Origin of the sequence: Streptomyces sp. NPDC004539, assembly GCF_040610055.1 — a bacterium.
Taxonomy (GTDB): domain Bacteria; phylum Actinomycetota; class Actinomycetes; order Streptomycetales; family Streptomycetaceae; genus Streptomyces.
Genome location: NZ_JBEXLS010000003.1, coordinates 287,917 through 344,839 on the forward strand (window position 1 = coordinate 287,917; position 56,923 = coordinate 344,839).

Annotated in this window: 51 protein-coding genes and 1 riboswitch (2 of these 52 running past the window's edge); of the genes, 44 read left to right on the forward strand and 7 right to left on the reverse strand. The window is 72.4% G+C overall.

Annotated features, from left to right (window positions below):
• From ABZX85_RS07835 to ABZX85_RS07845, 3 genes are all read left to right on the forward strand, one after another.
• Nucleotides 1-385 carry the 3' portion of an SDR family oxidoreductase gene (locus ABZX85_RS07835; protein ID WP_355863553.1) on the forward strand. 341 nt of this gene lie to the left of the window's left edge, so 385 of the gene's 726 nt are visible here — the last part of the coding sequence; its start codon lies beyond the left edge, outside the window; it ends in the stop codon at nucleotides 383-385.
• A gap of 74 nt (nucleotides 386-459) precedes the next feature.
• Nucleotides 460-942, forward strand: a complete 483-nt coding sequence (locus ABZX85_RS07840; RefSeq protein ID WP_355863555.1) for a macro domain-containing protein — start codon at nucleotides 460-462, stop codon at nucleotides 940-942.
• A 78-nt stretch (nucleotides 943-1,020) separates the two neighbouring features.
• Nucleotides 1,021-2,967 carry a Xaa-Pro dipeptidyl-peptidase gene (locus tag ABZX85_RS07845; RefSeq protein WP_355863557.1) on the forward strand — a complete coding sequence of 649 codons (1,947 nt, stop codon included), beginning with the start codon at nucleotides 1,021-1,023 and terminating at the stop codon, nucleotides 2,965-2,967.
• 77 nt (nucleotides 2,968-3,044) lie between these two features.
• On the opposite strand, the gene ABZX85_RS07850 is transcribed toward ABZX85_RS07845, so the two are convergent.
• A complete protein-coding gene (locus tag ABZX85_RS07850) occupies nucleotides 3,045-4,031 on the reverse strand; it encodes an FAD-dependent oxidoreductase (protein WP_355863559.1) in 987 nt (328 codons plus the stop codon).
• Nucleotides 4,032-4,086: 55 nt separating this feature from the next.
• On the opposite strand from ABZX85_RS07850, the gene ABZX85_RS07855 reads away from it, so the two are divergent.
• A complete protein-coding gene (locus ABZX85_RS07855; RefSeq protein WP_355863560.1) occupies nucleotides 4,087-5,727 on the forward strand; it encodes an ABC-F family ATP-binding cassette domain-containing protein in 1,641 nt (546 codons plus the stop codon).
• 55 nt (nucleotides 5,728-5,782) lie between these two features.
• Here ABZX85_RS07855 and ABZX85_RS07860 read toward each other — a convergent pair whose 3' ends face one another.
• The gene (locus ABZX85_RS07860) at nucleotides 5,783-8,116 is read right to left on the reverse strand and encodes a Tex family protein (RefSeq protein ID WP_355863562.1); all 2,334 of its coding nucleotides are present in this window, start codon (nucleotides 8,114-8,116) and stop codon (nucleotides 5,783-5,785) included.
• A 160-nt stretch (nucleotides 8,117-8,276) separates the two neighbouring features.
• Between ABZX85_RS07860 and ABZX85_RS07865 the strand changes: the two genes are divergently transcribed.
• Both ABZX85_RS07865 and ABZX85_RS07870 read left to right on the forward strand, forming a co-directional pair.
• Nucleotides 8,277-9,236 carry a GlxA family transcriptional regulator gene (locus tag ABZX85_RS07865; protein WP_355863564.1) on the forward strand — a complete coding sequence of 320 codons (960 nt, stop codon included), beginning with the start codon at nucleotides 8,277-8,279 and terminating at the stop codon, nucleotides 9,234-9,236.
• A 25-nt stretch (nucleotides 9,237-9,261) separates the two neighbouring features.
• Nucleotides 9,262-9,900 (forward strand): DJ-1/PfpI family protein, encoded by a 639-nt coding sequence (locus tag ABZX85_RS07870; protein ID WP_355863566.1) that lies wholly within the window; start codon nucleotides 9,262-9,264, stop codon nucleotides 9,898-9,900.
• Here ABZX85_RS07870 and ABZX85_RS07875 read toward each other — a convergent pair.
• A complete protein-coding gene (locus ABZX85_RS07875; protein WP_355863568.1) occupies nucleotides 9,884-10,627 on the reverse strand; it encodes an enoyl-CoA hydratase/isomerase family protein in 744 nt (247 codons plus the stop codon). The genes ABZX85_RS07870 and ABZX85_RS07875 overlap by 17 nt on opposite strands.
• Before the next feature lie 171 nt (nucleotides 10,628-10,798).
• On the opposite strand from ABZX85_RS07875, the gene ABZX85_RS07880 reads away from it, so the two are divergent.
• Nucleotides 10,799-11,299: an ATP-binding protein gene (locus ABZX85_RS07880; RefSeq protein WP_355864159.1), complete on the forward strand. Its 501-nt coding sequence runs from the start codon at nucleotides 10,799-10,801 to the stop codon at nucleotides 11,297-11,299.
• Nucleotides 11,300-11,323: 24 nt separating this feature from the next.
• Here the strand turns inward: ABZX85_RS07880 and idi are convergent, their stop codons facing one another.
• Nucleotides 11,324-11,917, reverse strand: coding sequence for an isopentenyl-diphosphate Delta-isomerase (gene idi, locus ABZX85_RS07885; protein WP_355863570.1), 594 nt, complete (start codon nucleotides 11,915-11,917; stop codon nucleotides 11,324-11,326).
• Nucleotides 11,918-12,126: 209 nt separating this feature from the next.
• The gene (locus ABZX85_RS07890) at nucleotides 12,127-13,062 is read right to left on the reverse strand and encodes a cation diffusion facilitator family transporter (RefSeq protein WP_355863571.1); all 936 of its coding nucleotides are present in this window, start codon (nucleotides 13,060-13,062) and stop codon (nucleotides 12,127-12,129) included.
• A 391-nt stretch (nucleotides 13,063-13,453) separates the two neighbouring features.
• On the opposite strand from ABZX85_RS07890, the gene ABZX85_RS07895 reads away from it, so the two are divergent.
• From ABZX85_RS07895 to ABZX85_RS07985, 19 genes are all read left to right on the forward strand, one after another.
• Nucleotides 13,454-15,256 (forward strand): DUF5941 domain-containing protein, encoded by a 1,803-nt coding sequence (locus ABZX85_RS07895; protein ID WP_355863573.1) that lies wholly within the window; start codon nucleotides 13,454-13,456, stop codon nucleotides 15,254-15,256.
• Complete coding sequence (locus tag ABZX85_RS07900; RefSeq protein ID WP_355863575.1) at nucleotides 15,253-15,990, forward strand: phosphocholine cytidylyltransferase family protein; 738 nt, start codon at nucleotides 15,253-15,255, stop codon at nucleotides 15,988-15,990. Before ABZX85_RS07895 ends, ABZX85_RS07900 begins: the two co-directional genes overlap by 4 nt.
• Nucleotides 15,978-17,039, forward strand: coding sequence for an iron-containing alcohol dehydrogenase family protein (locus ABZX85_RS07905; protein WP_355863577.1), 1,062 nt, complete (start codon nucleotides 15,978-15,980; stop codon nucleotides 17,037-17,039). Before ABZX85_RS07900 ends, ABZX85_RS07905 begins: the two co-directional genes overlap by 13 nt.
• Nucleotides 17,017-17,796, forward strand: coding sequence for a CDP-alcohol phosphatidyltransferase family protein (locus tag ABZX85_RS07910; RefSeq protein WP_355863579.1), 780 nt, complete (start codon nucleotides 17,017-17,019; stop codon nucleotides 17,794-17,796). The genes ABZX85_RS07905 and ABZX85_RS07910 overlap by 23 nt, the downstream gene beginning before the upstream one ends.
• A gap of 32 nt (nucleotides 17,797-17,828) precedes the next feature.
• Nucleotides 17,829-18,674, forward strand: coding sequence for a glycosyltransferase (locus tag ABZX85_RS07915; RefSeq protein WP_355864161.1), 846 nt, complete (start codon nucleotides 17,829-17,831; stop codon nucleotides 18,672-18,674).
• A gap of 127 nt (nucleotides 18,675-18,801) precedes the next feature.
• Nucleotides 18,802-19,701 (forward strand): ABC transporter permease, encoded by a 900-nt coding sequence (locus ABZX85_RS07920; RefSeq protein ID WP_355863581.1) that lies wholly within the window; start codon nucleotides 18,802-18,804, stop codon nucleotides 19,699-19,701.
• A complete protein-coding gene (locus ABZX85_RS07925; RefSeq protein WP_355863583.1) occupies nucleotides 19,694-20,476 on the forward strand; it encodes an ABC transporter ATP-binding protein in 783 nt (260 codons plus the stop codon). Before ABZX85_RS07920 ends, ABZX85_RS07925 begins: the two co-directional genes overlap by 8 nt.
• Before the next feature lie 359 nt (nucleotides 20,477-20,835).
• Nucleotides 20,836-21,729 carry a squalene synthase HpnC gene (hpnC, locus tag ABZX85_RS07930; RefSeq protein WP_355863585.1) on the forward strand — a complete coding sequence of 298 codons (894 nt, stop codon included), beginning with the start codon at nucleotides 20,836-20,838 and terminating at the stop codon, nucleotides 21,727-21,729.
• Nucleotides 21,726-22,676 carry a presqualene diphosphate synthase HpnD gene (gene hpnD / locus ABZX85_RS07935; protein ID WP_355863587.1) on the forward strand — a complete coding sequence of 317 codons (951 nt, stop codon included), beginning with the start codon at nucleotides 21,726-21,728 and terminating at the stop codon, nucleotides 22,674-22,676. Before hpnC ends, hpnD begins: the two co-directional genes overlap by 4 nt.
• Nucleotides 22,677-22,806: 130 nt before the next feature.
• Nucleotides 22,807-24,210 (forward strand): hydroxysqualene dehydroxylase HpnE, encoded by a 1,404-nt coding sequence (hpnE, locus tag ABZX85_RS07940; protein WP_355863589.1) that lies wholly within the window; start codon nucleotides 22,807-22,809, stop codon nucleotides 24,208-24,210.
• Nucleotides 24,211-24,308: 98 nt separating this feature from the next.
• On the forward strand, nucleotides 24,309-25,373 hold the full coding sequence (locus ABZX85_RS07945; RefSeq protein WP_355864163.1) for a polyprenyl synthetase family protein: 1,065 nt from the start codon (nucleotides 24,309-24,311) through the stop codon (nucleotides 25,371-25,373).
• A 123-nt stretch (nucleotides 25,374-25,496) separates the two neighbouring features.
• A complete protein-coding gene (gene shc / locus ABZX85_RS07950; protein ID WP_355863591.1) occupies nucleotides 25,497-27,641 on the forward strand; it encodes a squalene--hopene cyclase in 2,145 nt (714 codons plus the stop codon).
• Nucleotides 27,641-28,282 carry a 1-hydroxy-2-methyl-2-butenyl 4-diphosphate reductase gene (locus ABZX85_RS07955; protein ID WP_355863593.1) on the forward strand — a complete coding sequence of 214 codons (642 nt, stop codon included), beginning with the start codon at nucleotides 27,641-27,643 and terminating at the stop codon, nucleotides 28,280-28,282. The genes shc and ABZX85_RS07955 overlap by 1 nt, the downstream gene beginning before the upstream one ends.
• 5 nt (nucleotides 28,283-28,287) lie before the next feature.
• Nucleotides 28,288-29,310, forward strand: a complete 1,023-nt coding sequence (hpnH, locus tag ABZX85_RS07960) for an adenosyl-hopene transferase HpnH (RefSeq protein WP_355863595.1) — start codon at nucleotides 28,288-28,290, stop codon at nucleotides 29,308-29,310.
• Complete coding sequence (gene ispG, locus ABZX85_RS07965) at nucleotides 29,307-30,464, forward strand: flavodoxin-dependent (E)-4-hydroxy-3-methylbut-2-enyl-diphosphate synthase (RefSeq protein WP_355863597.1); 1,158 nt, start codon at nucleotides 29,307-29,309, stop codon at nucleotides 30,462-30,464. Before hpnH ends, ispG begins: the two co-directional genes overlap by 4 nt.
• Nucleotides 30,465-30,492: 28 nt before the next feature.
• A complete protein-coding gene (gene dxs / locus ABZX85_RS07970; RefSeq protein WP_355863599.1) occupies nucleotides 30,493-32,379 on the forward strand; it encodes a 1-deoxy-D-xylulose-5-phosphate synthase in 1,887 nt (628 codons plus the stop codon).
• On the forward strand, nucleotides 32,376-33,761 hold the full coding sequence (locus ABZX85_RS07975; RefSeq protein WP_355863601.1) for an aspartate aminotransferase family protein: 1,386 nt from the start codon (nucleotides 32,376-32,378) through the stop codon (nucleotides 33,759-33,761). Before dxs ends, ABZX85_RS07975 begins: the two co-directional genes overlap by 4 nt.
• Before the next feature lie 64 nt (nucleotides 33,762-33,825).
• The gene (locus ABZX85_RS07980; RefSeq protein ID WP_355863603.1) at nucleotides 33,826-34,437 is read left to right on the forward strand and encodes an XRE family transcriptional regulator; all 612 of its coding nucleotides are present in this window, start codon (nucleotides 33,826-33,828) and stop codon (nucleotides 34,435-34,437) included.
• Nucleotides 34,434-34,562: a DUF6126 family protein gene (locus tag ABZX85_RS07985; protein WP_355863605.1), complete on the forward strand. Its 129-nt coding sequence runs from the start codon at nucleotides 34,434-34,436 to the stop codon at nucleotides 34,560-34,562. Before ABZX85_RS07980 ends, ABZX85_RS07985 begins: the two co-directional genes overlap by 4 nt.
• A gap of 9 nt (nucleotides 34,563-34,571) precedes the next feature.
• On the opposite strand, the gene ABZX85_RS07990 is transcribed toward ABZX85_RS07985, so the two are convergent.
• Nucleotides 34,572-35,372, reverse strand: a complete 801-nt coding sequence (locus ABZX85_RS07990) for a tyrosine-protein phosphatase (protein WP_355863607.1) — start codon at nucleotides 35,370-35,372, stop codon at nucleotides 34,572-34,574.
• Between the two features lie 203 nt (nucleotides 35,373-35,575).
• Between ABZX85_RS07990 and ABZX85_RS07995 the strand changes: the two genes are divergently transcribed.
• The 18 genes from ABZX85_RS07995 (at nucleotide 35,576) to ABZX85_RS08080 (ending at nucleotide 56,771) form a co-directional block, all read left to right on the forward strand.
• The gene (locus ABZX85_RS07995) at nucleotides 35,576-37,648 is read left to right on the forward strand and encodes an alpha-galactosidase (protein ID WP_355863609.1); all 2,073 of its coding nucleotides are present in this window, start codon (nucleotides 35,576-35,578) and stop codon (nucleotides 37,646-37,648) included.
• A 271-nt stretch (nucleotides 37,649-37,919) separates the two neighbouring features.
• Nucleotides 37,920-38,114, forward strand: a riboswitch (cyclic di-AMP (ydaO/yuaA leader).
• A gap of 2 nt (nucleotides 38,115-38,116) precedes the next feature.
• On the forward strand, nucleotides 38,117-39,121 hold the full coding sequence (locus tag ABZX85_RS08000) for a LysM peptidoglycan-binding domain-containing M23 family metallopeptidase (protein ID WP_355863611.1): 1,005 nt from the start codon (nucleotides 38,117-38,119) through the stop codon (nucleotides 39,119-39,121).
• Nucleotides 39,122-39,349: 228 nt separating this feature from the next.
• Complete coding sequence (locus ABZX85_RS08005) at nucleotides 39,350-42,070, forward strand: Tat pathway signal sequence domain protein (protein ID WP_355863613.1); 2,721 nt, start codon at nucleotides 39,350-39,352, stop codon at nucleotides 42,068-42,070.
• Nucleotides 42,067-43,098, forward strand: a complete 1,032-nt coding sequence (locus ABZX85_RS08010; RefSeq protein ID WP_355863615.1) for a GDSL-type esterase/lipase family protein — start codon at nucleotides 42,067-42,069, stop codon at nucleotides 43,096-43,098. The genes ABZX85_RS08005 and ABZX85_RS08010 overlap by 4 nt, the downstream gene beginning before the upstream one ends.
• Nucleotides 43,095-43,811: a DUF6250 domain-containing protein gene (locus tag ABZX85_RS08015; protein WP_355863617.1), complete on the forward strand. Its 717-nt coding sequence runs from the start codon at nucleotides 43,095-43,097 to the stop codon at nucleotides 43,809-43,811. Before ABZX85_RS08010 ends, ABZX85_RS08015 begins: the two co-directional genes overlap by 4 nt.
• A 146-nt stretch (nucleotides 43,812-43,957) precedes the next feature.
• Entirely contained in the window at nucleotides 43,958-44,743 is a 786-nt protein-coding gene (locus ABZX85_RS08020) for an SGNH/GDSL hydrolase family protein (RefSeq protein ID WP_355864165.1), read from the forward strand.
• A 213-nt stretch (nucleotides 44,744-44,956) separates the two neighbouring features.
• Nucleotides 44,957-45,724 carry an SIMPL domain-containing protein gene (locus tag ABZX85_RS08025; protein WP_355863619.1) on the forward strand — a complete coding sequence of 256 codons (768 nt, stop codon included), beginning with the start codon at nucleotides 44,957-44,959 and terminating at the stop codon, nucleotides 45,722-45,724.
• A gap of 223 nt (nucleotides 45,725-45,947) precedes the next feature.
• Nucleotides 45,948-47,147 (forward strand): MBL fold metallo-hydrolase, encoded by a 1,200-nt coding sequence (locus ABZX85_RS08030; protein ID WP_355863621.1) that lies wholly within the window; start codon nucleotides 45,948-45,950, stop codon nucleotides 47,145-47,147.
• A 304-nt stretch (nucleotides 47,148-47,451) separates the two neighbouring features.
• Entirely contained in the window at nucleotides 47,452-50,337 is a 2,886-nt protein-coding gene (locus ABZX85_RS08035) for an ATP-binding protein (protein ID WP_355863623.1), read from the forward strand.
• Nucleotides 50,338-50,454: 117 nt separating this feature from the next.
• A complete protein-coding gene (locus ABZX85_RS08040; RefSeq protein ID WP_355863625.1) occupies nucleotides 50,455-50,889 on the forward strand; it encodes a roadblock/LC7 domain-containing protein in 435 nt (144 codons plus the stop codon).
• 5 nt (nucleotides 50,890-50,894) lie between these two features.
• A complete protein-coding gene (locus ABZX85_RS08045) occupies nucleotides 50,895-51,260 on the forward strand; it encodes a DUF742 domain-containing protein (protein ID WP_040837468.1) in 366 nt (121 codons plus the stop codon).
• Nucleotides 51,238-51,912, forward strand: a complete 675-nt coding sequence (locus ABZX85_RS08050; RefSeq protein ID WP_355863627.1) for an ATP/GTP-binding protein — start codon at nucleotides 51,238-51,240, stop codon at nucleotides 51,910-51,912. The genes ABZX85_RS08045 and ABZX85_RS08050 overlap by 23 nt, the downstream gene beginning before the upstream one ends.
• A gap of 28 nt (nucleotides 51,913-51,940) precedes the next feature.
• Entirely contained in the window at nucleotides 51,941-52,474 is a 534-nt protein-coding gene (locus tag ABZX85_RS08055) for a GAF domain-containing protein (protein WP_355863629.1), read from the forward strand.
• 147 nt (nucleotides 52,475-52,621) lie between these two features.
• Nucleotides 52,622-53,650, forward strand: coding sequence for an L-threonine 3-dehydrogenase (gene tdh, locus ABZX85_RS08060; RefSeq protein ID WP_355863631.1), 1,029 nt, complete (start codon nucleotides 52,622-52,624; stop codon nucleotides 53,648-53,650).
• Nucleotides 53,651-53,661: 11 nt separating this feature from the next.
• A complete protein-coding gene (locus tag ABZX85_RS08065) occupies nucleotides 53,662-54,855 on the forward strand; it encodes a glycine C-acetyltransferase (RefSeq protein ID WP_355863633.1) in 1,194 nt (397 codons plus the stop codon).
• 44 nt (nucleotides 54,856-54,899) lie between these two features.
• Nucleotides 54,900-55,802, forward strand: coding sequence for a LysR family transcriptional regulator (locus ABZX85_RS08070; RefSeq protein WP_355863635.1), 903 nt, complete (start codon nucleotides 54,900-54,902; stop codon nucleotides 55,800-55,802).
• Nucleotides 55,803-55,838: 36 nt separating this feature from the next.
• On the forward strand, nucleotides 55,839-56,384 hold the full coding sequence (locus ABZX85_RS08075; RefSeq protein WP_355863637.1) for a GNAT family N-acetyltransferase: 546 nt from the start codon (nucleotides 55,839-55,841) through the stop codon (nucleotides 56,382-56,384).
• Between the two features lie 30 nt (nucleotides 56,385-56,414).
• A complete protein-coding gene (locus ABZX85_RS08080) occupies nucleotides 56,415-56,771 on the forward strand; it encodes an MmcQ/YjbR family DNA-binding protein (RefSeq protein ID WP_355863639.1) in 357 nt (118 codons plus the stop codon).
• A gap of 29 nt (nucleotides 56,772-56,800) precedes the next feature.
• On the opposite strand, the gene ABZX85_RS08085 is transcribed toward ABZX85_RS08080, so the two are convergent.
• Nucleotides 56,801-56,923: the 3' end of a transketolase gene (locus ABZX85_RS08085; RefSeq protein ID WP_355863641.1), read on the reverse strand. The gene runs 798 nt beyond the window's last position; only the last 123 of its 921 coding nucleotides appear in the window; its start codon lies beyond the right edge, outside the window; the stop codon is at nucleotides 56,801-56,803.

The window sequence follows — 56,923 nt, forward strand, 5'->3', positions numbered from 1 at the left end:
CGCCGCACTGCCGTACCTCAAGGCGGCCGGCTGGGGACGGATCGTCAACATCGCCTCGGCGGCCGTCCTCACGGCGCCCCCGACGATGGTCCCCTACGTCGCCTCCAAGATGGGCCTCATCGGCCTCACCCGCTCCCTCGCCGCCGCCCTCGCGCCGTACGGCGTCACCGTCAACGCGATCGCCCCGAGCATGGTGCGCACGGCGACCGCCGAACGGACGGTCGGCGGGGCGGGCGGGTTCGAGGCGGTCCGGGACCGGCAGGCGGTCCGGCGGACGCAGGAGGCGGGGGACCTGGTGTCGACGCTGCTGTACGTCGTCGACGAGGGCAGCGGGTTCCTGACGGGGCAGACGCTGAACGTCTCGGGGGGATCGGCCTACCTGTGATCGGTCTCCGCCCTCGGAACTGACGAAACAGCAGGTCAGGCCGGATTGTCAGTGGCGTCCCCTACGGTGGGGCCATGTCGGGGATCAGGTACACGAGGGGGGACGCCACCACACCGTCGGTGAAGGGCGTCAAGGTGATCGCCCACGTCTGCAACGACAGCGGCGGCTGGGGCAAGGGCTTCGTCCTCGCCCTGTCCCGCCGCTGGCCGGAGCCGGAGGCGCAGTACAGGGCCTGGCACCGGGGGCGCGCGGGGAACGACTTCGCGCTGGGGGCGCTCCAACTCGTCCAGGTGGAGCGGTACATCTGGGTCGCGAACATGATCGGCCAACGGGGGACGAGAACGGGCAGCAAGGGGGTGCCGGTCCGGTACGAGGCGATAGAGGCGGCGCTGGAGCGCCTGGAGCCCCGGGTCCGCGAACTGGGCGCGTCCGTCCACATGCCGCGCATCGGCTGCGGACTGGCGGGCGGCAAGTGGTCCCGGGTGGAGCCGCTGATAGAGGAACGGCTGGTGCGCGGAGGGATCGCGGTGACGGTGTACGACCACGGGGAGGACTGAGCGGGGTGCGACGGCCCTTGCACCCCCTTTGCAAACGCCCTCTTCTACGGGCGAGTTGGCCGATGTAGCGTCCCGCGCATGCCTCTACGCAAGCGCTTCACGACCTGGAGACCCCTCGCGGCTGCCACGCTCACCCTGGTGGCGGCCTCTCTCCTGACCCCCACCGCGGCGCAGGCGGGCTCCCGGGAGAGTCTGCCGATCTACTCGTACGACCAGGCGATACGCCAGTCCGTCTGGGTCGACACGGGCCTCGACGGGGACGGCGACGGGAAGAAGGACCGGGTCGCCGTCGACATCGTCCGGCCCAGGGAACTCGCCCAGCAGGGCCGCAAGGTCCCGGTCATCATGGACGCCAGTCCCTACTACTCCTGCTGCGGCCGGGGCAACGAGAGCCAGCTGAAGACGTACGACGCGAACGGGAACGTCGTACAGATGCCGCTCTTCTACGACAACTACTTCGTGCCGCGCGGCTACGCGTTCGTCGGTGTCGACCTCGCCGGCACGAACCGCTCCGACGGCTGCGTCGACATCGGCGGCCCCTCGGACATCGGCTCCGCGAAGGCGGTCGTGGACTGGCTGAACGGCCGCGCGACCGCGTACACGACGCGTACGGGCACGACGACCGCGAAGGCCGACTGGACGAACGGCCGCACCGGCATGATCGGCAAGAGCTGGGACGGCACGATAGCCAACGGCGTCGCCGCGACCGGCGTCAAGGGCCTCAAGACGATCGTCCCGATCAGCGCGATCTCCTCCTGGTACGACTACTACTTCCAGCAGGGCGCCCCCCTCTACGACGGCGGCCCCGACGACCTCTCCGACTACGTCGACAGCCCGGACGCCCGCACCAAGTGCGCCGCCGTGCAGCAGCAGCTCAAGAACGGCGCGCCGCGCACCGGTGACTGGACGCCCCTGTGGAGCGGCCGGGACTACGTCAAGGACGCCGGCAAGGTGAGGGCCAGCGTCTTCGCCGTGCACGGCATGCAGGACCTCAACGTCCGTACGAACCACCTCGGCCAGTGGTGGAACGCCCTCGCGCAGCACGGCGTCAAGCGCAAGATCTGGCTCTCCCAGACGGGCCACGTCGACCCCTTCGACTTCCGGCGCGGCGCCTGGGTCGACACCCTGCACCGCTGGTTCGACCACGAACTCCTCGGCTACGACAACGGCATCGACCGCGAGCCGACGGCCGACGTCGAACGCCACCCCGACCAGTGGGAGACGTCCCGCGCCTGGCCCCCGTCCGGCACCCGGGCGGCGACCCTGCGCCCCGCGGTCGGCACGCAGCCCGGCGTGGGCGTCCTCGGCCTGCGCAAGGGCACCGGCACCGAGACGTTCACCGACAACCCCGCGCTGGACGAGACCGACTGGTCCGCGAAGATCGACACGGCCACCCCGGAGAAGGCCGGGTTCACCACCGGCCCCCTCACCCGTGACCTGCGCCTCGCCGGCTCCCCGACGGTCACCGTCACCGCGACGCCCACGACGCCGACGGCCCACCTCTCCGCCGTCCTCGTCGACCTCGGCCCCGACACGATCCGCGACTACGCGGCCTCCGGCGAGGGCATCAGCACGCTCACGAACCGCACCTGCTGGGGCGCGAGCACGGCCGGCGACAGCGCCTGCTTCAAGGAGACGGCGGCCCGTACGACGGCCGTCGACTACAACGTCGTCAGCCGCGGCTGGGCCGATCTCGGCACGTACGCGAACCCGGGCCACGGCGTCCCGCTCACCCCGGGCAAGCGCTACACCCTGACGATCACCCTGGCCGCCACCGACCACGTGATCCCGGCGGGCCACCGCCTCGCCCTGATCGTCGCGGGCACGGACAAGAACCTCATCGAACCCCCGGCGGACACCCCGACGCTGGCCCTCGACCTGTCCCGCACCTCGGCGAACGTCCCGCTCGTCGGCGGCGCCCCGGCCTTCGCCCGCGCCACCTCCGGCACGGCTGCCACCCCGCCGAGGACGATCGCCCCGCTCGACGGCGTGGGCCCGGTCCCGGAGGCCCGGCGCGTGCCGTAGCCGGACGGGGACGACCACGGCGGGCGGCGCCGCGGAACCCACCTGCGGCGCCGCCCGTCATGTCCACCGCCCCCCTTTCACGCCCCCTCCACCAACCCCGCCGCCTCCCGGGCACACCCCCACGCGACCGTCACCCCGGCGCCCCCGTGCCCGTAGTGATGCACCACCGTCCGCCCGTCCTCCAGCACCCCCCGCTCCAGCCGCACCACCCCCCGAGCCGGCCGCAACCCCACCCGGTGCCCCAGCACCCGCGCCCCCGCGATCTCCGGCCGCAGCACCGCACACCTCCGGACGATCGCCTCCGCCACCGCCGGATCGGGCGTGAGCGACCAGGCGTCCTCCTCGGCCGTACCGCCCAGCAGGAGCCGGCCGGGCTGGGGGAAGAAGTAGGTGAGCGAACCACCCTCGCCACCGCCCTCGCCGCCGTCCGAGTCACCGCCCTCGCCGTCCTCCACGGCACCGGACACCACCCAGTGCTTGACCCCGGGGTTCTCGACGATCACCAACTGCCCCCGCACCGGCCGCACTTCGCGATCACCCGCCAGCTCCCGCGCCCCCAGCCCCGCGCAGTTCACCACCACGGCCGCGTCCGCCTCCGCGAGCCCGCCCACCGTCCGCGGCTCGACGCTCCCGCCCGCCCGCTCCAACCGCCCCCGCAGCCACGGCAGATACACCGCCATGTCGACCAGCGGCAGCCGCGCCCACAACCCCGCCCCCACCGGATACTCCTCCGGCGTGGCCTCCCGCAGCCCCGGCACCGCCCCGGCCAGCCACCCCACCTCCGCGAGGGACCGCTCCCCGAGCACCCCCTCGGCCATCCGCACCCCGCCCTCCCCGCGCGCCGCCAGCTCCCGGAACACGTCGAGCGACTCCAGCGCCCAGGCGCGCGCGGATACTTGGGGCTCGATGTGGTACGGCCACCACAACGCGCCCGCGACCGCCGACGTCGTCCCCGCCACGTCGTCCCGCGTCCACACCCGCACCCGCCACCCCCGCTCGGCCAGCACCACCCCGGTCGTCAGCCCGACGACCCCACCCCCGACGATCACGACATCGCGCTCCATCCCCCGAACCTCCCCACGACACCCCGCCCCCGAACCCCGCTAGGATCTACCCTCTGTGACCGCCACCCTCGTCGCCAAGAACCTCGCCGCCGGCCACGGCGACCGCTCCCTCTTCTCCGGACTCGACCTCGTCGTGGCCCCCGGGGACGTGATCGGCCTGGTCGGGGCCAACGGCGCGGGCAAGTCCACGCTGCTGAGACTGCTCGCCGGGCTGACCGCCCCGGAGGAGGGCGACCTCAAGCTCTCCCCGCCGACCGCGACCGTCGGCCACCTCCCGCAGGAACCCGAACGCCGCCCCGACGAGACGATCAGGGAGTTCCTGGCCCGCAGGACCGGCGTCGCCGAGGCCCAGCGCCTGATGGACGACTCCGCCCAGGGCCTCGCCGACGGCGTCCCCGGCGCCGACGACGCCTACTCCCTCCACCTGGAGCGCTGGCTCGACCTCGGCGGCGCCGACCTCGACGAACGCGCCGAGGAGACCGCCGCCTCCCTCGGCCTCACCATCGGCCTCGACCAGCCGATGACGTCCCTCTCCGGCGGCCAGGCCGCCCGCGCGGGCCTCGCCTCCCTCCTCCTCTCCCGCTACGACGTCTTCCTCCTCGACGAGCCCACCAACGACCTCGACCTCGACGGCCTCGAACGCCTGGAGCGGTTCGTGAAGGGCCTGCGGGCCGGCACGGTCGTCGTCAGCCACGACCGCGAGTTCCTCACCCGCACGGTCACCAAGGTCCTCGAACTCGACCTCGCGCAGGGGCAGATCAACCTGTACGGCGGCGGCTACGACGCCTACCTCGAAGAGCGCGCCACCGCCCGCCGGCACGCCCGCGACGACTACGAGGAGTACGCCGACAAACGCGCCGCCCTCCAGGACCGCGCCCAGATGCAGCGCGGGTGGATGGACAAGGGCGTCAAGAACGCCCGGCGCAAAGCGAACAACGACAACGACAAGATCGGCCGCAAGTTCCGCAGCGAGGCCAGCGAGAAGCAGGCCGCGAAGGCCCGCCAGACCCAGCGGATGATCGAACGCCTCGACGTCGTCGAGGAGCCCCGCAAGGAGTGGGAGCTGCGGATGGAGATCGCCGCCGCCCCGCGCTCGGGCTCGGTGGTGGCGTCCCTGCGCGACGCGCGAGTACGCCTGGGCGACTTCGAGTTCGGCCCGGTGACCCTCCAGATCGACTGGGCGGACCGCGTCGCGGTCACCGGCGCGAACGGGGCGGGCAAGTCGACCCTGCTGGCGGCCCTCCTCGGCCGCCTCCCCCTCGACTCCGGCACCGCGACCCTCGGCTCGGGCGTCCTGGTCGGCGAGGTCGACCAGGCCCGCAGGCTCTTCTACGGCCCGGAGTCGTTGCTGGACGCGTTCTGCGCGGCGGTCCCGGACACGGAACCGGCCGAAGTCCGCACCCTCCTCGCCAAGTTCGGCCTCAAGGCGGACCACGTCCTGCGCCCGGCGGCGACCCTCTCCCCGGGCGAACGAACGAGAGCGGGCCTGGCCCTCCTCCAGGGCAGAGGCGTGAACCTCCTGGTCCTGGACGAGCCGACGAACCACCTCGACCTACCGGCGATCGAACAACTGGAATCAGCGCTGGACGCCTACGAGGGCACGCTGCTCCTGGTCACGCACGACCGGAGGATGCTGGACGCGGTCCAGGTGACGCGCCGCCTGGTGGTGGACGCAGGCCAAGTGAAGGTTCTTTAGGGGCGCGGGGAACTGCGCGACCAGCCACGACGGACCCGCAGTTCCCCACAAACCCTTAGCGCCTGCCCTTCTTGGGGTCCACCAGGCCAGCCTTCCGCAACGCATCCGCCATCGCACTGTTGGCCGGCGCAGCCGCCGCAGGCCGCTGCTGCCGCTGCTGAGGCGGACGCCCACCACCCCGCTGCTGGCGCCCCTTGGGCTCCGAAGCCGCCGCCTCGTCCTCCAGCCGCAACGTCAACGCGATCCTCTTCCGAGGAATGTCCACGTCAAGCACCTTCACCTTGACGATGTCCCCCGGCTTCACCACGTCCCGGGGGTCCTTGACGAACGTCCGCGACATCGCCGACACATGCACGAGCCCGTCCTGATGCACACCGACATCGACGAACGCCCCGAACGCGGCGACGTTCGTGACGACCCCCTCCAGCACCATCCCGGACACCAGATCCCCGATCTTCTCGACGCCCTCCTTGAACGTGGCCGTCTTGAAGGCGGGCCGAGGATCACGCCCGGGCTTCTCCAGCTCCCGGAGAATGTCGGAAACGGTGGGCAGCCCGAACGTCTCGTCGACGAAGTCCCCCGCCCGCAGCGAGCGCAGCGCCCCCGTGTTGCCGATGAGCGCCGCCACCTCCTGCCCGGACGTCTTCACCATGCGCCGGACGACGGGATACGCCTCGGGGTGGACGCTGGAGGAGTCCAGCGGGTCGTCCCCGCCCCGGATACGCAGGAACCCGGCGCACTGCTCGTACGCCTTGGGCCCGAGCCGGGCCACCTTCTTCAGCTCGGTCCGCGACCGGAACGGCCCGTTCGAGTCACGGTGGGAGACGATGTTCTCGGCGAGCGTGGACGTCACCCCGGAGACCCGGGCGAGCAGCGGGGCGGACGCCGTGTTGACGTCGACACCGACGCCGTTCACACAGTCCTCCACGACCGCGTCGAGGGAGCGGGAGAGCTTCACCTCGGAGAGGTCGTGCTGGTACTGGCCGACGCCGATCGACTTGGGGTCGATCTTCACCAGCTCGGCGAGCGGGTCCTGGAGGCGGCGGGCGATGGAGACGGCGCCGCGCAACGAGACGTCCATGTCGGGGAGTTCCTGCGAGGCGAACGCGGACGCGGAGTACACGGAGGCGCCGGCCTCGGAGACCATGACCTTGGTGAGCTTCAGTTCGGGGTGCTTCGCGACGAGCTCCCCGGCGAGCTTGTCGGTCTCGCGGGACGCCGTGCCGTTGCCGATGGCGATCAGCTCGACCGCGTGCTCCTTCGCGAGGCGCGACAGCTTGGCGATCGCCTCGTCCCACTTGTTCGCCGGGACGTGCGGGTAGATGACGTCCGTGGCGACGACCTTGCCCGTCGCGTCGACCACGGCGACCTTCACGCCGGTGCGGAAACCGGGGTCGAGGCCCAGCGTCGCGCGGGTGCCGGCCGGGGCGGCGAGCAGGAGGTCGCGGAGGTTGGCGGCGAACACGTTCACCGCCTCGTCCTCGGCGGCCGTGCGCAGGCGCAGCCGGATGTCGATGCCGAGGTGGACGAGGATGCGGGTGCGCCAGGCCCAGCGGACCGTGTCCAGCAGCCACTTGTCGGCGGGGCGGCCCCGCTCGGCGATCCCGAACCGCGAGGCGATGATCGGTTCGTACGAGGAGGTGGCCCCTTCCTGGGCTTCCTCCGGCTCCAGGACGAGGTCGAGGACGTCCTCCTTCTCGCCGCGCAGCATCGCCAGGATGCGGTGCGAGGGCAGGGCCGTGAACGGCTCGGCGAAGTCGAAGTAGTCGGCGAACTTGGCGCCCGCCTCCTCCTTGCCGGAGCGGACCTTCGCGGCCAGCCGCCCGCGCGTCCACATCCGCTCGCGGACCTCGCCGATCAGGTCGGCGTCCTCCGAGAAGCGCTCGGTGAGGATCGCCCGCGCGCCGTCCAGGGCGGCCTGCGGGTCGGCGACGCCCTTGTCGGCGTCCACGAAGGCGGTCGCCGCGGCCAGCGGGTCCACGGACGGGTCGCCGAGCAGCCCCTCGGCGAGCGGTTCGAGACCGGCCTCGCGCGCGATCTGCGCCTTCGTACGCCGCTTCGGCTTGAACGGGAGGTAGATGTCCTCCAGCCGCGCCTTCGTCTCGGCGCCCCGGATGCGCGCCTCCAGCTCGCCGGTGAGCTTGCCCTGTTCGCGGACCGACTCCAGGACGGCCGTCCGCCGCTCCTCCAGCTCGCGCAGGTAGCGCAGGCGCTCTTCGAGCGTGCGCAGCTGCGCGTCGTCGAGCATCTCCGTCGCCTCCTTGCGGTAGCGGGCGATGAACGGCACCGTCGAGCCGCCGTCGAGCAGCTCCACGGCCGCTCTGACCTGCCGCTCCCGTACGCCGAGCTCCTCGGCGATCCTGCCTTCGATGGACCCTGCTTCGGTCACGACCCGTACCGCCTTCTCCACGTCGGCTTGCGTCGCAATTGTGGCAGGTGCCACTGACAGCGGGTGACCTGGGCGCAGGAAAGGCACCGGAAAAGGCATGGCGGAAAAGGTGGGAAGCCCGTCATTGCGGCCACGGAGACGGCCGCGAAGAATCGGTGACATGGCAGAGCGCACCGTCCTCGTCGTCCTCTTCGACGGCGTCCAGAGCCTCGACGTGACCGGCCCGGCGGAGGTCTTCGCGGGCGCCGACGCGCACGCCCCCGGCAGCTACCGCGTCCGCACGGCCTCCCTGGACGGCGCCCCCGTACGGACCTCCAGCGGCCTCACCCTCGTCCCGGACGCGCCCCTGTCCGCCGTACCCGTCCCCGACACGCTGATCGTGCCCGGCGGGCGGGGGACGCGCGGCGAGGACCCCGGACTGGTCGGCTGGCTGCGGGAGTACGGCCCCCGGGCCCGGCGTCTCGTCTCGGTGTGCACCGGCGCGATCCGGCTCGCGGAGGCCGGACTGCTGGACGGCCGCCGCGCCACCACCCACTGGGCGTACTGCGAACGCCTCGCCCGCGACCACCCGGCGATCGACGTCGACCCCGAGCCGATCTACGTCCGGGACGGCGCCGTCTCCACCTCGGCGGGCGTGACCTCCGGCATCGACCTCGCGCTCGCCCTCGTCGAGGAGGACCTCGGCCGTGACATCGCCCTCGGTGTCGCCCGTCACCTGGTCGTCTTCCTGCGCCGCCCCGGCAACCAGGCCCAGTTCAGCGCCCAGCTCACCGCTCAGACCGCCCGGCGCGCACCGCTCAGGGACCTCCAGCACTGGATCTCGGAGCACCCGGCGGAAGACCTCGACGTCGGTTCGCTGGCCGCTCGCGCGGCTCTGTCTCCCCGCCATTTCGCCCGCGCCTTCCGCGCCGAGACCGGCACCACCCCCGGCCGCTACGTCGACCACGTCCGCCTGGAACACGCCCGCCGCCTCCTGGAGGACACCCCCGACGGAATAGCCCAGATCTCCCGCGCGAGCGGCTACGGCACCCCCGAGGCCATGCGCCGCGCCTTCGTGAAAGCCCTGGGCACGTCCCCGGCCGAGTACCGCCGCCGCTTCCGCCCCGCCCCGGCGGGCTGACCACCACCGAGAGGAACCCGCTGCCATGCAGATCGCCATCGTCCTGTTCGACGGTTTCACCGCCCTCGACGCGGTGGGCCCCTACGAGCCCCTGGAGCACCTCCCGGGCGCGGAGATCGTCTTCGTCGCCGAGGAGGCGGGGCCGGTCCGCGCGCACACCGGACACCTCGCCCTCACCGCGGACCGCACGCTCGCGGAGGTCACCCGCCCCGACGTCGTGGTGGTCCCGGGAGGCCCCGGCCAGACCCCGCAGATGGGCAACGGACGCCTCCTGGAGTGGCTGCGCGAGGCCGACACGGCCAGCACGTGGACGACGTCCGTGTGCACCGGCTCCCTGCTGCTGGCCGCCGCCGGACTGCTGGCGGGCCGCCGGGCGACCACCCACTGGCTGGGCCTGGACACGCTCGCCGCGTTCGGCGCCGAACCGGCCGGCGAGCGCGTCGTGTTCGACGGCAAGTACGTCACCGCCGCGGGCGTCTCCTCCGGCATCGACATGGGCCTCGCCCTGCTCGGCCGCATCGCCGGCGACGAACAGGCCCAGCTCGCCCAGCTGATCCTGGAGTACGCCCCCGAGCCCCCGTACGACGCCGGCTCCCCGCACACCGCCCCGGCCCACCTCGTCGAGAGGCTCAGGACACGCTCCCGCTTCACGCCTGCCGGCTGAACCGGGGCTCCCTGCGCTCCAGGAACGCGGCGACCCCCTCCGCCGTGTCCCCGCTGTCGCGCTCCTCCCGCGCCCAGTGCGCGTCCCGGTCGGTGCGGCCGTCCGCGAACTCCTTCGCGGCGCACTGGGTGAGCCGGGAGCGGGAGACCAGGACCCGGGTGAACTCCTCGACCCGCTTGCCGAGTTCCCCCTCCGGCAGCACCTCGTCGACGAACCCGGTGCGCAGCGCGCGCTCCGTACCGATCAGCTCCCCGGAGAACAGCAGCCACTTCGCGGTCGACGGCCCCACCAGGGACACCAGCCGCCGGGTGCTGGACGCCGGGTAGACGATCCCGAGCTTCGCGGGCGTCACCCCGAACAGCGCCCCCTCCTCGGCGAACCGCAGATCGCAGGCCGCCGCCAACTGCGCCCCGCCGCCCACGCAGTGCCCCCGCACGGCGGCCAGCGTCGGCCGGGGGAACGCGGCGAGGGCCTCCTCCGCGAGGACCGCCAGCTCCCGCGCCTCGGCGGCCGACCCGCGCATCTCGGAGATGTCGGCGCCCGCGCAGAACGTGCCGCCCTCACCGGTCAGCACCAGCGCGCCCACGCGCGGGTCGGCCGCCAGCCCGGTGAGCAGCGGCGGCAGCGCGCGCCACATGGCCGTCGTCATGGCGCCGCGCCGCGCGGGATGGGAGATGACGACCGTGGCGACCGAATCGGCCACCCGGTGGGACAGACGGGGCTCCATGGAAGGCGATGCTAATGGTCAACGAACCGGTCACAAGCGGAAGCCGTCACCCCTAGGGGTATGCGAAACGATCAATATCGATCTCTTTGTGACCAGTCGATCGGAGTGGACGGTGCCGTTACCAACACTCGACGTGTGGTGACAACCGAGTACCAAGGCGGCGACCGGACAATGGACGACCACGGGCGCGGGCCCGACCCACGCCCGGAGGGCGAGAGCACGACCGAGGAAGCGCGGGACCCGCTGCCGTACGAGGGGGTCTGGCGGTTCACCGCGCCCGCCGTGGACGCCTCGGTCCCGCAGGCGCGCCGCGCCGTACGGGACCTGCTGCACCGGCAGGGGGTGCCCGTCGCGGACGGCGTCGTCGACGGACTGCTGCTCATCGTGTCGGAGCTGGTGACGAACGCGGTGAAGCACGCGGCGCTGCTGTCGCCGACCCTCGCGGTGGAGGTGGCCGTCGGCGCGGAGTGGGTGCGGGTGTCCGTCGAGGACAACCACCCCTACCGCCCGACCGCCCTGGAGAACCCCCACAGCCCGACCGGCGGCCGGGGCCTGCTGCTCGTGCGGGAGGTCACCCGGGAGGCGGGCGGGGTGTGCGACGTCGAGCACACGACGACGGGCGGCAAGGTCATCTGGGCGGCGCTCCCGCTGAAACCTTTGCGCGCGGTCTGACCGGCCCTTTTCAGGGCCGGACCCTCACCAGCCCGCGGTGTCGCCCGTCAGCTCCCGCACGGCCGGCCGCGCGGCGTCCAGGACCGTCATGAACCAGGCGGAGAACGTGTCCTTCGCGTGCCGCTCGGCGAGTTCGCCGGGCGTCACGAAGGCCGTGCCGTCGACCTCCTCCGGGTCCGGCGCGAGCGGGGACTGCACGAGGCCCACGAACAGGTGGTTGAACTCCTGCTCCACCAGCCCGGACGCCGGGTCCGGGTGGTTGTAGCGGACCGTCCCGGCCTCCGCCATCAGCGACGGCGAGACCCCCAGCTCCTCGTACGTCCGCCGGGCCGCCGCCGCGAACGGGGCCTCGCCGGGGTAGGGGTGTCCGCAGCAGGTGTTGGACCACACGCCGGGGGAGTGGTACTTGCCCAGGGCGCGCCGCTGGAGCAGGAGACGGCCCTGTTCGTCGAAGAGGAACACCGAGAACGCCCGGTGCAGTTGGCCCGGCGCCTGATGGGCGGTCAGCTTCTCGGCCGTGCCGATCGTGACGCCGTCCTCGTCGACCAGTTCCAGCAGAATCGGGTCCGCGGTGCCGTTCGGTGAGCTGTGCGTCGTGGTGGCAGGTGTGATCGGCATACCCATCCTTAGCATCGGTCCTCGCGCCCCCAGTCTGCCGTACACGTCCGGCTCTCCCGGCGCTCGGCCGTGCCGGGAACGGGGCCCGAGGGGTGATCTTGCCCGCCCCGGCCGCCCCGGAACCGTCCGCGCCGGGGTACGGGGCGACAAGCAACCCGGACGAGTGGACGCTCGCAAACGCGGCCGACAATCCGATCGTCCCACCGGGCTCAGTGGCAGAGCCGCGCCTCGTGCTCCGCGTGGCCGCTCGGCTCCAGCTGGAACGTGCAGTGCTCGACGTCGAAGTGGTCGCCCAGGCAGCCCTGGAGGTCGTGCAGGAGCTTCTCGTGGCCGACCGCGTCGAGGGTCTCGGAGCGGACCACGACGTGCGCCGAGAGCACCGGCAGTCCGGAGGTGATCGTCCACGCGTGCAGGTCGTGGACGTCCTCCACCCCGTCGAGCCCGAGGATGTGGCTGCGGACCTGCGCCATGTCGACGTCCTTCGGCGCGGACTCCAGGAGCACGTCCAGCGTCTCGCGCAGCAGCTTGACCGTCCTCGGGACGATCATCAGGCCGATCACCAGCGAGGCGATCGGGTCGGCCGTCTGCCAGCCCGTCGTCAGGATCACCGCCGCCGACACCAGCACCGCCACCGAACCCAGCGCGTCCGCCGCGACTTCGAGGAACGCGCCCCGGACGTTGAGGCTCTCCTTCTGGCCGCGCATCAGGAGCGTGAGCGAGATCATGTTCGCGACCAGGCCGATCGCCCCGAACACGAGCATCAGACCGCCCTCGGTCGGCGCCGGCGTGAAGAACCGCTGCACCGCCTCGTACAGGACGTACCCGCCGACCCCGAGCAGCAGCAGGCAGTTCGCGAGCGCCGCGAGGATCTCCGCGCGGGCCAGCCCGAAGGTGCGGTGCGTGCTCGCCGGGCGGCCCGCGAAGCGGATCGCCAGCAGCGCCATCCCGAGCCCCACGGCGTCGGTCGCCATGTGGGCCGCGTCCGCGACCAGCGCCAGCGAGTCCGCCGCGATCCCGCCGGCGATCTCCACCACCATCACGCTCAGGGTGATGCCGAGCGCGATCCGCAGCCGCCCCGCGTACGCGGCGGCGGCCGTGCCCGAGGGCGGCGCGTGGCTGTGCCCGTGATCGTGTCCAGCCCCCATGAGAAATGCCCTCCCAATGCTCGTCCGACCCACAGTGAACTACGGGTGGGGGGTATCCGGCAACGCGGCACTGAACACCGTTGTCATGTGCTCTGACCTGCGTAAACGAACCGCAGGTCAGGAAGGCGGACGGCCGCTCGGCGGGCCCGCGCCGAGCACCTCGGCCGCCCCCGCGCCCACGGTTTGTCCGAAGTCCCCCTGATCACGGATGATGATCTCGCCCACGCCCGGTGTGGACGGTCTTGAGCGAGGTTGAACGGGCAGTGAACGGGAGCCTTCCGGTATCCGATAGCCTCTGCCGTCATATCGCCCGCCCGGAGTCCGGTGCCGAGGCGCACACCATTTCGTCGTACACGGCCGGGACGCACCGGCTCTCAGGGAGTGAGTTCGGTTGCCGACCGCCATCCTCACGGGCTCTCCGGTCCCCGGATCGTCGATCGAGGCCGATCTGAGGTCACTGGGGTTCGAGGTGGGGACGGCACGGGACGCCACCGAGGCGGAGCGGTCGATCGCCGAGGCCCCCTGTGACGAACGCGTCGCACTGGTCGACGCCCGCTTCGTCGGCCACGTCCACGCGCTGCGCCTCGCGCTCACCGACCCCCGGTTCCCGCTGTCCGCCGCCCCCGGCGTCGTCGCCGCGCGCCCCGACGGCCGCGCCGCGCTGACCAGGGCGCTCGCCCGGGAGACCTCGGCGGGCGGCCGTACCGCCATAGCCGTCGAGGGCCTCGCCGACCGGGTCGCGGGGGCCCTCGACACGGAGGGCACGGCCGTGCACCGGCCCGCGCTCGGCAGCCTCGTCGCCGTCGTCCCGCGGGACCCGCAGGCTCGCAACGAGGCCCGGCAGGCCGTCACCGCCGTCGACGACGAGGCCGTCCGCCTCAGGTCCGCCGTGAAGTCGGGCGACGGGTTCTTCACCACGTTCTTCATCAGCCCCTACTCCCGCCACCTCGCCCGCTGGTGCGCGCGGCGCGGGCTGACCCCCAACCAGGTCACCACCGCCTCCCTGCTGACGGCCCTGATCGCGGCCGGCTGCGCGGCGACCGGCACGCGCGGGGGGTTCGTCGCGGCGGGCGTCCTGCTCATCGTGTCGTTCGTCCTGGACTGCACGGACGGCCAGCTCGCCCGCTACGCCCTCAAGTACTCGACGCTCGGCGCCTGGCTGGACGCGACCTTCGACCGGGCCAAGGAGTACGCGTACTACGCGGGCCTCGCCCTCGGAGCGGCGCGCGGCGGCGACGACGTGTGGCATCTCGCGCTGGCCGCGATGATCGTGCAGACCGTCCGCCACATGGTCGACTTCGCCTACCACGAGGCCGAGGACGACGTCGCCCCGCCCGCGACCGGCGCCGTCAAGAAGGTCGGCCTGTCGGTGTGGGTCCGCCGCATGATCATCCTGCCGATCGGCGAGCGCTGGGCGATGATCGCGGTCCTCACGGCCGTGGCCACCCCCCGGATCACCTTCTACGCCCTCCTCGTCGGCTGCGGCCTCGCCGCCCTCTACACGACCGCCGGCCGCGTCCTGCGCTCCCTGCGCCGCCGCACCCCGAACACGGACCGCTCCGCGAAGGCGCTGGCGGACATGGCGGACAACGGCGGCCTCGTCGCCGTCCTGTACCCCCTGGCCCGCCGCATCGGCGTACGCGACCACGGCACCGTCTCCCGGATCGGCTCGGCCGTCGGCGTCGTGGTGCCCCTGCTGTTCGCCGTCGGCCTCGCGGGATACGGCAGCAGCGTGCCGCTGATCTTCGCCGCGCTCTACGTCCTCGGCTCGGCGACCGTGACGGCCCTGCCCCTCACCGGCTCCCTCGACTGGCTCGTCGTCCCCCTCTTCCGCACCGCCGAATACACCACCGTCCTCCTCCTCGCGGCCCACGCGGACGTGAACGGAGCGCTTCCGGCGACTTTCGGGCTGGTGGCCGCCGTCGCCTACCATCACTACGACACGGTGTACCGCATCCGCGGTGGCGCCGGAGCGCCGCCGGCCTGGCTGGTGCGCGCCGTCGGGGGGCAGGAGGGACGGACGCTGCTCGTCTGCGTCCTCGCCGCCCTGCTCGCCGCAGAGGCATTCACGCTCGCGCTCACGGCCCTCGCCGTGGCCGTCGCCCTGCTGGTGCTCGTCGAGAGCATCCGCTTCTGGGTCACCGCGCACAAGGCCGGTGCCCCAGCCGTACACGACGAAGGAGAATCCGCATGATCGGCCTCGTGCTGGCGGCCGGCGCCGGCCGGAGACTGCGCCCCTACACCGACACCCTGCCCAAGGCGCTGGTGCCGGTCGACGGCGAGACGACCATCCTCGACCTGACCCTCGGCAACTTCGCCGAGATCGGCCTCACCGAGGTCGCGATCATCGTCGGGTACCGCAAGGAGGCCGTGTACGAGCGCCAGGCGGCCCTGGAGGCCAAGTACGGCCTCAAGCTGACCCTCATCGACAACGACAAGGCCGAGGAGTGGAACAACGCCTACTCCCTGTGGTGCGGCCGTGACGCCCTCAAGGACGGCGTGATCCTCGCCAACGGCGACACCGTCCACCCGGTCTCCGTCGAGCGGACGCTCCTCGCCGCGCGCGGCGACGGCAAGCGGATCATCCTCGCGCTGGACACCGTCAAGTCCCTGGCGGACGAGGAGATGAAGGTCGTCTCCGACCCCGAGAAGGGCGTCAGCAAGATCACGAAGCTGATGGACCCGGCCGAGGCGACCGGCGAGTACATCGGCGTGACCCTCATCGAGGGCGCCGCCACCGACGACCTCGCCGACGCGCTCAAGACCGTCTGGGAGACCGACCCCCAGCAGTTCTACGAGCACGGCTACCAGGAGCTGGTCAACCGCGGCTTCCAGATCGACGTGGCGCCCATCGGCGACGTCAAGTGGGTCGAGATCGACAACCACGACGACCTGGCCAAGGGGCGGGAGATCGCATGCCTGTACTGACCCGGCTGATCCCGTCGCCGGTCGTCGTGGACATCCGCCCGGGTGCCCTCGACGACCTGGCGTCGGTGCTCGCCGACGAGCGCATCTCGCACTCGGGGAAGCTGGCGGTCGCCGTCAGCGCCGGGTCCGGCGCGCTCCTGCGGGAACGCCTCGCGCCCGTCCTGCCCGGCGCGAGCTGGTACGAGGTGTGCGGCGGCACCCTCGACGACGCGATCCGGCTGGCCGGCGACATAAAGGCCGGCCACTACGACGCCGTCGTCGGCCTCGGCGGCGGCAAGATCATCGACTGCGCCAAGTTCGCCTCGGCGCGCGTCGGCCTGCCCCTGGTCGCCGTGCCGACGAACCTCGCGCACGACGGCCTGTGCTCGCCGGTCGCGACCCTCGACAACGACGCGGGGCGCGGCTCCTACGGCGTACCGAACCCGATAGCGGTCGTCATCGACCTGGACGTGATCCGTGAGGCGCCCGTCCGGTTCGTGCGGTCCGGGATCGGCGACGCCATCTCCAACATCTCGGCCATCGCGGACTGGGAACTCGCCCACCGCGAGAAGAACGAGAAGATCGACGGTCTCGCCGCGGCCATGGCCCGGCAGGCCGGCGAGGCGGTCCTCCGCCACCCGGGCGGCATCGGCGACGACGGCTTTCTTCAGGTGCTGGCCGAGTCGCTGGTGCTGACCGGGATCGCGATGTCGGTGTCCGGGGACTCCCGGCCCGCGTCCGGCGCCTGCCACGAGATCAACCACGCGTTCGACCTGCTGTTCCCCAAGCGTGCCGCGGCCCACGGCGAGCAGTGCGGACTCGGTGCCGCGTTCGCCATGTACCTGCGGGGCGCGCACGAGGAGTCCGCGTTCATGGCGGAGGTGCTGCGCCGCCACGGGCTGCCGGTGCTGCCGGAGGAGATCGGCTTCAGCGTGGGCGAGTTCGTCCAGGCCGTCGAGTACGCCCCGCAGACCCGCCCCGGCCGCTACACGATCCTCGAACACCTCGCCCTCACGACCGACCAGATCAAGGACGTCTACGCCGACTATGTCAAGGCCATCGGTAGCTGAACTCCGGCCGGTCGTCCACCCCGCCGGGGTCAAGGACCGCCGCAGCGGCGAGCACTGGATGGGCCGCCTCTACATGCGTGAGGTGTCCCTCAGGGTCGACCGCTACCTGGTCAACACCCGCGTCACACCGAACCAGTTGACGTACCTGATGACGGTGTGCGGCGTCCTGGCCGCCCCCGCGCTGCTGGTCCCCGGCATCTGGGGCGCGGTCCTCGGCGTCGTCGCGGTGCAGCTCTACCTGCTGCTGGACTGCGTGGACGGCGAGATCGCGCGCTGGCGCAAGCAGTACTCGCTGGCCGGGGTCTACCTGGACCGCGTCGGCGCCTACCTGACCGACGCGGCCGTCCTCGTCGGGCTCGGCCTGCGCGCCGCCGACGTGTTCGGCACCGGCCGCATCGACTGGCTGTGGGCGTTCCTCGGGACGCTCGCCGCGCTCGGCGCGATCCTGATCAAGGCGGAGACGGACCTCGTCGGGGTCGCCCGGCACCAGAACGGGATGGCGCCCGTCAAGGAGTCGGCGTCCGAGCCGCGCTCCTCGGGGATGGCGCTGGCCCGCAAGGCCGCCGCCGCGCTCAAGTTCCACCGGCTGATCCTCGGCATCGAGGCGTCCCTGCTGATCCTGGTCCTCGCGATCGCCGACCACTACCACGGCGACCTCTTCTGGACCCGCCTCGGCACCGCCGTCCTGGCCGGGATCGCGCTGCTCCAGACCCTCCTGCACCTGGTGTCGGTACTGGTCTCCAGCAGGCTCAAGTGACCGCGCTGAAAGTCGGCGCGGTCGTCATCACGATGGGCAACCGCCCCGAGGAACTGCGGGCGCTGCTCGACTCGGTCGCCAAGCAGGACGGCGACCCGGTCGAGGTGGTCGTGGTCGGCAACGGCTCGCCCGTCCCGGACGTCCCGGGCGGCGTGCGCACGGTCGAGCTGCCGGAGAACCTCGGCATCCCGGGCGGGCGCAACGCCGGCATCGAGGCGTTCGGTCCGAGCGGCCGGGACGTCGACATACTGATGTTCCTCGACGACGACGGCCTGCTCCCCGAGCACGACACCGCCGAGCTGTGCCGGGGGGCGTTCACCGACGACGCCCGCCTCGGCATCGTCAGCTTCCGCATCGCCGACCCGGGGACGGGGGTCACCCAGCGCCGGCACGTGCCGCGGCTGCGGGCCTCCGACCCGATGCGCTCCTCGCGGGTCACCACCTTCCTCGGCGGCGCCAACGCCGTCCGCACCCAGGTCTTCGCCGAGGTCGGGGGGTTGCCGGACGCGTTCTTCTACGCCCATGAGGAGACCGACCTCGCGTGGCGGGCGCTGGACGCGGGGTGGGCGATCGACTACCGGTCGGACATGGTGCTGCACCATCCGACGACGGCCCCCTCGCGGCACGCGGTCTACCACCGGATGGTGGCCCGCAACCGGGTCTGGCTGGCCCGCCGCAACCTGCCCGCCGTGCTCGTCCCGGTCTATCTCGGGGTGTGGCTGGCGCTGACCCTGCTCCGCCGGCCCTCCATACCCGCGCTCAGGGCGTGGTTCGGCGGGTTCCGGGAGGGCTGGACCACCGACTGCGGCCCGCGCAGGCCGATGCGGTGGCGTACGGTGTGGCGGCTGACCCGACTGGGCCGCCCGCCGATCATCTGAAAAGCTCGTCCCCGAGGTCACCCCGGGCCGGCTTCCCGGCCCCCGGTTCGTGCCAGGCCCGCCCAGGCCGCGCATCCCGAGACGAAAGTTTCCGCTTGTGAGTGAGAGAACCCCCGAAGGCGGCGTCATGACGAGTGAGCCCCCGTCACCGGACGACGGGCTCACGGCCGCCCAGCTCGCCGAGAAGTACGGTCTCGCCGTCAGCGGTGCCCGGCCGTCCCTGCGCGCGTACGTCCGCCAGTTGTGGGGCCGGCGCCACTTCATCCTGGCCTTCTCCTCGGCGAAGCTGTCCGCGCAGTACAGCCAGGCGAAGCTCGGCCAGCTCTGGCAGGTGGCCACCCCGCTGCTGAACGCGGTCGTGTACTTCCTGATCTTCGGGCTCATCCTGAACGCCGGGAAGGGCATGCCGAAGGACGTCTACATCCCGTTCCTCGTCACGGGCATCTTCGTCTTCACGTTCACGCAGAGCTCGGTCATGTCGGGTGTGCGCGCGATCTCCGGGAACCTGGGCCTGGTGCGCGCCCTGCACTTCCCGCGGGCCTCCCTGCCGATCTCCTTCGCGCTCCAGCAGCTCCAGCAGCTGCTGTGGTCGATGCTGGTGCTGTTCCTGGTCGTGATGGCGTTCGGCAGCTACCCCGACCTGTCCTGGGCGCTGATCGTGCCGGTGCTGGCCCTCCAGTTCCTCTTCAACACCGGTCTCGCGCTGGTCTTCGCGCGCGCGGGCGCCAAGACCCCCGACCTCGCGCAGCTGATGCCGTTCGTGCTGCGGACGTGGATGTACGCGTCCGGCGTGATGTTCTCCATCCCCGTCTACCTCGCCGAGCGTCCGGGCTGGGTGGCCACCGTCCTCCAGTGGAACCCGACGGCCGTCTACATGGACCTGATGCGTTTCGCCCTCATCGAGGACTACGGCTCGTCCAACCTCCCCGACCACGTCTGGATGGTCGCGGGCGGCTGGGCCGTCCTGTTCGCCGTCGGCGGGTTCGTGTACTTCTGGCAGGCGGAGGAGAGGTACGGCCGTGGCTGAGCAGGGTACGAAGGTCCCCACCGTCATCGCGCAGGACGTGCACATCGTCTACCGCGTCAACGGGGCCAAGGGCGGCAAGGGCAGCGCGACGGCCGCGCTGAGCCGGATCGTCAAGCGGAGGAAGAGCGGCGAGGAGCGCGGCGTCCGCAAGGTCCACGCCGTGCGGGGGGTGTCGTTCACCGCGTACCGGGGTGAGGCGATCGGGCTGATCGGCACCAACGGCTCGGGCAAGTCGACGCTGCTGCGGGCGATCGCGGGGCTGCTGCCGCCGGAGAGCGGCAAGGTCTACACCGACGGCCAGCCGTCGCTGCTCGGCGTGAACGCGGCCCTGATGAACGACCTCACCGGCGAGCGCAACGTCGTCCTGGGCGGGCTGGCCATGGGCATGTCCCGGGAGCAGATCAAGGAGCGCTACCAGGAGATCGTCGACTTCTCGGGGATCAACGAGAAGGGCGACTTCATCTCGCTGCCGATGCGCACGTATTCCTCGGGGATGGCGGCGCGGCTCAGGTTCTCCATCGCCGCCGCCAAGGACCACGACGTCCTGATGATCGACGAGGCCCTCGCGACCGGTGACCGCAAGTTCCAGGTCCGCTCCGAGGAACGCATCCGGGAGCTGCGCAAGCACGCGGGCACGGTGTTCCTCGTCAGCCACAGCAACAAGTCGATCCGGGACACCTGCGACCGGGTGCTCTGGCTGGAGCGCGGCGAGCTGCGGATGGACGGGCCGACCGACGCGGTGATCAAGGAGTACGAGAAGTTCACCGGCAAATAGCCGGTACGACAGCGGGCCCCGCCGGAACCTTCCGGCGGGGCCCCGTCGTCTGCAAAAGAAACGTCAACTCCGCGGTGGCGCAGGAATCTTGACGGCAATCGGTGTGTTGTTGTGATCTGCGGGAGACCCCGACGAACCGCGGTCCGCTGTACAACGTAAGCTGTAGCGGTCTCGAATCGCGGCAAGTGGGGCGATAACGTGCGCGGACGACTTCAGTGGGTACACCGCCGCGCGGGGGTCCGGGCGGCGTGTCCGAAATAGTGTGTATTGGGTCGGCAGTGTAGAACGGGAGATGTGACGGCAATGGCTACGGATACTCCCAGGACCGACGCACAGCGTGGCGTCTTGGGCGGCGGCCGATGACGGACACCGCGCTCGCGCACACCACCCGCGCCACCCTCGACAAGGCGGCCGACGAGAACTTCCCCGTCGCCCCCTTCTTCCTCCCCCGCGCCTGGCGCGACGACCTCATGGCGATCTACGGCTTCGCCCGCCTCGTCGACGACATCGGTGACGGCGACCTCGCCCCCGGCGGCGCCGACGCCCGCCTCCTCGGCGTCCCCGAGACCGCCGCCGACGACCGCGTGGCCATGCTCGACGCCTTCGAGACCGACCTGCGCCGCGTCTTCGACGCCACCCCGCACCACCCCCTCCTGCTGGCCCTCCAGCCCGTGGTCCGCCGCCGCGCCCTCACCCCCGAGCCCTTCCTCGGCCTGATCGCCGCCAACCGCCAGGACCAGCTGGTCACCCGCTACGAGACGTACGACGACCTCCTCGCCTACTGCGAGCTGTCCGCCAACCCGGTGGGCCGCCTGGTCCTCGCCGTCACCGGCACCGAGACCCCCGAGCGCGTCCGCCGCTCCGACGCGATCTGCACCGCCCTCCAGATCGTCGAACACCTCCAGGACGTGGCCGAGGACCTCGGCCGTGACCGTGTCTACCTGCCCGCCGAGGACATGAGGCGTTTCCACGTCACCGAGGCGGACCTCGCGGCGGAGCACGCCGGCGCGTCGCTGCGCGCGCTGGTCGCGTTCGAGGCGGAACGCGCCCGCCGACTCCTGAATGAAGGCGCCCCCCTTGTGGGTAGCGTCACCGGCAGGCTCAGGCTGCTGCTCGCCGGCTTCGTGGCGGGGGGACGAGCGGCACTCCACGCGATCTCCGCCGTGCGGTACGACGTACTTCCCGGCCCGCCCAAGCCCGGCACGCTCCGGCTGCTGCGCGAAGCGGGCACGACCCTGCGAGGAGAGGGGTGATCCGGTCCGTGGAGCCGTCACCGAACGTGTCCGCGCCGGTACTCGCCGCCTACGGCTACTGCGAGGCCGTCACCGGCACACAGGCCCGCAACTTCGCTTACGGCATCCGGCTGCTGCCCATGTCCAAGAGACGCGCGATGTCCGCGCTGTACGCGTTCTCGCGCCGCGTCGACGACATCGGCGACGGCGACCTCGAACCCGAGGTGAAACGCGCGCGCCTCGCGGACACCCGCGCGCTGCTCGCCCGGGTCCAGGCCGGCGACGTCGCCGAGGACGACACCGACCCCGTCGCCGTCGCCCTCGCCCACACCGCCCAGGTCTACCCGGTCCCGCTCGGCGGCCTCGACGAACTGATCGACGGCGTCGAGATGGACCTGCGCGGCGAGACCTACGAGACCTGGGACGACCTCAAGACGTACTGCAAGTGCGTCGCCGGTGCCATCGGCCGGCTCTCCCTCGGCGTCTTCGGCACCCGCCCCGGCGCGCGCGGCGCCGAGCGCGCCCCCGAGTACGCCGACACCCTCGGCCTCGCCCTCCAGCTCACCAACATCCTGCGCGACGTCCGCGAGGACGCCGAGGACGGCCGGACCTATCTGCCCGCCGACGACCTGGCCAAGTTCGGCTGCTCGGCCGGGTTCGCCGCCCCGCGGCCCCCGGCGGGCTCCGACTTCGCGGGCCTCGTCCACTTCGAGGTGCGCCGGGCCCGCGCCCTGTTCGCCGAGGGGTACCGGCTGCTGCCGATGCTGGACCGGCGCAGCGGGGCCTGCGTCGCCGCGATGGCCGGGATCTACCGGCGCCTGCTCGACCGCATCGAACGCGACCCCGAGGCCGTCCTGCGCGGCCGGGTCTCCCTGCCCGGCCACGAGAAGGCGTACGTCGCCGCGCGCGGCCTGTCCGGGCTCGACGCCCGGCACGTCTCCCGGCAGACCGTCAGGAGGCCCTCTTGACGGACTCTTGGGCCCCGCTTGTCACCCCCGTCCCCCGGGCAACCCCGCGCCCCGGCGCGGCGTCCCTGTGTGCGACGGCCCTCGGTGCACAGTTCATCCACCACCGCGGGCAGACCGGAAAGGGCGCACGATGAGGGACGAGAGCACCGGCCGCCGTGCCGTGGTCGTCGGGGGTGGCCTCGCCGGGGTCACCGCCGCTCTCGGGCTCGCGGACGCCGGTGTGCGGGTCACCCTCCTCGAAGGCCGGCCCCGGCTCGGCGGCCTCGCCTTCTCCTTCCGCCGCGGCGAACTCGACGTCGACAACGGCCAGCACGTCTACCTCCGCTGCTGCACGGCCTACCGCTGGTTCCTCGACCGCGTCGGCGCCGCCGAACTGGCCCCGCTCCAGCCCCGGCTGGACGTCCCGGTCGTCGACGTCGCGAAGCCCGAGGGCCGGCGCCTCGGCAGACTCCGGCGCGACGCCCTGCCGGTCCCGCTGCATCTCGGGCGCAGCCTCGCGACGTACCCGCATCTCTCGCTCGCCGAGCGCGCCAGCGTGGGCCGCGCCGCGCTCGCGCTGAAGGGGCTCGACCTCACCGATCCCGCCCTGGACGCCCAGGACTTCGGCGGCTGGCTGGCCGCGCACGGCCAGTCGGCGCGGACCGTCGAGGCCCTGTGGGACCTGGTCGGGGTCGCCACCCTCAACGCCGTCGCGGGCGACGCCTCGCTGGCGCTCGCCGCGATGGTGTTCAAGACCGGTCTGCTGTCCGACCCGGGCGCGGCCGACATCGGCTGGGCGCATGTGCCGCTCGGTGAACTGCACGACCGGCTGGCCCGCAAGGCGCTCGACTCCGCGGGCGTGAGCATCGAGGTCCGAACACGCGTCACCTCCGTCTCCCGCCAGGACAACGGCCGTTGGACCGTGGAAGTTCCCGGCCGCACCCTGGAGGCCGACGCCGTCGTCCTCGCCGTCCCCCAGCGCGAGGCGTACGACCTCCTCCCGCCCGGCGCGCTCGACGCCCCGGAGCGGCTCCTGGAGATCGGCACCGCCCCCATCCTGAACGTGCACGTGATCTACGACCGCCCGGTCATGAACGTCCCCTTCCTGGCAGCCCTCGGCACCCCCGTGCAGTGGGTCTTCGACCGCACCGCCTCCTCCGGCCTCGCGGCGAAGGGCGACGGCGCGCAGTACCTCGCCCTGTCCCAGTCCGCCGCGCGCGACGACATCGACGCGCCCGTGGCCGACCTGCGCGAGCGCTACCTGCCCGAGCTGGAGAAGCTCCTGCCGAGGACGCGCGGCGCCGCCGTCCGCGACTTCTTCGTCACCCGCGAGAAGACCGCGACCTTCGCCCCCGCCCCCGGCGTCGGGCGGCTGCGCCCCGGCGCCGTCACGAAAGCCCCCGGCCTGTACCTGGCCGGTGCGTGGACCGCCACCGGGTGGCCCGCGACCATGGAGAGCGCGGTCCGCAGCGGTACGAACGCGGTGGACGCCGCGCTCGGCGCGCTCGGCCGCCCACGCCCCTCCCGGCTCTTCGCATCAGAGGAGGCCGCCTGATGCTCCATCAGCACAGCACGGCAGGTTCCCGCACCTCCGGTACCGCGACCACCCAGCACGCCGCGAACACCGCGACAAGAGGAGAAACTGTGCCCACTGTGCCCCCGGCCTCGCCGGCCGCTCGAAGGACCGCGGTGGACGTCGCCGCGCTCCTGGAGCGCGGTCGCACCCTGGCCACCCCGGTGCTGAGGGCCGCCGCGGGCCGGCTCGCGCCCCCCATGGACACGGTCGCCGCCTATCACTTCGGCTGGATCGACGCCCAGGGCAACCCCACCGAGGGCGACGGCGGCAAGGCCGTGCGTCCCGCGCTCGCCGTGCTCTCCGCCGAGGTCACCGGCGCCGACCCGGCGGTCGGCGTGCCCGGCGCGGTCGCCGTGGAACTCGTCCACAACTTCTCCCTCCTGCACGACGACCTGATGGACGGCGACGAGCAGCGCCGCCACCGCGACACCGTCTGGAAGGTGCACGGCCCCGCGCAGGCGATCCTCGTCGGCGACGCCCTCTTCGCGCTCGCCTACGAGGTCCTCCTGGAGTCCGGCACCGCCGGCGCCGGCCGCGCCGCCCGCCGGCTCACCGCCGCGACCCGCGCCCTCATCGACGGCCAGGCCCAGGACATCTCCTACGAGCACCGCGACCGCGTCAGCGTCGAGGAGTGCCTGGAGATGGAGGGCAACAAGACCGGCGCCCTGCTCGCCTGCGCCTCCTCCGTCGGCGCCGTCCTCGGCGGGGCGGACGAGAAGGACGCCGACACCCTGGAGAAGTACGGCTACCACCTGGGCCTCGCCTTCCAGGCCGTCGACGACCTCCTCGGCATCTGGGGCGACCCCGTCTCCACCGGCAAGCAGACCTGGTCCGACCTGCGCCAGCGCAAGAAGTCCCTGCCCGTGGTGGCCGCCCTCGCGGCCGGCGGCAGCGCCTCCGAGCGGCTCGGCGAACTGCTCGCCGCCGACGCGAAGAGCACCGACTTCGCGAACTTCTCCGAGGAGGAGTTCGCGGCCCGCGCCGCCCTCATCGAGGAGGCGGGCGGCCGGGAGTGGACCGCGGCGGAGGCCCGCCGCCAGCACACCATCGCCATCGAGGCCCTCGGCGACGTGGACATGCCCGAGCAGGTGCGGGAGAGGTTCACGGCGCTCGCGGACTTCGTCGTCGTACGAAAGAGATGATCACTATCGGTCGAATAGCCCTCGCGTAGTCGCCGGCCGGTGCCGCGAGGAGAGCGGACAGCACCGGCCGACGGCGGACCCACAGCAGCACGACTTCGCACGACTGCACTGATAGGGGAAGCCATGACAGCGACGACCGACGGAAGCACCGGGGCCCTGCCGCCCCGCGCTGCCTCGGCCAGCGACACCGACATCACGACCCTCGCGGCGGCCGGGGTACAAGAAGCCGCCGAGCGTGCCATGCGCCGCGCCACCGACCACCTGCTCGCCCACCAGGACGCGCAGGGCTGGTGGAAGGGCGACCTGGAGACCAACGTCACCATGGACGCCGAGGATCTGCTGCTCCGTCAGTTCCTCGGCATCCGCGACGAGCGGACCACCCAGGCGTCCGCCCTGTTCGTCCGGGGCGAGCAGCGCGAGGACGGCACCTGGGCCACGTTCTACGGCGGCCCCCCCGACCTCTCCGCGACCATCGAGGCGTACGTCGCCCTCCGGCTCGCCGGGGACGACCCCGACGCCCCGCACATGCGGCGGGCCGCCGAGTGGGTCCGGGCCCGCGGCGGGATCGCCTCCGCCCGGGTCTTCACCCGGATCTGGCTGGCCCTGTTCGGCTGGTGGAAGTGGGAGGACCTGCCCGAACTCCCGCCGGAACTCATCTACTTCCCGCGCTGGTTCCCGCTGTCGATCTACAACTTCGGCTGCTGGGCCCGGCAGACGATCGTCCCGCTCACGGTCGTCTCCGCGAAGCGCCCGGTGCGCCCGGCGCCCTTCCCGCTGGACGAGCTGCACACCGACCCGGCGCGGCCCAACCCGCCCAAGCCGCTCGCCCCGCTGGTCAGTTGGGACGGCCTCTTCCAGCGGCTCGACAAGGTCGTCCGGGGCTACCGGCCGTTCGCGGTGCGCAGGCTGCGCAAGGCCGCGCTGAACTCCGCGGCGCGCTGGATCGTCGAGCGGCAGGAGAACGACGGCTGCTGGGGCGGCATCCAGCCGCCGGCCGTGTACTCGGTGATCGCCCTGTACCTCCTCGGCTACGACCTCGAACACCCCGTCATGCGCGCGGGACTCGAATCGCTGGATCGTTACGCCGTGTGGCGCGAGGACGGCGCCCGGATGATCGAGGCGTGCCAGTCGCCCGTGTGGGACACCTGCCTGGCGACGATCGCCCTCGCCGACGCCGGAGTCCCCGCCGATCACCCGCAGTTGGTGAAGGCCGCCGACTGGATGCTCGGCGAGCAGATCGTCCGGCCCGGCGACTGGTCCGTGTCGCGGCCCCAACTCCCGCCGGGCGGCTGGGCGTTCGAGTTCCACAACGACAACTACCCCGACATCGACGACACCGCCGAGGTGGTGCTCGCGCTGCGCCGGGTGCGCCATCACGACCCGGAGCGGGTGGAGAAGGCGATCGCGCGGGGGGTGCGCTGGAACCTCGGGATGCAGTCGAGGAACGGCGCGTGGGGCGCGTTCGACGTCGACAACACGAGCCCGTTCCCCAACCGGATGCCGTTCTGCGACTTCGGGGAGGTCATCGACCCGCCGTCCGCCGACGTCACGGCGCACGTCGTGGAGATGCTCGCCGTCGAGGGGCTCTCCCACGACCCGCGCACCCGGCGGGGCATCGCCTGGCTGCTGGCCGAACAGGAGCCGGACGGCTCGTGGTTCGGGCGCTGGGGCGTCAACTACGTGTACGGCACCGGGTCGGTCGTCCCCGCCCTCGTGGCCGCCGGACTGCCCGCCCAGCACCCCGCGATCCGGCGGGCCGTGTCCTGGCTGGAGCACGTCCAGAACGAGGACGGCGGCTGGGGCGAGGACCTGCGCTCCTACCAGGAGTCCACGAAGTGGGCCGGCAGCGGCGCCTCCACCGCCTCCCAGACCGGCTGGGCCCTCATGGCGCTGCTGGCGGCGGGCGAGCGCGGCTCCCCGGCCGTCGCCCGCGGCATCGCCTGGCTCGCCGAGACCCAGCGCGAGGACGGCACCTGGGACGAGCCCTACTTCACCGGCACGGGCTTCCCCTGGGACTTCTCCATCAACTACCACCTGTACCGCCAGGTGTTCCCGCTGACCGCGCTGGGCCGCTACGTCAACGGGGAGCCGGTGTTCGCGAGGACGCCGGACACGGTGAAGGAGGTCAAGGGAAGGGGGGCCGGTTCAGGCGGCCGGCCTTCCGGGGCCGCCGGGGTCGGTGCGCTGTCGGGCGCGGCGGTCCCCGCCGACAGCGCCGCCGCGCGGACCGCCCCTTCCGCCGGTTCCCCCGAAGCCCGGGCGAGCTGATGGGAGCCCCGGCCGGCCCGGCGCCGCTGCTGATCGCCTGCGCGCTCGGCATCGAGCACGTCGCCCTGCGCCTGGGCGACCGGGCCGGGGCCGCCGGGCCCGTGACCGTCCTGCGCACCGGGATGGGCCCGCGGGCCGCGGAGCGGTCGGTCGGACGGGTGCTGAGGGACCCGGTGCTCGAAGGGGCCGCGGTGCTCGCCACCGGGTTCTGCGCCGGGCTCGCCCCCGGGATGCACCCCGGTGACCTGGTGGTCGCCGAGGAGACCCGGGACCCGCGCGGGAGCGTCCCGTGCGTCGACACCGAACTGCTCGTCAAGGAACTCGCCCGCACCCTCCCCGGGTGCACCGTCCACACCGGGCCCCTCGTGGGGTCCGACCACGTCGTCCGGGGTCCGGAGCGCTCGGCGCTCAGGGCGACCGGCGCGATTGCCGTCGACATGGAGTCGGCCGCGACGCTCCTGAGCGCCGTGCGCGCGGGGACCCGCCCTGTTGCGGCCGTCCGGGTGGTCGTGGACGCTCCAGAACATGAACTCGTCCGGATCGGCACGCTGCGCGGTGGAATATCGGCTTTCCGCGTCCTTCGTTCCGTCCTGCCTTCTTTCTTCGAATGGCACCGTAATGTGCTGCTCCCTCGGAGGTGAGCCAGATGGCCATGCCGCTGCGTCAGTCCATCAAAGTCGCCACATACCTGGTCGAACAGAAGCTCCGCAAGCGGGACAAGTTCCCGCTGATCGTGGAGCTGGAACCCCTGTTCGCCTGCAACCTGAAGTGCGAGGGCTGCGGAAAGATCCAGCATCCGGCCGGTGTCCTCAAGCAGCGCATGCCCGTCGCCCAGGCGGTCGGCGCGGTCCTGGAGTCCGGCGCCCCGATGGTGTCCATCGCGGGCGGCGAGCCCCTGATGCACCCTCAGATCGACGAGATCGTGCGCCAGTTGGTGGCCCGCAGGAAGTACGTCTTCCTCTGCACCAACGCGCTGCTGCTGCGCAAGAAGATCGAGAAGTTCACGCCGTCGCCGTACTTCGCGTTCACCGTCCACATCGACGGGCTGCGTGAGCGGCACGACGAGTCGGTGGCGAAGGAGGGCGTCTTCGACGAGGCCGTCGAGGCGATCAAGGAGGCCAAGCGGCGCGGTTTCCGCGTCACCACCAACTCGACGTTCTTCAACACCGACACCCCGCAGACCATCATCGAGGTCCTCAACTACCTCAACGACGACCTCAAGGTCGACGAGATGATGATCTCGCCCGCCTACGCCTACGAGAAGGCCCCCGACCAGGAGCACTTCCTCGGCGTCGAGCAGACGCACGAGCTGTTCCGCAAGGCGTTCTCCGGCGGCAGCCGGCGCCGCTGGCGGCTCAACCACTCCCCGCTCTTCCTGGACTTCCTGGAGGGCAAGGTCGACTTCCCGTGCACGGCGTGGGCGATCCCCAACTACTCCCTGTTCGGCTGGCAGCGCCCCTGCTACCTGATGGCCGACGGCTACGTCCCGACGTACCGCGAGCTCATCGAGAAGACCGACTGGGACAAGTACGGCCGGGGCAAGGACCCCCGCTGCGACAACTGCATGGCCCACTGCGGCTACGAACCCACCGCCGTCCTCGCCACCATGGGCTCGCTCAAGGAGTCGCTGCGGGCCATGCGCGAGACCGTCGCCGGGAACCGCGAGTGACCACCGTCCCCCTGGGCGTCCCCGAGGTACCGGCCCGTCCGATCGCCGCGCGACGCGTCTCGCGGCGGATCGACGTCGGGCCGGTACCGGTCGGGGGCGGGGCCCCGGTGTCGGTGCAGTCGATGACGACGACGCGTACGTCGGACATCGGCGCGACCCTCCAGCAGATCGCCGAACTCACCGCGTCCGGCTGCCAGATCGTCCGCGTCGCCTGTCCCACCCAGGACGACGCGGACGCCCTCGCGACCATCGCGCGGAAGTCACAGATCCCGGTGATCGCGGACATCCACTTCCAGCCGAAGTACGTGTTCGCCGCGATCGAGGCCGGGTGCGCGGCCGTGCGCGTCAACCCGGGCAACATCAAGCAGTTCGACGACAAGGTCCGCGAGATCGCGCGGGCCGCCCGGGACCACGGCACGCCGATCCGGATCGGCGTCAACGCCGGGTCCCTGGACCGCCGGCTGCTCCAGAAGTACGGGAAGGCGACGCCGGAGGCGCTGGTCGAGTCGGCGTTGTGGGAGGCGTCGCTGTTCGAGGAGCACGGCTTCCGGGACATCAAGATCTCCGTGAAGCACAACGACCCCGTCGTCATGGTCGAGGCGTACCGGCAGCTCGCCGAACAGTGCGACTACCCCTTGCACCTGGGGGTGACGGAGGCGGGCCCGGCGTTCCAGGGCACCATCAAGTCGGCCGTCGCGTTCGGGGCGTTGCTCGCGCAGGGCATCGGGGACACGATCCGGGTCTCGCTGTCCGCGCCGCCCGCCGAGGAGGTCAAGGTCGGCATCCAGATCCTGGAGTCGCTGAACCTCAGGCAGCGGCGGCTGGAGATCGTCTCCTGCCCGTCCTGCGGGCGGGCCCAGGTCGACGTCTACAAGCTCGCCGACGAGGTCACGGCGGGCCTCGACGGCATGGAGGTGCCGCTGCGGGTCGCCGTCATGGGGTGCGTGGTGAACGGGCCCGGCGAGGCGCGCGAGGCCGACCTCGGGGTCGCCTCCGGCAACGGCAAGGGGCAGATCTTCGTCAAGGGCGAGGTCATCAAGACCGTCCCCGAGTCGAAGATCGTCGAGACCCTGATCGAGGAGGCGATGAAGATCGCCGCGCAGCTGGAGAAGGACGGCGTCGAGGCAGGGGAGCCCGCCGTCACCGTGAGTTGAACCGCAGGAACCGAAGGGGGAACCGAGCGTGACGATTCTGGAGAATGTCCGACAACCGCGCGACCTGAGGGCGCTGAACGAGCCGCAACTGCGGCGGCTGTCCGAGGAGATCAGGGAGTTCCTGGTGACCGCGGTCGCCCGGACCGGCGGCCATCTGGGGCCGAACCTCGGCGTCGTCGAACTGACGATCGCCCTGCACCGGGTCTTCGAGTCGCCGGTCGACCGCATCCTGTGGGACACGGGCCACCAGGCGTACGTCCACAAACTCCTGACCGGCCGTCAGGACTTCTCCAAGCTGCGCGGCAAGGGCGGCCTCTCCGGCTACCCCTCCCGCGAGGAGTCCGAGCACGACGTCATCGAGAACAGCCACGCCTCCACCGTCCTCGGCTGGGCCGACGGACTCGCCAAGGCGCGGGACGTCCAGGGCGAGAAGGGCCACGTCGTCGCCGTGACCGGGGACGGCGCGCTGACCGGCGGGATGGCCTGGGAGGCGCTCAACAACATCGCAGCCGCGAAGAACCGGCCGCTGATCATCGTCGTCAACGACAACGAGCGCTCGTACGCGCCGACCATCGGCGGCCTCGCCAACCACCTCGCGACCCTGCGCACCACCGACTCCTACGAGCGGGTCCTCGCCTGGGGCAAGGACGTCCTCCAGCACACGCCCGTCGTCGGCCGCACCGTCTACGAGGCGCTGCACGGCGCGAAGAAGGGCTTCAAGGACGCGTTCGCTCCGCAGGGCCTCTTCGAGGACCTCGGCCTGAAGTACGTCGGCCCCATCGACGGCCACGACATCAAGGCCGTGGAGTCCGCGCTGCGCCGCGCGAAGCGCTTCCACGGCCCCGTCCTCGTGCACTGCCTCACCGAGAAGGGCCGCGGCTACGAACCGGCCCTCGCGCACGAGGAGGACCACTTCCACACCGTCGGCGTGATGGACCCGGCGACCTGCGCGCCCCTCGCGCCCGCCGGCGGCCCGTCCTGGACATCGGTGTTCGGCGAGGAGATGGTCAGGATCGGGGAGGAGCGCGACGACGTCGTGGCCATCACGGCGGCCATGCTGCACCCCGTCGGGCTGGGCGGGTTCGCGGCCCGCTTCCCCGACCGTGTCTGGGACGTCGGCATCGCCGAGCAGCACGCGGCGGTCAGCGCGGCCGGCCTCGCGACGGGCGGCCTGCACCCCGTCGTCGCCGTCTACGCGACCTTCCTCAACCGGGCCTTCGACCAGCTCCTCATGGACGTCGCGCTGCACCGCTGCGGGGTGACGTTCGTCCTCGACCGGGCCGGGGTGACCGGGGTCGACGGGGCGTCCCACAACGGGATGTGGGACATGTCGATCCTCCAGGTGGTGCCGGGGCTCAGGATCGCCGCGCCGCGTGACGCCGACCAACTCCGGCTCCAGCTGCGGGAGTCGGTCGCCGTGGACGACGCGCCGACCCTGATCCGGTTCCCGAAGGAGTCGGTGGGGCCGGTGATCCCGGCCCTCGGACAGGTCGGCGGCATGGACGTGCTGCGGACGGGGGCGGACGTCCTGCTCGTCGCCGTGGGGGTGATGGCGCCGGTCTGCCTCCAGGCGGCCGAACTGCTGGCGGCGCGGGGGATCGAGTGCTCGGTCGTCGACCCCCGCTGGGTCAAGCCCGTCGACCCCGAGCTGCCCGGCCTCGCCGCCCGGCACCGGCTTGTCGCCGTCGTCGAGGACAACTCCCGCTCCGCCGGGGTCGGTTCGGCCGTCGCCCTGGCCCTCGGGGACGCCGAGGTCGACGTGCCCGTACGGCGGTTCGGCATCCCGGAGCAGTTCCTCCCGCACGCCAAGCGCGGCGAGGTGCTCGCGGACATCGGGCTCACCCCGGTCGAGATCGCCGGCCGGATCGGGGCGAGCCTGGCGGTCAAGGACGTCGCAGCCAAGGAGAAGGAATGAGCACGGAGTTCGACCTCGGCGCCCTCCTCGCCGCCCGCGGCGCCGAGCGCTACGAGCTGCACGACAAGTACCTCAACCCCCAACTGCCGCGCATGCTGCGGACGATCGGGTTCGACAAGGTGTACGAGCGGGCCGAGGGCGCCCACTTCTGGGACGCCGACGGCAACGACCACCTCGACATGCTCGCCGGGTTCGGGGTGATGGCCCTCGGCCGCCACCACCCCGTGATCAGGAAGACGCTGCACGACGTCCTGGACCTGAGCCTCGCCGACCTCACCCGTTTCGACTGCCAGCCCCTGCCCGGCCTGCTCGCCGAACGGCTCCTCGCGCACAGCCCGCACCTGGACCGCGTCTTCTTCGGCAACAGCGGCACCGAAGCGGTCGAGACGGCCCTGAAGTTCGCCCGGTACGCGACCGGCAGGCCCCGGGTCCTGTACTGCGAGCACGCCTTCCACGGCCTCACCACCGGCGCCCTCTCCGTCAACGGCGAGGACGGCTTCCGGGACGGCTTCGCCCCGCTGCTGCCCGACACGGCCGTCCCGCTCGGCGATCTCGACGCGCTGGCACGCGAGTTGAGGAAGGGCGACGTCGCCGCGCTGATCGTCGAGCCGATCCAGGGCAAGGGCGTCCACGAGGCGCCGCCCGGGTATCTGCGGGCCGCGCAGGAACTGCTGCGCAAGCACAAGGCGCTGCTCATCGCCGACGAGGTGCAGACGGGCCTCGGGCGGACCGGGGACTTCTACGCCTACCAGCACGAGGACGGCGTCGAGCCGGACCTGGTGTGCGTCGCCAAGGCGCTCTCCGGCGGATATGTCCCGGTCGGGGCGACGCTCGGCAAGGACTGGATCTTCAAGAAGGTCTACTCGTCCATGGACCGCGTCCTCGTGCACTCCGCGAGCTTCGGGTCCAACGCGCAGGCGATGGCCGTCGGGCTCGCCGTGCTGGACGTCATGGAGAACGAGCAGACCGTCGCCCACGTCCGCCGCGTCGGCGATCTCCTCAAGTCCCGGCTCGCCGCGCTGACCGGCAAGTACGAGCTGCTCGCCGACGTGCGCGGGCGGGGGCTGATGATCGGCATCGAGTTCGGGAAGCCGTCCTCGCTGAAGCTGCGCAGCCGCTGGGCGATGCTCCAGACCGCCCGCAAGGGGCTCTTCGCGCAGATGGTCGTCGTCCCGCTGCTCCAGCGCCACCGCATCCTCACGCAGGTCTCCGGGGACCACCTGGAGGTCATCAAGCTGATCCCGCCGCTCGTCGTCGACGAGGCGGACGTGGAGCGGTTCGTGGACGCGTTCACCGAGGTCATGGACGACGCCCACAGCGGGGGCGGGCTGATGTGGGACTTCGGGAAGACGCTGATCAAGCAGGCGGTGGCCAACCGGTAGCGCCATTTTTTGCCTCTGGGGCAAGAAATTTGCCTCGGAGGCAAGATCCGGGCTGAATGGAGGCATGAGCACTCCGGACGCCGAGCCGACCGCCGCCCTCCCGGCGATGGCCCCGCAACTGCGCGCCCTGCGCCGCCGCGCCTCCCTCACGCTGGAGGCCGCCGCCCGCTCCGCCGGACTCTCGCCCGCCTACCTCTCCCGGCTGGAGACGGGCCAGCGCCAGCCCTCGCTGCCGATGCTGCTCGCGCTCGCCCGGGTCTACGGTACGACGGTCTCCGAACTCCTCGGCGAGAGCGCCGTGCTCCGGGACGCGGTCGTGCGCGCCGGGGACATGGAGCCCACCGAGGCCGGCGGCTGGACGTACGTCCAGGCCGGGGCCGCCGGACGCGGGATGCAGGCGCTGCGGGTGCGCGTCCCGCACGGCGCGCAGGGCGACATCGTGCGCGTGCACCCCGGGGAGGAGTGGCTGTACGTCCTCAAGGGGCGGCTGCGCCTGACCCTCGGCGACTCCACGCACCTCCTCGACCCCGGGGACAGCGCGCACTTCGACTCGCTGACCCCGCACCGCATCGCCGCCCGGGACGAGCCCGGCGTCGACCTCCTCTTCGTCCACACCCTGTTGCAGAGCCCCACGGCCGCCCTGTGCCTGGGCCCCACCCCTGGAGAGACCCCATGACCGACAACCGTGAGGAACGCTTCCCGCGCGCCCTGTGGATCAGGCTGCTCGTCTACGTCGTCGGCGGGCACGTCCTCGGCCTGTTCCTCTGGTTCCTCTTCGAGATGGGGGCGCGGCAGCAGTAGCCCGCGCGCTCACTCCAGGAAGCGGTCCTCCAGGCGCGCCCGCAGCTCCGGCGTCACCCCGAGGCCCTGCTCCAGATACGCGTCCACCGAGCCCCACCGCTCGTCGATCGCGTCGAACGCCGCCTGGAGGTACTCCGCGCGGGCCTCGAACAGGGGGCTGAGCAGTTCGGTGATCTCGGGGGAGCGCTCGGGCGGGGCGGAGCCGTCCGAGCGGCGCAGCCGGTAGCGGCGGTGCGTCGCGTTCGACTCCAGGTAGTCCGCGACGATCGCCTCGCGCTCCACGCCCAGCGCGAGGAGCGTCACGGCTATGGACAGGCCCGCGCGGTCCTTGCCCGCCGCGCAGTGCATGAGGGCGGGCACGCTGTCGTCGGCGAGGGCGGCCAGCACCTGGGAGTGCTCGGCGGTGCGGGCCCCGATCATCGTGCGGTACGACGTGATCATGCGCTCGGCCGCCCTGCCGTCGCCGAGGATCTCGCGGAGCTGCTCGGTCTCGCCGTCGCGGACCATCTTCCAGAACTCCGCGCCGTCCGCCGGGTCCGACAGCGGCAGGTTGACGTTGCGCGTGCCCGGCAGTTCGACGTCCGGGCCCTCCAGCTTCTGGTCCGCCGCGTTGCGGAAGTCGAAGACCGTGTGCAGGCCCAGGGAGGCCAGGAACGCGGTGTCCTCCTCGGTCGCGTGCGCCAGATGGCCGCTGCGGAACAGCACGCCGTGGCGCACCCGGCGCCCGTCAGCCGTCGGCAGGCCGCCCACGTCACGGAAATTGCGGACGCCTGCCAGCTCGGGTTCGGTCGAGGGGATCTGCTGCGTCACGGGGTCTCCCTCCCAGTCGGTCCCGGGCCGGCGCGGCTCAGAAATGGCCGGTGGGACACGCTGTCGACGATACGACATGGGTGTGACACCCAAGCAGTTGTCCACAGGCGTTGCAGGCGGGCCCGGCGACCCCCGATGATGTTGCCGTCTGGTCGTACGTGTTCGTATGTGTTTTATCTGATTTTCGATCGTGTGAGGGTCTGATGCTGGAAACCGCTGAGAACGGGCGTACGTGGCTCCTTTCGGGCCCCACGAGCAGTTACGCCCTCCACCTCACGGAGAGCGGTGAACTGCTGCACCTCCACTGGGGACCGGCGATCGCCCTGGCCGACGCCGAGGCGCTGGCCGCCGTCCCGCTGCCGCACGGCTCGTCCTTCGAGTCCGCGCTGGACGGCCGCGAGGAGTACCCGGTGGAGGGCGGCCCCCGCTTCACGCGCCCGGCGCTCTCCGTGCGCACCCCCGGGCGCCGGGGCACGGAGTGGGCCTTCGAGGCGTACGACGCGCAGGGTGGCGAACTCCGGCTCACGTTCCGGGACGGCGGACTGACCGTCGCCCTGCACTACCGGATGCGCGGGGACGTCGTCGAGCGCTGGGCGGTCCTCGGGAACGACGGGGCCGAGCCGCTGGAGCTGCTGCGCGCCGACTCCGCGACCTGGACCCTCCCGCACCGCGAGGGCTGGCGCCTGTCCCAGCTGCACGGCCGCTGGGCCGCCGAGTCCCGCCTCACGCGGGCACAGCTCACCTACGGCGAGAAGATCATCGGCAGCCGCCGGGGCCACACCGGCCACCCCCACCTGCCCTGGGTCGCCCTCGACACCGACGCCACCGAGGAGCGCGGCGAGGTCTTCACCGCCGCCCTCGGCTGGTCCGGCTCCTGGCGGATCGCCGTCGCCCAGCTCCCCGACGCGCGCGTGCAGATCACCGGCGGCGCCGGACACGACGACTCCGGCCTCCTGCTCCTCGGCGACGGCGACTCCTTCACGACCCCCGTCTTCGCCGCCCTGTGGACGGACGGCGGCTTCGGCGGCGCCAGCCGCACCTGGCACGCCTACCAGCGCGAGCACGTCATCCCGGACGCCGAGCAGGACCGCCCGGTGCTGTTCAACTCCTGGGAGGCGACCACCTTCGACATCTCCGAGGAGCAGCAGCTCGTCCTCGCGCGCCGGGCGGCGGACATCGGCGTCGAGCTGTTCGTCGTCGACGACGGCTGGTTCGGGGCGCGCACCAGCGACCGCGCGGGCCTCGGCGACTGGACGCCCAACCCCGACCGCTTCCCGGAGGGCCTCAAGCCCCTCGCGGACCGGGTGCACGGCCTCGGCATGCAGTTCGGCATCTGGGTCGAGCCCGAGATGGTCAACCCGGACAGCGACCTCTACCGCGCCCACCCCGACTGGGTGCAGTTCCAGGAGGGCCGCACGCGCACCGAGTTCCGCAACCAGCTGATGCTCAACCTCGCGCGCGAGGACGTCCAGGAGTACCTGTGGGAGCGGCTCGACACCCTCCTGTCCAGCGCCCCCATCGACTACGTGAAGTGGGACTTCAACCGCTGCTTCACCGACGCCGGCTGGCCCGGCGACCCCTACCCGCAGCGCCTGTGGGTCGACCACGTGCGCGCGCTGTACGCGCTCCTGGACCGGCTGCGCGCCAAGCACCCCGGTGTCGCCTTCGAGTCCTGCTCGGGCGGCGGCGGCCGGATCGACCTCGGCATCCTCGGCCGTACCGACCAGGTGTGGACCTCCGACAACACCGACCCGCTGGACCGGCTCGCCATCCAGCACGGCTTCAGCCAGATCCACCCCGCGCGCGTGATGGCCGCCTGGGTCACCGACAGCCCCAACGTCCAGCTCAACCACCGGGTCAGCTCGCTGAAGTTCCGGTTCGTCAGCTCCTTCGCCGGGGTCCTCGGGGTCGGCGGCGACCTCTCCGAGTGGACCGACGCGGAGCTCGCCGAGGCGCGCGAGTGGGTGGAGCTCTACAAGGAGATCCGGCCCGTCGTCCAGCACGGCGACCTCTACCGGCTGCGCGCCCCGGAGGGCGGCCTCAGCGCCGTGCAGTACGTCCGGGGGGACGAGACGGTCGTGCTCGCCTGGCTCCAGTCCCAGCACTACGGGGAGCCCGTACCGGCGGTACGGCTGCGGGGACTTGACGCGACGGCGTCGTACGAATGCCGTGAAACGGGTGAAATCCATCGAGGTGCGGTGCTGCTGCACCACGGGCTGCGGACCGGGCTCCGGGGTGACCTGGATGCGGCGGTATTCCGGCTGCGTCGCATCTGAGGTTTCTGTCCGAATTCGCAGGCTTCATTCCAACTCGCTCTGGAATAAGGAAAGCTGTGAATCGGTCGTGTGAGCAGGGTCATATTCCTGACCCTGCGTCGCGCGTCATGTTCACGTAATAGGGGCGGTTTTCAAGGGGGATCGGGCATACGGGCGGGTCGTTCGCGTACGTACGGTCACCGGAAAAACCCATGGCGAATCGACAGGCACGCAATTCACAGGCAACTTCTGCTTGTGATCGTGTGTCCGCGTCGCCTACGTTCACCAGCAATCCGGACGGACGCCGAATCCTGCCACCGCCCGGAGCCGCACCCACCCACCAGTGAAACGGCAGGAGCGGGGGACCCACAGGAATCACCGCCTGTTCCGGTCTTCCGGAAGAGGCTAGGGGTAAAGCCGCATCCGTGCGGCCGGGCATCTCCTGCTCGCACCCGACAGCTCACCTCGCAGGCGCAGGAGAGGAATTCCATGCCCGCCAGGGGTAAGCACCGCCGCCCGAAGCCGCCCCGTTTCTCGCGGTCGCTCGCCGTCGCCGGAACAGGTGGCGCGGCGCTCGCGCTCCCGCTCATCGGGGCCACCGGGGCGCACGCCCAGACGGCATCCTCCGCCGGTACGTCGGCCGCCACGGCCGCCGCCGCCACGTCCGTCCCCGAACAGGCCGTCCAGGCCGCCCCGGTGACCCGCACGTCGGCGTCCACGAGCCGCAAGACGACCACCTACACCGTCCGCTCCGGCGACTACCTCTCGAAGATCGCCGAGGAGCAGAACGTCACCGGGGGCTGGCAGCGGCTCTACGAGGACAACCGGGACGCCGTCGGCTCCGACCCGTCGCTGATCCACCCCGGTCTGCGGCTGTCGCTGGGCGCGAAGGCGGCGCGGGCGGAGAGCGGTTCGTCCTCCTCCAGCTCGGCCGGTTCGTCTTCGGCTTCGTCGTCCGGCTCGTCGTCCTCGGGCACGCAGTCCTCGCAGCGGTCGTCGCAGAAGGCGCAGGAATCCTCCGACTCCTCGGCCTCCTCGAAGAGTTCGTCCTCCTCGAAGGCCACCACCGAGAGCGCCTCGTCCTCCTCCGGCTTCACCCTCCCCGTCCGGGGCGCGGTCGTCGGCACCGGCTACCGGGTCTCGGGCAGCATGTGGTCCAGCGGCTACCACACGGGCGTCGACTTCGTCGTCCCGAGCGGCACGACCCTGCGGTCCGTCGGCGCGGGCACGGTCGTCTCGGCGGGCTGGGCCAACGCGTACGGCAACCAGGTCGTCATCAAGCTCGCGGACGGCTACTACGCGCAGTACGCGCACCTGTCGGCGCTCAACGTCTCGGCCGGCCAGAGCGTCAGCGCGGGCCAGCAGATCGGCTACTCCGGCTCCACGGGCAACGTGACCGGACCGCACCTGCACTTCGAGATACGCACGACGCCGGACTACGGCTCGGACGTCGACCCGCTCGCCTACCTCCGCTCGCACGGAGTCTCCGTCTGACGCCACCGAGCACTTCCTGACACGCCTCCGAAGGCCGGACCCCCGATCCCCGGGTCCGGCCTTCGGGGCGTTCGGGAGCGTTCCGGGGCGTTCCTGGTCGGGCGCCGGCTGTGGGTTCTTGCGCGATCATGATCGTTCTGTTGCGGTCGTGTGGCATCCGTCGACAGCTGGGGAGACCCGGGGACACAGTGATCACCGTCCCCGTGAAAGCGCTTTCCAGGAGGTCCAGTGTCCGGCGTCGGCCGACGTACCGTCATCAAGGGCGCCGCCGTCGCGGCTGCCGCCACCTCGTTCTCCTGGGCCCTGTCCCGCCCCGCCGCGGCGGCTGGCGACAGCGCCACCGAACTCCACTGGCTGGAGGGCACCCCCGACGCCCACGCCGGCACCACCTGGGGCGTCCCCTGGGCACGCGGAACGCACAGAACCGGACAGCCCCTCAAGCTGACGGCCGCCGACGGCACCGACGTCCCCGTCCAGTCCTGGCCCACCGCCTACTGGCCCGACGGCTCGGTCAAGTGGACGGCCCACGCGATCGCCCCCGACGCCCCCCGGTCCGACCGCTACCTCCTCGCCGCCGGCAACCCGGCCGCCCCCGGGCACCGGGTGACGGTCCGGCGGGCGAAGGGCGGCGTCGAGGTCTCGACCGGCGTCCTGACGGCCCGCTTCGCGGAGAAGGGCGCCGACACGGTCGTACGGAGTCTGCGGCGGGGCGGGGTCGAGGTCGCGCGGGACGGGCGGCTCGTCGCGCTGCGGCAGGGGAGTGTGCGGGACGGGGCCGATGTGGAGGCGTTCGCCGGGCGGGTGGAGAAGGTGGAGGTGGAGCAGGACGGGCCGGTGCGGGCCGTCGTACGGGTCGAGGGGCGGCATCGGCACGGCCGGCGGGGCTGGCTGCCGTTCACGCTGCGGTTCGCGTTCTCGGCGGGCGCGGAGTCGTTCCGGCTGGTGCACACCTTCGTCTGGGACGGCGAGCAGGAACCCGGCCGGGACGAGGGCGACTTCCTGCGCGGTCTCGGGGTGCGCTTCACGGTCCCGCTGCGCGACGCCGCCTACGACCGGCACGTCCGGTTCGCCGACTCGGGCGGCGGCCTCTTCGCCGAGGCCGTCCAGGGCATCACCGGCCTGCGCCGAGACCCCGGCGCCGCCGTGCGGGCCGCGCAGATCGCCGGCGAGAAGCTCCCGGACCTCGCGACCTGGGACACCCGCGTATCGAGCCGCCTCGCCTACATCCCCCGATGGGGCGACTACACGCTGACCCAGCCCACCGCCGACGGCTACCAGATCCGCAAGCGCACCAAGGCCGGGTACGGCTGGATTCCGGCCGCCGCCGGTGGACGGGCGGGGGGATTCGGGTACGTCGGCGGCGCGAGCGGCGGACTCGCCTTCGGGCTGCGGGACTTCTGGCAGCGCCACCCCACCCAGCTAGACGTACGCGGCGCCGCCACGACCGCCGCCGAGATCACCCTCTGGCTCTACTCCCCGGAGGCCCAGCCCCTCGATCTCCGCTTCTACCACGACGGGTTGGGCCAGGACACCTACGACGAGCAGTCGGACGGCGGCCTGGAGATCACCTACGAGGACTACGAGCCCGGCTTCGGCACCCCCTACGGCATCGCCCGCACCGGTGAACTCACCTTCTGGGCCGTGGAGAAGACGCCGGACGCCGCTCGGCTCGCCGCGTTCGCCGAGGCCGTCGCGGCCCCGCCCCAGCTCGCCGCCACCCCCGAACGCCTGCACTCCGCCGGGGTGTTCGGCGACTGGGCGCCCGTCGACCGGTCCACGAAGGCCCGCGCGGCGATCGAGGACCGCCTCGACGACCTGTTCGCCTACTACCGCGACCAGCGCGAGGAACGGCGCTGGTACGGGTTCCTCGACCACGGCGACGTCCAGCACACCTACGACAACGACCGGCACGTCTGGCGCTACGACGTCGGCGGATTCGCCTGGGACAACTCGGAGCTGGGCACCGACCTCTGGCTCTGGTACCACTTCCTGCGCACCGGCTCCGCCGAGGTCTTCCGGTTCGCGGAGGCCATGACCCGGCACACCGGCGAGGTCGACGTCTACCACCTCGGCAAGTGGGCCGGGCTCGGCACCCGGCACGGCGTCCAGCACTACGCGGACAGCGCGAAACAGGTCCGCATCTCGACGGCCGCCAACCGGCGCTTCTTCTACTACCTCACCGGCGACGAGCGCACCGGCGACCTGCTGAGCGAACTCGCCGACGTGGAGCTGACGTTCCTCGCCGTCGACCCCCTGCGCAAGGTCCGCACCGACGGCTACACCCCCGGCGACCGCCACGCCCTCTCCGTCGGCTTCGGCACCGACTGGGGCGGCATCTCGGCGGCCTGGCTCACCGAGTGGGAACGGCACGGCCCGAAGGCGGAGAAGGCCCGCACGAAACTGGTCAACTCTCTGCGTACGATCGCCTCCCAGCCCAACGGGTTCTTCACCGGGACGGGACTGCTCGACGCGGACACCGGCCGGTTCGCGCCCACGACGAGCACGGCGGTGAACGTCTCCCACCTCAGCGCCGTGTTCGGGCTCGTGGAGACCAACAGCGAGATCGTCTCTCTCCTGGGGGAGCAGGAACCGGAGTTCCGCGCCGCCTGGCTGGACTATGCCCGGTACTACAACGCGACCGACGCCCAGAAGCGTCAACTCACCGGCTCCACCTGGAAGTCGGCCCTGCCCGCCGCCCACTCCCGCATCACCGCGTACGCCGCCCGCCACCAGGACGACCCGACCCTCGCGAGCCGCGCCTGGAAGGAGTTCTTCACCGGGAGCGACACCTACTTCCCGTCCAACGACTGGTCCCGCGTCACCGTCCCCACCCCCCAAGTCCTGCGCACGACACGGGAGATCCCGTGGATCTCCACCAACTCCTCGGCGCAGTGGGCGCTGGCGGCGATCCAGAACCTGGCCCTCATCGGCGATCGGATTCCGACATGAAACGTCTCCTGCCGGCCGCTGCCGGCACCCTGCTCCTCCTCGCGGCCCAGCCCGCCCACGCGGCCCCGGACACCGTCCGCCCCGACGACCGGCGGCTCGCCTACGAAGGGCACTGGAGCCGGAGCGCGGAGGCCGCCGTGACCGTCAACTCCGGTTCCCGGCTGCGGTTCCGCTTCACCGGCGACACCGTCCACGCCCTCTTCGACGTCACCTCCGTCACCCTCCCCGCGCAGGTGTACGTCTCCGTGGACGGCGGCCCGAAGCAGCGGTACGACGTCGACCGGGCGGACCTGCCGATCACCGCGAAGGGACCCGGCCCGCACACCGCCGTGCTCTCCGTGAAGGACGTGTTCTCCCGGGTGAACCGCTGGGTGCCGCCCTTGCAGACGGGCGCCACCCTGACCGGCCTCAAGGGCCGGATCGTCCCCCAGAAGCCGCTGCCCCGACGGGAGTTCGCGTTCTACGGCGACTCCGTCACCCAGGGCGTCAACGCCCTGTGCGGCGACAACAGCGACTCCGACTGCGCCGACGGCACCGCCGCCTACCCGACCCTGGTCGCCGACGCGCTCCACGCACGGCTCACCCAGGTCGGCTTCGGACGGCAGGGCGTCATCCTCACCGGGAACGGGGGAGTGCCGAACGCGCGGGACGCGTACGGCTGGAACCACGCCGGATCGGCGGCGAGTTCGGACCGAAAGGCCGACGTGATCGTCGTCAACCAGGGGTCCAACGACGCGGCGTACGGGGCCGAGGAGTTCCGGGCCGCCTACCGCGCCTACCTGACGCAGATCCGTGCGGCGGCCCCGCACGCGCGGATCTTGGCGCTGCGGCCTCTCAACGGCACGCACGGCACGGACGTCTCGGCGGTGGTCGCCGAACTCGCCGATCCCCGCACCGAGTTCGTGGACACGACGGGGTGGGTCACCGCCGAGGACCTCAACGACACGGTCCACCCCAGCACCGCCGGTCACCGTAAGGTGGCCGACCGGCTGATCACCCTGCTGAGCGAAGGAGTACCCGCACCATGACGACCACCCGCAGAGCGTTCGGAGCGCTCGCGGCCGGTGCCGCGCTGGCCGCCCTCGCCCCCGCCGGCCAGGCCGCCGCCACGCCCCGCCGCAGCCGGCTCCTGGCCCACGACGACTTCCGGCACGGCCTGCGGAAATGGGCCGTCGAACTGGAGAAGGGCGGTCAAGTCACCGCCGAGCGCGGCACTTTGGAAGTGGACGTGCCCGCCGGGGCGACGATCTGGTTCCGGCAGCCCCTGCGAGGGCCGTACGTCATCGAGTACACGGCGACGCCCGTCTCGGCGGGCGTGGTCAACGACCGGGTGTCCGACCTCAACAACTTCTGGAACGCCGTCGACGTCCGCTCCCCGGACGACCTCTTCGCGACCGCGCGCGGGGGAGCCCTCGCCGAGTACGACTACCTCAAGACCTACTACTCCGGGTACGGCGCGAACTACAACACGACCACCCGGCTGCGGAGATACGTCGGCGAGGCGGGCGTGCGTCCGCTGATCTACGACTACACCGAGCCGCTGCTCGTCGCGAACGAGCCGAACCGGGTGCGGATCGTCTCCGACGGGTCCCGGGTGCAGTGGTGGGACAATGGGCGGCTCGTCTTCGACTACACCGACCCCGAGCCGTACACCGCCGGGCACTTCGCGTTCCGGACCACCTGGAGCCATTTCCGGATCGAGGGATTCCGGGTGTGGTCACTGCACCACCGACGCCCTTGAGGGACCGGCTTATTCCCGGATTGGGGAACTCTTTAGGAGTGGCTTATCTCACCGCCCGTCAACCCTTTCTTACGGTCGCGTAGGTCACATTCGAAGGTGAATCATGGTCTGTCGTGGCAGACGATTCGAAGAGTGACAAGACAGTGATGATCGGGTCGTACGTGGCGGTGGGGGACAGCTTCACCGAAGGCGTCGGCGACCCCGGCCCCGACGGGGCGTTCGTCGGCTGGGCCGACCGGTTCGCGGTGCTCCTCGCGGACCGCAGGCCCGAGGGCGACTTCTCCTACACGAATCTGGCGGTGCGCGGGAAGCTGCTCGACCAGGTCGTCTCCGACCAGCTTCCCCAGGCCGCGGCGATGGCCCCCGACCTCGTCTCCCTGTGCGCGGGCGGCAACGACATCCTGCGGCCCGGCACCGACCCCGACGAGGTCGCGGAGCGGTTCGAACTGGCCGTCGCCCAGCTCTCCTCCGCGGCGGGCACGGTGATGGTGACGACCGGCTTCGACACCCGGCAGATGCCGGTCCTCAAACACCTCCGCGGCAAGATCGCGACGTACAACGGACATGTCCGGGCCATCGCCGACCGGTACGGCTGTCCCGTCCTCGACCTCTGGTCCCTGCGCTCCGTCCAGGACCGCAGGGCGTGGGACGACGACCGGCTCCACCTCTCGCCCGAGGGGCACACCCGGGTCGCCCTGCGCGCCGGACAGGCCCTCGGCGTCGACGTCCCCGCCGACCCCGAGCAGCCCTGGCCGGCCCTCCCGCCGCGCGGCACCCTCGACGTACGCCGCGACGACGTCCACTGGGCGCGCGAGTACCTGGTGCCGTGGATCGGGCGCCGGCTGCGCGGGGAGTCCTCCGGGGACCACGTGACCGCGAAGGGCGCGCTGTCGCCGGACGACATCAAGATGCGGATCTCGGCGGTGGCCTGAGGGGCGGGGCGGTGAGTGCGCCCGCGCGCGGGTGGTGCGGGAGAAACGATTCGGTGCGTGTCACGGGTGCTCGGCCAGTGAGGTGAGCGAGGTGGGCGTACGGGTGTGGTGCGGGTGGGTGATCGGGCCCGGGTGCTGGGATGGCCGTACGCCGGCCGGGGGTCGACCGGGCCGGCGTCATCCCGTCCCCGACCTGCGTAAGGACCGGCCCGCATGCCCCGCACCCGTACGTCCCGCGCCACCGCCGCGCTCGCCGTGACCCTGCTCGCCCTGGGCCTGCCCGCGCTCGCCGCGCCCGGCGCCGCCGCGCTGGACGGCGGGCACGCGCCCACGCACGCGCGCGCCGAGCACGCGCCGACGACCGTCACCGTGACCGGCGACGGCAGCGCCACCGCCGAGCCCGACCTCGCCGTCCTCGGCGTCGGCGTCGAGGCGACCGCGAAGACCGCGAAGGCGGCGATGGCCGCGCAGAACAAGGCGGCCGACGCGCTGCTGGCGGCGGTGCGCAAGCAGGAGATCGCCGACAAGGACGTCCGCACCGACGGCGTGTCCCTCGGCCCCGTCTACGACTACCAGAGCGGCACCGCCGTGCTCACCGGCTACCGGGCCGCCCAGTCGTTCGTGGTGAAGGTCCGTGTCATCGACCGCACCGGCGCCGTCCTCCAGGCCGTCACCGACGCCACCGGGGACGCCGGACGCGTCAACTCGGTCGTCTTCGACCTCGCCGACCGGGAGCCCCTCCAGCGCGCCGCCCGCAAGGCCGCGTTCGCGGACGCGCGCGGCAAGGCGCAGCAGTACGCCACGCTGAGCGGCCGTCGCCTCGGGCGCCTGGTCACGCTGAACGAGGGCGGCACCGGGTACCTCACCCCGGCTCCGCCGATGGCCGCCGACATGCCGGCCGGGGGCCTCGGGGGCGTGCCGATCGCGCCGGGCGAGATCAAGGCGACGTCGTCGGTGACGGCGGTGTACGAACTGGACTGAGCGTCCCGCGTGTCCGGGAAGGCCGTCCGGAGGGCGTTCCGGGCGGCCTTCGGCGTTCCCCGGCGGTGCCGCGCCGAACCGGGACGGGGTCCTTGCGCCGAACCGGAACGAGGTCCTCGTACCGAACCGGAACGGGGGTCCCCGCACCGAACCGGGACCCCCGTTCCGGTTGTCGGCGGGCCGACCTATAGTGGAATCCTCGGCAATTCCACCAGGAGGTACCGTGGCCGGTTCCCGTTCCCTGAGCTCCGGGCTCCGCGCGCTGACGCCCGAGGCGTTCGGCGTGGACCCGAGCGGTGAGCGCATGGCCCGCATCCGCAGATCGCCCCATTTCCGGGACGGTGTCTTCCAGAACCCCGGCGGCGCGCCCCGGGACCGCATCGGCGAAGCGGCCGGGAATTTCGTGAAGACGTATTTCGACAAGGAGGCCCGCGCCCGCCGGGCCCCGTCGGGCACGATCCCCGTACACGCGACGACCCTCGCCGACCTCGCCAAACCCCCGGCCACCGGCCTGCGCGTGACCTGGATGGGCCACTCCAGCGTGCTCGTGGAGATCGACGGGCAGCGGGTCCTGTTCGACCCGGTCTGGGGCGAGCGCTGCTCCCCGGTCCCCTTCGCCGGCCCCAAGCGCCTGCACCCCGCCCCGCTCCCGCTGGCCGCCCTCGGCCCGGTGGACGTCGTCGTCATCTCGCACGACCACTACGACCACTTGGACCTCCCCACGATCAAGGCCCTCGCCGGTACGGACACGCTGTTCGCCGTCCCGCTCGGCGTCGGCGCCCACCTGGAGCACTGGGGCGTCCCGGCGGACCGCCTGCGCGAGCTGGACTGGCACGAGGAGACGAAGGTCGGCGGCCTCACCCTCACCGCCACCCCGGCCCGCCACTTCTGCGGCCGGGGCCTGCGCAACACGCAGCACACCCTGTGGGCGTCCTGGTCCGTCGCCGGTCCCGAGCACCGTGTCTTCCACAGCGGCGACACCGGCTACTTCGAGGGCTTCAAGGACATCGGCGCGGCCCACGGCCCGTTCGACGTGACGATGATCCAGATCGGCGCGTACTCCGAGTACTGGCCCGACATCCACATGACGCCCGAGGAGGGCATGCGCTCCCACCTCGACCTCCAGGGCGGCGCGGCGCGCGGCGTGCTGCTGCCGATCCACTGGGCCACCTTCAACCTCTCGACGCACGCCTGGGCCGAGCCGGGGGAGTGGACGCTGGCGGCGGGCGAGGCGGTCGGGCAGACCGTCGCCGTCCCCGTACCGGGCCAGCCCTTCGAGCCGGCCGGGGCGGTGCCCTCGCGGGCCTGGTGGCGGGCGGTGTCGCAGCCGCTGGAGCGGGAGTGGCCGGTACCGGCGGCGCCCTCGGGCTCCGTGGACTCCGCCGTGTCGCGGGGGGATCTGGATCTCGTCGGCGAGAGCTGAGCGAGCGGGCACGTACGCCGGGGCGGGGTCGGAGGACCCCGCCCCGGCGTTTTGCTTGGCCAGAGCAGGCACGGAGAGTGACGGTCCGCCCGGAGGGGTATGCGGCTTTCGTCGACGATCGTTCCTGATCGGTTGTTTTCGTTTCGGGGTACCCGCGTGGGGCGGAGTATCGGTCAGACGTGCGAGGGCTCATACCAGAGCGGGACGATAGCCGCAGGAGTTCGCCAACTGCCCACCGGGCATGCCGCGTTGGCAACTACTGTGAGTCGCCGGACAGCCCCGACGGACCAGGACGAGGACACGGATGTCGCACCTCCGCGCACCCGCCGCGCGCGCAGACCGCCGTGAGGGCGGACGGCACGGACGACCGGTCGCCCGCACCGCGGCGACCGAGACCCACATACGGCCGCACCTCATGCGGCTCGCGGTGCTCCCGCCGACCGCCGTCGCCCTCGGGGCCTGCGCGGTCGTCCTGTTCACCGTGCGCGCGACCGGCGTCCAGGTCGGCCCCACCCTGTGGGCCGTCCTCGCGGGCGCGGCCGTCGTGACCGGGGCGGGCATCGGCATCGCCGCCGTCACCGCCGGGCGCATCGCCCGGTCCGTCACCGACCGGCTCGACGCGCTGCGCCGGGCCGCCGCGCGCGGGGAGGCCGACCTGCGGGCGCTGGTCGAGGCGTTACGGCGAGGCGACGCGCCGCCCCAGCGCCGTACCCGGGGGCTGCCGCCCGCCGACGCCGACGAGTTCGAGCTGCTCGCGGCGGATCTGGCGCGGGCGCACGACGGGGCGGTCGCGGCGGTCGTCCAGGCGACGCAGCTGTCCAGCCGGACGGGCAGCGAGCAGAAACTGGAGGTCTTCCTCAACCTCGCCCGGCGGCTCCAGTCGCTCGTGCACCGGGAGATCCTGCTGCTCGACGAGCTGGAGAACGAGATCGAGGACCCCGATCTCCTCAAGGGGCTCTTCCACGTCGACCACCTCGCGACGCGGGTGCGGCGGCACGCCGAGAACCTCGCGGTCCTCGGGGGAGCGGTCTCGCGGCGGCAGTGGAGCCATCCGGTCGCCATGACCGAGGTGCTGCGGTCCGCCATCGCCGAGGTCGAGCAGTACTCGCGGGTGAAACTGGTGCCCCCGGTCGACGGGGAGCTGCGCGGGCACGCCGTCGCGGACGTCATCCACCTCCTCGCGGAACTGGTCGAGAACGCGACGGTCTTCTCGGCGCCGCACACGCAGGTCCTGCTGCGCGCCAACCTCGTCACCTCCGGTCTCGCCGTCGAGGTCGAGGACCGGGGGCTCGGCATGCCGCCCGAGGAGCAGGCCCGTATGAACGCCCTCCTCGCCGACCCCGACCAGGTCAACGTCGGCCGCCTCCTCGCCGACGGCCGCATCGGCCTCTTCGTGGTGTCCCAGCTCGCCCGGCGGCACGGGATTCGGGTGCGGTTGCAGAGCAACATCTACGGGGGCGTCCAGGCGATCCTGGTGGTGCCGCAGGCGCTGCTGGGAGGTGCCGGGGGGCCGGGGGTGCGCGGTGGGGTCTCCGGGGGCGCGGAGCCGGGGGGAGTGCCGGGGGGTTCGGGGGCGTCGGGGCGGTCCGGTGCGGGGAACGCCGGGGGTGTCGTCGGCACTGCGGGTGTGTCGGGTGCTTCAGGTGTCGGGGGTGGTTCCGCCGGTTCCGGTACGGCCGGCCCGGCGTCCCCTGCCGCGTCCGGTCCCGCCGGCGTCGTACCCCCGCCCGGCGAGCGGCCTCCGCCGGGCGGTACCCCGCCGCACGGCACCGGGACGCCACGGCGGTCGGCGCCGCGGCACGCGAGTCCGCGGGGGGCCTCGGCCGTGAACGGTGCGCGGGCGGGGGCGCGCGCGTCCGGTGGCGCGACGGGGGGTGGGGGCCATCGGCTCGATGGGACGCGGCCCGGGGGGCACGCCGTCGACCGGTCGGACGAGCTGAACGGTGCGCAGCCGGTGGGGGAGGCCACGCTCGACGGCTTCGCCGGGGTGTCGGCCGACGGGTACTCGACGGGGGGTGTGCCTCGGGTCGGGGGCGCGGGCGGATCTGCGGCGGGGCTCGGTGATACGGGTGCCGGTGCCGCCGGTGGGCCGCGGGGTGTTGCGGGACCGGCTTCCGACGCGGGTGCCGGCGGCGGGGCGTTCGCGCGCGGCTTCGAGGAAGGGGCTGTCGACGGCGTTCACGTCACGGCTCCCGTCTTCTCCGGTGGCTCGGCTTCGGGAGGGGTGGACATCGGCGGTGCGTCCTCCGGGCTCGCCGAAGCGCACGGCTCCGCCGGAGTCCGTGCACAGAGACCGCCGCATGCCGATGGCACGGCGGCGCACGGCCTGAGCGGTCCCGACACCTCAGGTGCGGCCCACCCCGACGGCCAGTCGGTCACCGGCCCGGCTTCCGGGAGCGCCGCCTACGACGGCCCGCCCGCCCCCGGCACGGCTCCCGGCCGGACGAGCACCTCGCCTTCGACCGCCCCCACCCCCGCCGCCGGCACCCGCCTCGACGGCACGATCCCCGGCGCGACCGGCGCGACCGGCCCCCTGGCCTCCGCCGACGCCGTCCACCCCGCCGACGCAGCCTTCGGCCGGCCCGGTGGCCCGCGTTCCGGCGGCCCGGCTCCTTCGGGGAACGTCCGCTCCGCCGCCTCGCCCCACCCCGGCGGCGAACCCCTGGACACCCCGGCTTTCCCCGACGCCACCACCTCCACCGGCCCGGCGCCCGCCACCGGCCCAGCCCACCCCCTCGACCCGGCCTACCCCACCGACCCGGAACACCCCGCCCCCCGCCCCGCCCCCCTCCCCATGCGCAACCCCCGCCAGGAGCGCCCGAACCCCGCCGAGGCGCGGCCCGGGATCAGGGCCGGGGACAGGTCGGCCGTCGAGGAGGTGCGGGGCGAGGTGCCCGTGCCCAGGGTCGGGGCCGTACGGGGAACGATGGGCAAGCCGAAGCTGCCGAGGCGGCGCGCGCAGGAACATCTCGCGCCCCAGTTGCGCGGGGGCCCCGTACCGCGCCCCGAGAGCGAGGAACCCGGCGGACACGACCCCGGTCTGATGGCCGCGTTCCAGCGGGGCATGGGCCTCGCGGAGGCCCAGCTCGGCCTGGAGGCGGACCCCGACCACTCCCTGACCGGCATCCCCGTCCCCCCGACCCGCACCCACCACCCCCATCCGTACGACGGGAGCGCGCCCACGGGATGAACGGCCCCGCACCCGCCACGACGTCCCGGCCCGCCTCCCCGCCGTGAGAAGTCCCCCGGCCCCACCCCCACCCCGAACCCCACCCCCCCGCAACCCCCCTCAAGGAGTCGATCCACCATGGCGAGCGACGCGCCGACCGGCCAGGTATCCGATCTCGACTGGCTGATGAGCGGCCTCGTACAGCGCGTACCCCACACGACGAGCGCGGTGCTCCTGTCGTGCGACGGGCTGGTGAAGTCCGTGCACGGGCTGGACCACGACAGCGCCGACCACATGGCGGCACTGGCCTCGGGCCTGTACTCGCTGGGCCGCAGCGCGGGCGTCCGGTTCGCGGACGGCGGCGACGTCCGGCAGGTGGTGGTCGAGCTGGACTCGGCCCTCCTGTTCGTGACGACCGCGGGCTCCGGCACCTGCCTCGCCGTGATGGCCGGCCGCGAGGCCGACGCCGCGGTCCTCGGGTACGAGATGGCGATGCTGGTCAAGAGCGTCCGCCCGTACCTCGCGACCGCCCCCCGGCAGTACCCCGCCGAACCCCCGGCGATGAGGTCGTGAGCGTGATGGCGGCCGACGGCCCCTGGCTCGACGACGCGGCCGGCCGGCTGGTGCGCCCCTTCACCGTGAGCAACGGCCGCACCAGGCCGACCGTCGCCCTGGACCTGATGTCCCAGGTCAGGGTGACCGGCACGAGCCCCCTCGGCTACCTCGGCCCCGAGCACGCGCAGGCCCTCGACCTGTGCCGCGCTCCCGTCCCGGTCGCCGAGGTGGCCGCCCATCTGAAGCTGCCGGCGGCGGTCACCAAGGTGCTGCTGTCGGACCTCGTGGACTGCGGAGCCCTCACCACCAAACCCCCGGAGTTCCACCACAACCCCACCGACCGGGCCCTACTGGAGGCGGTGCTCGATGGACTACGACGACAGCTTTGAGCACGACGAGCACGACCAGCGCGACGAGCACGACACCCGTGACAGATACGACCCGTACGACGCCTACGAGCCGTACGACGACCAGGCCCCCTTCCCGACCGCGCTGAAGGTGCTCGTCGCGGGCGGGTTCGGCGTCGGGAAGACCACGTTCGTCGGCGCGGTCAGCGAGATCGCCCCGCTGTGCACGGAGGAACTCCTCACCACCGTCAGCGCCGGCACGGACAGCCTCGACGGCGTCGAGAACAAGGTCGAGACGACCGTCGCCATGGACTTCGGCCGCATCAGCCTGGACGCCGAACACGTCCTGTACCTGTTCGGGACGCCCGGCCAGCAGCGGTTCTGGTTCATGTGGGACGAGCTGTGCGAGGGCGCCCTCGGCGCGGTGATCCTCGCCGACACGCGCCGCCTCCAGGACTGCTTCGCCGCCGTCGACTTCTTCGAGGAGCGCGGACTCGGATTCATCGTCGCCGTCAACGAGTTCGACGGCGGCCACCGCTATCACCCGGAGGAGGTCCGGGCCGCTCTGGACCTGAACCCGGCGATCCCGGTGGTCCGCTGCGACGCGCGGATCTCCGCCTCCGGCGTGCAGACCCTGCTGACCCTCGTCAAGCACCTCATCGCCCACACGCCCGCCGAGAACGCCCGGGCATGATTCCCAACTCCCTGTGAGGAGACGCGAGATGAGCTACGGACCGCCGCGCCCGGTGGGGCGGCTGCTGGTCACGCCGGAGGACCGGGAGGCGCCCGCCCGCGCCCGGAGGCTGAGCCGACTCGGCCTCGGGGAACGCGCGGAGCCGATGCTGGACCGGCTCGCCCGGCAGCTCGCGGAAATCACCCGGACGCCGTACGGGATGGTCAACTTCGTCGGTGAGGAACGCCAGTTCTTCGCCGGCCTGTACGTCGCGCCCGGTGGCAAGGGCCTGTTGGGCAGGGAGCTGCCGCGCGACCACGGCTACTGCCCCCATGTCGTCGTCCGGAAAAGGGCGTTGGCCCTCGGGGACGTCGGCGACTACCCCCGGTTCGCGGGCAATCCGGTCGTCGACGAGTACGGCGTCCGCTCCTACCTCGGGGCGCCTCTCGTCGACAGCACCGGGATGGTCCTCGGCACGGTGTGCGTCGCCGACCGCACGCCCCGCGTCTGGGGGACGACCGGCCTGGAGACCGTGAAGGCCGCCGCCGCCGAACTGGTCGTACGACTGGAGGAGAGGGCGTGAAGCGCAGCTGCGGCGCCGCTTAAGAAAAGCTCGATGGACCGGGGCGGCGCGGGTACGGCAGATTCGTCACCGTACCCACCCCCCTCCCCGGACCCGGGCCGCTCCGTCGTGCCCCGGGCCGGAGAACTCACCTCAGGAGCCGCTGCGTTGAAGGCGCTGGTCAAGGAGAAGGCGGAGCCGGGACTGTGGCTGCGGGACGTCCCGGAGCCGGCGGTCGGCGCCGGTGACGTACTGATCAAGGTGCAGCGCACCGGGATCTGCGGGACCGACCTGCACATCCGGTCCTGGGACGGGTGGGCGCGGCAGTCGATCCGCACGCCGCTGATCGTGGGGCACGAGTTCGTCGGCGAGGTCGTCGGGACCGGTGCCGCCGTCACCGACGTCGCGATCGGCGACCGGGTCAGCGGCGAGGGGCATCTTGTGTGCGGGAAGTGCCGTAACTGCCTCGCCGGGCGGCGGCACCTGTGCCGGGCGACCGTCGGCCTCGGGGTGGGCAGGGACGGCGCGTTCGCGGAGTACGTCGCGCTGCCCGCGTCCAACGTGTGGGTGCACCGCGTCCCCGTCGACCTCGACGTCGCCGCGATCTTCGACCCGTTCGGCAACGCCGTCCACACCGCCCTGTCGTTCCCCCTCGTCGGGGAGGACGTCCTCATCACCGGCGCGGGCCCGATCGGCCTGATGGCGGCGGCGGTCGCCCGGCACGCGGGCGCGCGCCACGTCGTCGTCACCGACGTCAGCGAGGAGCGCCTCGACCTCGCCCGCAAGATCGGCGTGAGCCTCGCGCTGAACGTGTCGCGGCGCCGGATCGCCGACGGGCAGCGGGAGCTGGGGCTGCGCGAGGGCTTCGACGTCGGCCTGGAGATGTCCGGGCGGCCCGAGGCGCTGCGCGACATGATCGCCAACATGACGCACGGCGGCCGGATCGCGATGCTGGGCCTGCCCACCGAGGAGTTCCCCGTCGACTGGGCCCGGATCGTCACCTCGATGATCACCCTCAAGGGCATCTACGGCCGTGAGATGTTCGAGACCTGGTACGCGATGTCCGTCCTCCTGGAGGGCGGCCTCGATCTCGCCCCCGTCATCACCGGCCGCTACGGCTACCGCGACTTCGACGCCGCGTTCGCCGACGCGGCGAGCGGCAAGGGCGGCAAAGTCATCCTCGACTGGACGAGCTGAAGGACTTCAGAATGTTCGACTCCGTACGCGACGGCCTGCGCGCCACCCTCGAAGAGATCCGCGCCGCCGGCCTCCACAAGCCCGAACGCGTCATCGACACCCCGCAGTCGGCGACCGTCAACGTCAGCTCCGGCGGCCGTCCCGGCGAGGTGCTGAACTTCTGCGCGAACAACTACCTCGGCCTCGCCGACCACCCCGAGGTCATCGACGCGGCGCACCGCGCACTGGACCGCTGGGGCTACGGCATGGCCTCCGTACGGTTCATCTGCGGCACCCAGGAGGTGCACAAGGAGCTGGAGGCGAGGCTCTCACGGTTCCTCGGCCAGGAGGACACGATCCTCTACTCCTCCTGCTTCGACGCGAACGGCGGCGTCTTCGAGACGCTGCTCTCCGAGGAGGACGCGGTCATCTCCGACGCGTTGAACCACGCCTCGATCATCGACGGCATCCGCCTCTCCAAGGCCCGCCGCCTGCGGTACGCCAACCGTGACATGGCCGACCTGGAACGGCAGCTGAAGGAGGCCGGGTCCGCCCGGCGCCGCCTGATCGTCACCGACGGCGTCTTCTCGATGGACGGGTACGTCGCCCCCCTGCGCGAGATCTGCGACCTCGCCGACCGGTACGACGCGATGGTCATGGTCGACGACTCCCACGCCGTCGGCTTCACCGGCCCCGGCGGACGCGGCACCCCCGAACTGCACGGCGTCATGGACCGCGTCGACATCGTCACCGGCACCCTCGGCAAGGCCCTCGGCGGAGCCTCCGGCGGATACGTCGCCGCCCGCGCCGAGATCGTCGCCCTGCTGCGCCAGCGCTCCCGCCCCTACCTCTTCTCCAACACCCTCGCCCCGGTCATCGCCGCCGCCTCCCTGAAGGTCCTCGACCTCCTGGAGTCCGCCGACGACCTGCGCGAACGCCTCGCCGAGAACACGGCTCTGTTCCGCCGCCGGATGACCGAGGAGGGCTTCGACATCCTCCCCGGCGACCACCCCATCGCCCCGGTGATGATCGGGGACGCGGCGCGGGCGGGACGCCTCGCGGAGCTGCTGCTGGAGCGGGGGGTGTACGTCATCGGGTTCTCCTACCCCGTCGTCCCGCAGGGGCAGGCGCGCATCCGGGTCCAGCTGTCGGCGGCGCACTCCCTGACGGACGTGAACCGGGCGGTGGACGCGTTCGTGTCGGCGCGGGCGGAACTGGACGGGTGAAGGGTCATTAGGGGAACTCCGGGCATCTTGCGATAATCGGGACCATGATCGAAGCTCGGCGGCTCCACATCCTCCGCGCGGTGGCCGACCACCGTACGGTCACGGCGGCAGCCGCCGCGCTCTACCTCACCCCCTCCGCCGTCTCCCAGCAGCTCGCCGCCCTCGAACAGGAGACCGGCCACCGCCTGGTGGAACGCGGCGCCAAGGGCGTACGGCTCACCCCGGCCGGCGAGATCCTGCTCGGCCACACCAACGCCGTCCTCGCCCAACTGGAGCGCGCCGAGGCCGAGTTGGCGGCGTACAGCAACGGCGAGGCGGGTACGGTGACGGTCGCCGCGTTCGCCACCGGCATCGCGCTCGTCGTCGCGCCCGCGATGACCCGCCTGGCCCGCACCGCCCCCGGCATCCGGCTGCGCGTCCAGGACGCGGAGGGCGACGCGAGCCTGCCGATGGTCCTGGACCGGCAGGTGGACGTCGCCGTCGCCGTCGAGTACCGAGGCGCCCCCGCCGCCGACGACCCCCGCCTGACCCACGTCCCCCTCTACGCCGAGCCCTTCGACGCGGTCCTCCCCGAGCACCACCGCCTCGCGGGCGCCGCCGAGGTCCCCCTCGCCGACCTCGCCAAGGACGTGTGGACCGGCCCCTACCCCGGCAACCCCTGCCATGACGTCGCCGTCCTGGCCTGCGAGAACGCCGGTTTCCAGCCGCGCATGGAGCACGCCTCCGACGACTTCCGCGCGGTCGTCGCACTGGTCGCCGTCGGCGCGGGCGTCGCCCTCGTCCCCCGCTCGGCACTGCGCGGCACGGACCTCACGGGTGTCGCCGTCCGCCCCGTCGACGGCGTCGCCCCCACCCGCCGGGTCTTCGCCGCGATAAGGCGCGGCGCGGAGACGCATCCGCTGATCCGGCCCGTCCTCACGGCCCTGGCCGAGGTGAGCCACCCGTAACGCCGCCGTCGTACACGCGGGATAGCGTTTTGCCTCATGAACGCGCTGCCGGATGACGATCGGATCGTACGACTGACCCCTTCCGCCGTCGGCGGGCTGGCCGACCTCCTCGTCGAGGTCGTGGACTCCGGCGCCTCCGTCGGCTTCCTCGCCCCCCTGGACCCCGCCGAGGCCCTGACCTGGTGGACGTCCCGAGCGACCGACCCGGCACTGGCGACCTGGGTCGCGTACGACGGTCCGCGCGTCGTCGGGACGGTCGGGCTCGCCTTTCCGGGCAAGCCCAACAGCCGGCACCGGGCGGAGCTGGTGAAGCTGATGGTCGGCAAGGCGGCGCGGGGGAAGGGGCTCGGCCGGCGGCTGCTGGCGGTCGCCGAGCAGGGCGCCGTCGCCGCCGGGGTGACCCTGCTGCACCTCGACACCGAGACCGGCAGCCCCGTCGAACGGCTGTACGAGTGGGCCGGGTGGACCCGGGCCGGGGTGATCCCGGACTACGCGGCCGATCCCGGCGGGGTCCTGCGCCCGACCACCTTGTACTACAAGCGGATCGGGGCCTCGGCCGTCCAGGGTGACTGCCAGGGGTGACTGTCAGTGGCGGCCGGTACGGTGCGAAGCATGCCGGACGCCGAAGACGTACGCCGAATCGCCCTGTCGCTGCCCGACACCACGGAGAAGACCGCCTGGAACATGCCGACCTTCCGGGTCGCCGGAAAGATGTTCGCCACGCTCCCCGAGGACGAGACGTCCCTCGCGGTGCGCTGCCCCAAGGAGGAGCGCGACGAACTCGTCCTCGCGGAACCCGCCAAGTTCTGGATCGCCTCCCACGAGGCGCAGTTCGCGTGGGTGCGGGCCAGACTCGCGGCCGTCGAGGACGAGGGGGAGCTGCGGGCGATCCTCGCGGACTCGTGGCGGCAGGCGGCGCCGCCGCGGCTGCTGGATGCTTATCCGGAGCTGGGGGTGACGGGGGTGTAGTCGAGGGTGACGGGGGCCGTCCGCTCTGGTCAGGAGACCGGTGTCGGGGTCCGGCGGGGCAGGAACTCGCCGATCCGCCGCCGCAGGGACTCCGCGTCCAGGCCGTGCGCGGCCGTGTGCTCCTCGGGCGTGCCGTAGCGGCGCAGCTCCCG

Excerpts from the sequence above, each read along its gene's own strand:
- ABZX85_RS07840 (WP_355863555.1), top strand. The coding sequence starts at position 460 with ATGTCGGGGATCAGGTACACGAGGGGGGACGCCACCACACCGTCGGTG.
- ABZX85_RS07845 (WP_355863557.1), top strand. The coding sequence starts at position 1,021 with ATGCCTCTACGCAAGCGCTTCACGACCTGGAGACCCCTCGCGGCTGCC.
- ABZX85_RS07850 (WP_355863559.1), bottom strand. The coding sequence starts at position 4,031 with ATGGAGCGCGATGTCGTGATCGTCGGGGGTGGGGTCGTCGGGCTGACG.
- ABZX85_RS07865 (WP_355863564.1), top strand. The coding sequence starts at position 8,277 with ATGGCAGAGCGCACCGTCCTCGTCGTCCTCTTCGACGGCGTCCAGAGC.
- ABZX85_RS07870 (WP_355863566.1), top strand. The coding sequence starts at position 9,262 with ATGCAGATCGCCATCGTCCTGTTCGACGGTTTCACCGCCCTCGACGCG.
- ABZX85_RS07875 (WP_355863568.1), bottom strand. The coding sequence starts at position 10,627 with ATGGAGCCCCGTCTGTCCCACCGGGTGGCCGATTCGGTCGCCACGGTC.
- ABZX85_RS07880 (WP_355864159.1), top strand. The coding sequence starts at position 10,799 with ATGGACGACCACGGGCGCGGGCCCGACCCACGCCCGGAGGGCGAGAGC.
- idi (WP_355863570.1), bottom strand. The coding sequence starts at position 11,917 with ATGCCGATCACACCTGCCACCACGACGCACAGCTCACCGAACGGCACC.
- ABZX85_RS07890 (WP_355863571.1), bottom strand. The coding sequence starts at position 13,062 with ATGGGGGCTGGACACGATCACGGGCACAGCCACGCGCCGCCCTCGGGC.
- ABZX85_RS07900 (WP_355863575.1), top strand. The coding sequence starts at position 15,253 with ATGATCGGCCTCGTGCTGGCGGCCGGCGCCGGCCGGAGACTGCGCCCC.
- ABZX85_RS07905 (WP_355863577.1), top strand. The coding sequence starts at position 15,978 with ATGCCTGTACTGACCCGGCTGATCCCGTCGCCGGTCGTCGTGGACATC.
- ABZX85_RS07910 (WP_355863579.1), top strand. The coding sequence starts at position 17,017 with ATGTCAAGGCCATCGGTAGCTGAACTCCGGCCGGTCGTCCACCCCGCC.
- ABZX85_RS07915 (WP_355864161.1), top strand. The coding sequence starts at position 17,829 with ATGGGCAACCGCCCCGAGGAACTGCGGGCGCTGCTCGACTCGGTCGCC.
- ABZX85_RS07920 (WP_355863581.1), top strand. The coding sequence starts at position 18,802 with ATGACGAGTGAGCCCCCGTCACCGGACGACGGGCTCACGGCCGCCCAG.
- hpnC (WP_355863585.1), top strand. The coding sequence starts at position 20,836 with ATGACGGACACCGCGCTCGCGCACACCACCCGCGCCACCCTCGACAAG.
- hpnE (WP_355863589.1), top strand. The coding sequence starts at position 22,807 with ATGAGGGACGAGAGCACCGGCCGCCGTGCCGTGGTCGTCGGGGGTGGC.
- shc (WP_355863591.1), top strand. The coding sequence starts at position 25,497 with ATGACAGCGACGACCGACGGAAGCACCGGGGCCCTGCCGCCCCGCGCT.
- ABZX85_RS07955 (WP_355863593.1), top strand. The coding sequence starts at position 27,641 with ATGGGAGCCCCGGCCGGCCCGGCGCCGCTGCTGATCGCCTGCGCGCTC.
- hpnH (WP_355863595.1), top strand. The coding sequence starts at position 28,288 with ATGGCCATGCCGCTGCGTCAGTCCATCAAAGTCGCCACATACCTGGTC.
- ABZX85_RS07975 (WP_355863601.1), top strand. The coding sequence starts at position 32,376 with ATGAGCACGGAGTTCGACCTCGGCGCCCTCCTCGCCGCCCGCGGCGCC.
- ABZX85_RS07980 (WP_355863603.1), top strand. The coding sequence starts at position 33,826 with ATGAGCACTCCGGACGCCGAGCCGACCGCCGCCCTCCCGGCGATGGCC.
- ABZX85_RS07985 (WP_355863605.1), top strand. The coding sequence starts at position 34,434 with ATGACCGACAACCGTGAGGAACGCTTCCCGCGCGCCCTGTGGATCAGG.
- ABZX85_RS07995 (WP_355863609.1), top strand. The coding sequence starts at position 35,576 with ATGCTGGAAACCGCTGAGAACGGGCGTACGTGGCTCCTTTCGGGCCCC.
- ABZX85_RS08000 (WP_355863611.1), top strand. The coding sequence starts at position 38,117 with ATGCCCGCCAGGGGTAAGCACCGCCGCCCGAAGCCGCCCCGTTTCTCG.
- ABZX85_RS08010 (WP_355863615.1), top strand. The coding sequence starts at position 42,067 with ATGAAACGTCTCCTGCCGGCCGCTGCCGGCACCCTGCTCCTCCTCGCG.
- ABZX85_RS08015 (WP_355863617.1), top strand. The coding sequence starts at position 43,095 with ATGACGACCACCCGCAGAGCGTTCGGAGCGCTCGCGGCCGGTGCCGCG.
- ABZX85_RS08020 (WP_355864165.1), top strand. The coding sequence starts at position 43,958 with ATGATCGGGTCGTACGTGGCGGTGGGGGACAGCTTCACCGAAGGCGTC.
- ABZX85_RS08025 (WP_355863619.1), top strand. The coding sequence starts at position 44,957 with ATGCCCCGCACCCGTACGTCCCGCGCCACCGCCGCGCTCGCCGTGACC.
- ABZX85_RS08035 (WP_355863623.1), top strand. The coding sequence starts at position 47,452 with ATGTCGCACCTCCGCGCACCCGCCGCGCGCGCAGACCGCCGTGAGGGC.
- ABZX85_RS08040 (WP_355863625.1), top strand. The coding sequence starts at position 50,455 with ATGGCGAGCGACGCGCCGACCGGCCAGGTATCCGATCTCGACTGGCTG.
- ABZX85_RS08045 (WP_040837468.1), top strand. The coding sequence starts at position 50,895 with ATGGCGGCCGACGGCCCCTGGCTCGACGACGCGGCCGGCCGGCTGGTG.
- ABZX85_RS08050 (WP_355863627.1), top strand. The coding sequence starts at position 51,238 with ATGGACTACGACGACAGCTTTGAGCACGACGAGCACGACCAGCGCGAC.
- ABZX85_RS08055 (WP_355863629.1), top strand. The coding sequence starts at position 51,941 with ATGAGCTACGGACCGCCGCGCCCGGTGGGGCGGCTGCTGGTCACGCCG.
- ABZX85_RS08065 (WP_355863633.1), top strand. The coding sequence starts at position 53,662 with ATGTTCGACTCCGTACGCGACGGCCTGCGCGCCACCCTCGAAGAGATC.
- ABZX85_RS08070 (WP_355863635.1), top strand. The coding sequence starts at position 54,900 with ATGATCGAAGCTCGGCGGCTCCACATCCTCCGCGCGGTGGCCGACCAC.
- ABZX85_RS08075 (WP_355863637.1), top strand. The coding sequence starts at position 55,839 with ATGAACGCGCTGCCGGATGACGATCGGATCGTACGACTGACCCCTTCC.
- ABZX85_RS08080 (WP_355863639.1), top strand. The coding sequence starts at position 56,415 with ATGCCGGACGCCGAAGACGTACGCCGAATCGCCCTGTCGCTGCCCGAC.